At 45.8% G+C, this 44,902-nt stretch carries 47 protein-coding genes; 21 read left to right on the forward strand and 26 right to left on the reverse strand.

What is annotated here, in order from left to right:
• Window positions 1-380 precede the first annotated feature (380 nt).
• Complete coding sequence (locus AACQ21_RS01325) at window positions 381-920, forward strand: PadR family transcriptional regulator (RefSeq protein WP_038149150.1); 540 nt, start codon at window positions 381-383, stop codon at window positions 918-920.
• Between the two features lie 62 nt (window positions 921-982).
• Here the strand turns inward: AACQ21_RS01325 and cysE are convergent, their stop codons facing one another.
• The 5 genes from cysE to epmA form a co-directional block, all read right to left on the reverse strand.
• Window positions 983-1,804, reverse strand: a complete 822-nt coding sequence (gene cysE / locus AACQ21_RS01330; protein WP_010317654.1) for a serine O-acetyltransferase — start codon at window positions 1,802-1,804, stop codon at window positions 983-985.
• An 86-nt stretch (window positions 1,805-1,890) separates the two neighbouring features.
• A complete protein-coding gene (gene gpsA, locus AACQ21_RS01335; protein WP_017043209.1) occupies window positions 1,891-2,949 on the reverse strand; it encodes an NAD(P)H-dependent glycerol-3-phosphate dehydrogenase in 1,059 nt (352 codons plus the stop codon).
• A 181-nt stretch (window positions 2,950-3,130) separates the two neighbouring features.
• Window positions 3,131-3,598: a protein-export chaperone SecB gene (gene secB, locus AACQ21_RS01340; RefSeq protein WP_013855870.1), complete on the reverse strand. Its 468-nt coding sequence runs from the start codon at window positions 3,596-3,598 to the stop codon at window positions 3,131-3,133.
• A gap of 167 nt (window positions 3,599-3,765) precedes the next feature.
• Window positions 3,766-4,200 carry a rhodanese-like domain-containing protein gene (locus AACQ21_RS01345; RefSeq protein ID WP_105977089.1) on the reverse strand — a complete coding sequence of 145 codons (435 nt, stop codon included), beginning with the start codon at window positions 4,198-4,200 and terminating at the stop codon, window positions 3,766-3,768.
• Between the two features lie 156 nt (window positions 4,201-4,356).
• Window positions 4,357-5,331: an elongation factor P--(R)-beta-lysine ligase gene (gene epmA, locus AACQ21_RS01350; protein ID WP_105977090.1), complete on the reverse strand. Its 975-nt coding sequence runs from the start codon at window positions 5,329-5,331 to the stop codon at window positions 4,357-4,359.
• A 244-nt stretch (window positions 5,332-5,575) separates the two neighbouring features.
• Here epmA and frdA point away from each other — a divergent pair, with 244 nt between their 5' ends.
• From frdA to frdD, 4 genes are read left to right on the forward strand one after another with little or no spacing between them, the layout of a single operon-like run.
• A complete protein-coding gene (gene frdA / locus AACQ21_RS01355; protein WP_013855868.1) occupies window positions 5,576-7,390 on the forward strand; it encodes a fumarate reductase (quinol) flavoprotein subunit in 1,815 nt (604 codons plus the stop codon).
• On the forward strand, window positions 7,390-8,148 hold the full coding sequence (locus tag AACQ21_RS01360) for a succinate dehydrogenase/fumarate reductase iron-sulfur subunit (RefSeq protein WP_013855867.1): 759 nt from the start codon (window positions 7,390-7,392) through the stop codon (window positions 8,146-8,148). Before frdA ends, AACQ21_RS01360 begins: the two co-directional genes overlap by 1 nt.
• Before the next feature lie 2 nt (window positions 8,149-8,150).
• Window positions 8,151-8,534, forward strand: a complete 384-nt coding sequence (gene frdC, locus AACQ21_RS01365) for a fumarate reductase subunit FrdC (protein WP_017043204.1) — start codon at window positions 8,151-8,153, stop codon at window positions 8,532-8,534.
• A 12-nt stretch (window positions 8,535-8,546) separates the two neighbouring features.
• A complete protein-coding gene (gene frdD, locus AACQ21_RS01370) occupies window positions 8,547-8,924 on the forward strand; it encodes a fumarate reductase subunit FrdD (protein ID WP_105977091.1) in 378 nt (125 codons plus the stop codon).
• Window positions 8,925-9,048: 124 nt separating this feature from the next.
• Here the strand turns inward: frdD and efp are convergent, their stop codons facing one another.
• The gene (gene efp, locus AACQ21_RS01375) at window positions 9,049-9,615 is read right to left on the reverse strand and encodes an elongation factor P (protein WP_017043203.1); all 567 of its coding nucleotides are present in this window, start codon (window positions 9,613-9,615) and stop codon (window positions 9,049-9,051) included.
• A 33-nt stretch (window positions 9,616-9,648) separates the two neighbouring features.
• Here efp and epmB point away from each other — a divergent pair, with 33 nt between their 5' ends.
• The gene (gene epmB / locus AACQ21_RS01380) at window positions 9,649-10,671 is read left to right on the forward strand and encodes an EF-P beta-lysylation protein EpmB (protein WP_105977092.1); all 1,023 of its coding nucleotides are present in this window, start codon (window positions 9,649-9,651) and stop codon (window positions 10,669-10,671) included.
• 72 nt (window positions 10,672-10,743) lie between these two features.
• Window positions 10,744-11,217, forward strand: coding sequence for an MgtC/SapB family protein (locus tag AACQ21_RS01385; protein WP_013855863.1), 474 nt, complete (start codon window positions 10,744-10,746; stop codon window positions 11,215-11,217).
• Window positions 11,218-11,266: 49 nt separating this feature from the next.
• Here AACQ21_RS01385 and AACQ21_RS01390 read toward each other — a convergent pair whose 3' ends face one another.
• The 3 genes from AACQ21_RS01390 to AACQ21_RS01400 form a co-directional block, all read right to left on the reverse strand.
• Window positions 11,267-11,824 carry a VC2662 family protein gene (locus tag AACQ21_RS01390; protein ID WP_026027420.1) on the reverse strand — a complete coding sequence of 186 codons (558 nt, stop codon included), beginning with the start codon at window positions 11,822-11,824 and terminating at the stop codon, window positions 11,267-11,269.
• Window positions 11,825-12,014: 190 nt separating this feature from the next.
• On the reverse strand, window positions 12,015-13,649 hold the full coding sequence (gene groL, locus AACQ21_RS01395; protein WP_013855861.1) for a chaperonin GroEL: 1,635 nt from the start codon (window positions 13,647-13,649) through the stop codon (window positions 12,015-12,017).
• A 69-nt stretch (window positions 13,650-13,718) separates the two neighbouring features.
• Window positions 13,719-14,009 (reverse strand): co-chaperone GroES, encoded by a 291-nt coding sequence (locus AACQ21_RS01400; RefSeq protein WP_010317634.1) that lies wholly within the window; start codon window positions 14,007-14,009, stop codon window positions 13,719-13,721.
• A 252-nt stretch (window positions 14,010-14,261) separates the two neighbouring features.
• Here AACQ21_RS01400 and AACQ21_RS01405 point away from each other — a divergent pair, with 252 nt between their 5' ends.
• Both AACQ21_RS01405 and AACQ21_RS01410 read left to right on the forward strand, forming a co-directional pair.
• Entirely contained in the window at window positions 14,262-14,879 is a 618-nt protein-coding gene (locus AACQ21_RS01405) for a helix-turn-helix transcriptional regulator (protein WP_094147182.1), read from the forward strand.
• Window positions 14,880-14,995: 116 nt separating this feature from the next.
• Window positions 14,996-15,334: a DUF3135 domain-containing protein gene (locus AACQ21_RS01410; protein WP_013855858.1), complete on the forward strand. Its 339-nt coding sequence runs from the start codon at window positions 14,996-14,998 to the stop codon at window positions 15,332-15,334.
• Between the two features lie 76 nt (window positions 15,335-15,410).
• Here AACQ21_RS01410 and AACQ21_RS01415 read toward each other — a convergent pair whose 3' ends face one another.
• The gene (locus AACQ21_RS01415) at window positions 15,411-15,836 is read right to left on the reverse strand and encodes a DUF805 domain-containing protein (protein WP_029190043.1); all 426 of its coding nucleotides are present in this window, start codon (window positions 15,834-15,836) and stop codon (window positions 15,411-15,413) included.
• Window positions 15,837-15,853: 17 nt separating this feature from the next.
• On the reverse strand, window positions 15,854-16,201 hold the full coding sequence (locus AACQ21_RS01420; RefSeq protein WP_013855856.1) for a 5-carboxymethyl-2-hydroxymuconate Delta-isomerase: 348 nt from the start codon (window positions 16,199-16,201) through the stop codon (window positions 15,854-15,856).
• Between the two features lie 292 nt (window positions 16,202-16,493).
• On the opposite strand from AACQ21_RS01420, the gene tpiA reads away from it, so the two are divergent.
• On the forward strand, window positions 16,494-17,267 hold the full coding sequence (gene tpiA, locus AACQ21_RS01425; RefSeq protein ID WP_026027419.1) for a triose-phosphate isomerase: 774 nt from the start codon (window positions 16,494-16,496) through the stop codon (window positions 17,265-17,267).
• Window positions 17,268-17,414: 147 nt separating this feature from the next.
• On the forward strand, window positions 17,415-18,752 hold the full coding sequence (locus tag AACQ21_RS01430) for an MATE family efflux transporter (protein ID WP_105977093.1): 1,338 nt from the start codon (window positions 17,415-17,417) through the stop codon (window positions 18,750-18,752).
• 105 nt (window positions 18,753-18,857) lie between these two features.
• On the opposite strand, the gene rraA is transcribed toward AACQ21_RS01430, so the two are convergent.
• The 7 genes from rraA to priA all read right to left on the reverse strand — a co-directional run bounded on the left by rraA (window position 18,858) and on the right by priA (window position 26,709).
• Entirely contained in the window at window positions 18,858-19,379 is a 522-nt protein-coding gene (gene rraA / locus AACQ21_RS01435; RefSeq protein WP_026027418.1) for a ribonuclease E activity regulator RraA, read from the reverse strand.
• Window positions 19,380-19,455: 76 nt separating this feature from the next.
• Window positions 19,456-20,373: a 1,4-dihydroxy-2-naphthoate polyprenyltransferase gene (locus tag AACQ21_RS01440; protein ID WP_105977094.1), complete on the reverse strand. Its 918-nt coding sequence runs from the start codon at window positions 20,371-20,373 to the stop codon at window positions 19,456-19,458.
• Window positions 20,374-20,495: 122 nt separating this feature from the next.
• Window positions 20,496-21,827, reverse strand: a complete 1,332-nt coding sequence (gene hslU / locus AACQ21_RS01445; RefSeq protein WP_013855851.1) for an HslU--HslV peptidase ATPase subunit — start codon at window positions 21,825-21,827, stop codon at window positions 20,496-20,498.
• 35 nt (window positions 21,828-21,862) lie between these two features.
• Window positions 21,863-22,429, reverse strand: a complete 567-nt coding sequence (gene hslV, locus AACQ21_RS01450; protein ID WP_010317615.1) for an ATP-dependent protease subunit HslV — start codon at window positions 22,427-22,429, stop codon at window positions 21,863-21,865.
• Between the two features lie 120 nt (window positions 22,430-22,549).
• Window positions 22,550-23,092 (reverse strand): SPOR domain-containing protein, encoded by a 543-nt coding sequence (locus AACQ21_RS01455; RefSeq protein ID WP_017043196.1) that lies wholly within the window; start codon window positions 23,090-23,092, stop codon window positions 22,550-22,552.
• 102 nt (window positions 23,093-23,194) lie between these two features.
• A complete protein-coding gene (cytR, locus tag AACQ21_RS01460; RefSeq protein ID WP_017043195.1) occupies window positions 23,195-24,202 on the reverse strand; it encodes a DNA-binding transcriptional regulator CytR in 1,008 nt (335 codons plus the stop codon).
• A 305-nt stretch (window positions 24,203-24,507) separates the two neighbouring features.
• A complete protein-coding gene (gene priA, locus AACQ21_RS01465; protein ID WP_105977095.1) occupies window positions 24,508-26,709 on the reverse strand; it encodes a primosomal protein N' in 2,202 nt (733 codons plus the stop codon).
• Between the two features lie 268 nt (window positions 26,710-26,977).
• On the opposite strand from priA, the gene rpmE reads away from it, so the two are divergent.
• Both rpmE and AACQ21_RS01475 read left to right on the forward strand, forming a co-directional pair.
• Window positions 26,978-27,193, forward strand: a complete 216-nt coding sequence (rpmE, locus tag AACQ21_RS01470; RefSeq protein WP_010318344.1) for a 50S ribosomal protein L31 — start codon at window positions 26,978-26,980, stop codon at window positions 27,191-27,193.
• A 205-nt stretch (window positions 27,194-27,398) separates the two neighbouring features.
• Entirely contained in the window at window positions 27,399-28,676 is a 1,278-nt protein-coding gene (locus AACQ21_RS01475) for a malic enzyme-like NAD(P)-binding protein (protein ID WP_026027888.1), read from the forward strand.
• Between the two features lie 148 nt (window positions 28,677-28,824).
• On the opposite strand, the gene metJ is transcribed toward AACQ21_RS01475, so the two are convergent.
• Window positions 28,825-29,151 (reverse strand): met regulon transcriptional regulator MetJ, encoded by a 327-nt coding sequence (metJ, locus tag AACQ21_RS01480; RefSeq protein WP_010318342.1) that lies wholly within the window; start codon window positions 29,149-29,151, stop codon window positions 28,825-28,827.
• A 393-nt stretch (window positions 29,152-29,544) separates the two neighbouring features.
• Here metJ and AACQ21_RS01485 point away from each other — a divergent pair, with 393 nt between their 5' ends.
• The 3 genes from AACQ21_RS01485 to metF all read left to right on the forward strand — a co-directional run bounded on the left by AACQ21_RS01485 (window position 29,545) and on the right by metF (window position 34,258).
• Window positions 29,545-30,711: an O-succinylhomoserine (thiol)-lyase gene (locus tag AACQ21_RS01485; protein ID WP_105977096.1), complete on the forward strand. Its 1,167-nt coding sequence runs from the start codon at window positions 29,545-29,547 to the stop codon at window positions 30,709-30,711.
• Entirely contained in the window at window positions 30,711-33,122 is a 2,412-nt protein-coding gene (locus AACQ21_RS01490; RefSeq protein ID WP_017049225.1) for a bifunctional aspartate kinase/homoserine dehydrogenase II, read from the forward strand. The genes AACQ21_RS01485 and AACQ21_RS01490 overlap by 1 nt, the downstream gene beginning before the upstream one ends.
• Window positions 33,123-33,367: 245 nt before the next feature.
• Window positions 33,368-34,258: a methylenetetrahydrofolate reductase gene (gene metF / locus AACQ21_RS01495; protein ID WP_094144945.1), complete on the forward strand. Its 891-nt coding sequence runs from the start codon at window positions 33,368-33,370 to the stop codon at window positions 34,256-34,258.
• 118 nt (window positions 34,259-34,376) lie between these two features.
• On the opposite strand, the gene zapB is transcribed toward metF, so the two are convergent.
• Window positions 34,377-34,619: a cell division protein ZapB gene (gene zapB / locus AACQ21_RS01500; protein ID WP_010318338.1), complete on the reverse strand. Its 243-nt coding sequence runs from the start codon at window positions 34,617-34,619 to the stop codon at window positions 34,377-34,379.
• 316 nt (window positions 34,620-34,935) lie between these two features.
• Here zapB and glpX point away from each other — a divergent pair, with 316 nt between their 5' ends.
• A complete protein-coding gene (glpX, locus tag AACQ21_RS01505; protein WP_013855841.1) occupies window positions 34,936-35,943 on the forward strand; it encodes a class II fructose-bisphosphatase in 1,008 nt (335 codons plus the stop codon).
• Between the two features lie 111 nt (window positions 35,944-36,054).
• Here the strand turns inward: glpX and pfkA are convergent, their stop codons facing one another.
• The 3 genes from pfkA to AACQ21_RS01520 form a co-directional block, all read right to left on the reverse strand.
• The gene (pfkA, locus tag AACQ21_RS01510) at window positions 36,055-37,017 is read right to left on the reverse strand and encodes a 6-phosphofructokinase (protein ID WP_026027416.1); all 963 of its coding nucleotides are present in this window, start codon (window positions 37,015-37,017) and stop codon (window positions 36,055-36,057) included.
• Between the two features lie 260 nt (window positions 37,018-37,277).
• Entirely contained in the window at window positions 37,278-38,186 is a 909-nt protein-coding gene (fieF, locus tag AACQ21_RS01515; RefSeq protein ID WP_010318335.1) for a CDF family cation-efflux transporter FieF, read from the reverse strand.
• A 122-nt stretch (window positions 38,187-38,308) separates the two neighbouring features.
• Window positions 38,309-38,803 carry a CpxP family protein gene (locus tag AACQ21_RS01520; protein WP_026027415.1) on the reverse strand — a complete coding sequence of 165 codons (495 nt, stop codon included), beginning with the start codon at window positions 38,801-38,803 and terminating at the stop codon, window positions 38,309-38,311.
• Between the two features lie 186 nt (window positions 38,804-38,989).
• On the opposite strand from AACQ21_RS01520, the gene AACQ21_RS01525 reads away from it, so the two are divergent.
• From AACQ21_RS01525 to trmL, 3 genes are all read left to right on the forward strand, one after another.
• The gene (locus AACQ21_RS01525) at window positions 38,990-39,676 is read left to right on the forward strand and encodes a response regulator (RefSeq protein ID WP_013855837.1); all 687 of its coding nucleotides are present in this window, start codon (window positions 38,990-38,992) and stop codon (window positions 39,674-39,676) included.
• Window positions 39,676-41,076, forward strand: coding sequence for an envelope stress sensor histidine kinase CpxA (cpxA, locus tag AACQ21_RS01530; RefSeq protein WP_094144539.1), 1,401 nt, complete (start codon window positions 39,676-39,678; stop codon window positions 41,074-41,076). Before AACQ21_RS01525 ends, cpxA begins: the two co-directional genes overlap by 1 nt.
• Window positions 41,077-41,175: 99 nt before the next feature.
• Window positions 41,176-41,652: a tRNA (uridine(34)/cytosine(34)/5-carboxymethylaminomethyluridine(34)-2'-O)-methyltransferase TrmL gene (gene trmL, locus AACQ21_RS01535; RefSeq protein ID WP_013855835.1), complete on the forward strand. Its 477-nt coding sequence runs from the start codon at window positions 41,176-41,178 to the stop codon at window positions 41,650-41,652.
• A 96-nt stretch (window positions 41,653-41,748) separates the two neighbouring features.
• Here the strand turns inward: trmL and cspE are convergent, their stop codons facing one another.
• From cspE to AACQ21_RS01550, 3 genes are all read right to left on the reverse strand, one after another.
• On the reverse strand, window positions 41,749-41,961 hold the full coding sequence (gene cspE, locus AACQ21_RS01540) for a transcription antiterminator/RNA stability regulator CspE (RefSeq protein ID WP_013855834.1): 213 nt from the start codon (window positions 41,959-41,961) through the stop codon (window positions 41,749-41,751).
• Between the two features lie 286 nt (window positions 41,962-42,247).
• The gene (locus AACQ21_RS01545) at window positions 42,248-42,751 is read right to left on the reverse strand and encodes an FxsA family protein (protein ID WP_038149154.1); all 504 of its coding nucleotides are present in this window, start codon (window positions 42,749-42,751) and stop codon (window positions 42,248-42,250) included.
• A 64-nt stretch (window positions 42,752-42,815) separates the two neighbouring features.
• Window positions 42,816-43,751, reverse strand: a complete 936-nt coding sequence (locus tag AACQ21_RS01550; RefSeq protein ID WP_181185559.1) for a sensor domain-containing diguanylate cyclase — start codon at window positions 43,749-43,751, stop codon at window positions 42,816-42,818.
• A gap of 403 nt (window positions 43,752-44,154) precedes the next feature.
• Between AACQ21_RS01550 and AACQ21_RS01555 the strand changes: the two genes are divergently transcribed.
• The coding region (locus tag AACQ21_RS01555) for a lyase family protein (RefSeq protein ID WP_258174222.1) at window positions 44,155-44,902 on the forward strand (748 nt) is incomplete at its 3' end.

A 44,902-nucleotide genomic window follows, 5' to 3' on the forward strand; every position in this document is an offset into this window, starting at 1 on the left:
GTAACACAGGCTAAGTAACAGCATTATATTTCACAAACTAGCTAAAAGGCCGCCTCTGTGCGGCTTTTTATTTTAAATCACAAAAATTATTGAGAATATTATCAGTTTTTTAAGCTAAACTAACAAAGTATTCTACTTTATGCTTATTATTTAGATATACTACTGCTCCTCTGCGGTAGCATACAAACATAACAAATCGCAGGTCGATATGCGTCACGCATATAATCCTAGGTGATAAACGGCTTTTTAAGGTGACACAACCCACTCCGTCAATAGAACGGTGGGTGTTGCTTAAACTCATTCATGATTGATGCCATCAGAAGCACAACACGAGTTTGAGCAAGTTGTTTTTGAGTTTATTAACCATCTGGATTAAAGACATGTCATTACCACACGTTATCCTCACTGTTTTGAGCACTCGCGATGCCACAGGGTACGACATCACAAAAGAGTTCTCTTCGAGCATTGGCTATTTTTGGAAAGCCAGCCACCAACAAGTTTACCGCGAACTGAATAAAATGGGTCAACAAGGCCTAGTCACTTGTGTATTAGAACCGCAAGATGGCAAGCCAGATCGTAAAGTTTACTCCATCACCGATGCAGGTCGCAGCGCTTTAGGTGAATGGTTTGACCAACCTACAGCTCACCCAACCGTACGTGATGAATTTAGCGCTAAATTGATCGCTTGCTCGGTACAACCAGCAACACCTTACCGAATTCAACTGGGTGAATTAGTTGAAGAATCGAAAAAACTGGTTGCTCACTACAAAGAGATTGAGTCTGCGTACTATGCAACACCAGCTACCCTCGATAAGCTACAGCGCCTTGAGCGTCTAACACTACGCCGCAACCTACTGGTTCGCCAAGCGTGGGTTGATTGGGCTGAAGAAGTGCTTGCTGAACTCGATGCAATGGCTTAATGCCAACCATAAAAAAGGGTGATGCTCTGTGAGCATCACCCTTTTTGTTTTCCGCGACCAAATCAAATACCGTCACCGGCAATGAAACTTTGAGAGCGGCCATTAAATTGTTGGTCCATATCTAACGAAGGCTTATCGGTTTGCGGACGACCGACAATTTTGGCTGGCACTCCAGCGACGGTAGTGTGCGGAGGCACCGCTTGCAATACCACCGAACAAGAACCAATTTTCGCCCCTTCGCCCACTTCAATATTACCGAGAATTTTGGCACCCGCGCCAATCATCACGCCTTCACGAATTTTCGGGTGGCGATCGCCGCACTCTTTACCCGTTCCACCTAGCGTTACATCTTGTAAAATAGAGACATCATTCTCCACCACCGCGGTTTCACCGATCACAATGCCCGTAGCATGGTCAAGCATGATGCCGCGACCAATACGTGCAGCAGGATGAATGTCCACTTGGCAAGCTACCGAAATTTGGTTTTGAAAATAGGTAGCCAACGCCACTCGACCTTGCTTCCATAACCAGTTCGCGACGCGATAGCCTTGTAAGGCATGGTAGCCCTTGAGATAAAGTAGAGGCATTGAAAACATAGATACTGCGGGGTCGCGATTGACAGTCGCGCAGATGTCACACGCCGCCGCTTCCATAATGCTGGGGTCTGCGGCAAATGCCTCTTCGACCACTTCACGCACCGCCATCGCTGGCATTGAGGCCGTATTCAGCTTATTGGCAAGAATGTAGCTCAAGGCCGAGCTTAAACTATCATGCTTAATAATAGTGGCATGATAAAAACTAGCCAGCATCGGTTCTTGTTCTGACTGCTCGCGCGCCTCTTTGACTATGGCTTGCCACACTTTGAGTTTTTCGCAATGTTTCATCGTTGGTTGATCACCCTTCCTCATCCAATCTCTAGAGCGTCAATGTAGATTGCTAATAGGCTTTGTGCCTAATCATGAGCAATGAATTAGCGTTCTGCTTTTTTATCACGAGCCAGCAAATCTTGTGCTGCAACACGCGCATCTTTTCCTTGATACAGCACTTGATAGATTTGATCAACTATTGGCATTTCAACCTCCATGCGCGCCGCTAATAACCACACCTCTTTGGTGTTGCGATAACCTTCAACCACTTGGCCAATTTCTTGCTGCGCCGTATCCACGTCTTTCCCTTGTCCCAACGCCAAACCAAAGCGACGGTTACGTGATTGGTTATCGGTGCAAGTGAGCACTAAGTCACCCAATCCAGCCATCCCCATAAAAGTTTCTGGCTGAGCACCTAACGCCGCACCCAAACGGCACATTTCGGCCAGACCGCGCGTAATCAATGCAGTACGCGCATTCGCACCAAAGCCAATCCCATCGGACATGCCAGCGCCAATCGCAATCACGTTTTTAACCGCACCACCTAGCTGCATGCCAATAAAATCACTATTGGCGTAAACGCGGAAAGTTTTGCTGCAGTGAATTTTGCCTTGAAGATCTTCGACAAACTGCGCGTCAGGCGAAGCAACAGAAATTGCGGTAGGCATTCCCATCGCCAACTCTTTAGCAAAAGTCGGCCCAGATAACACTGCCAATGAATAGCGCTCGCCAATGGTGTCATAGGCCACATCCATCAGTAACCGGCCCGTTTCAGGTTCAAGCCCTTTGGTTGCCCAACAAATACGGGAATCATCACGTAAGTGAGGCTTTAAACTATTCATAACAAGGCCAAATACGTGGCTCGGAACTACAACCAACAAATCGCGGCTCGCTTGTACCGCTTTTTTCAAATCGGTTTCCACAATCAGCGAATCGGGAAAATCAATACCGGGTAAAAATTCTTGGTTAGCACGATCAGCGTCAAGACGAGCCATATGCTTAGCATCGTGTCCCCAAAGGACAACATTAGCACCGTTACGTGCTAAAGAAATCGCCAGAGATGTGCCGTAAGAACCCGCACCAACTACTGTCATGGTGATCGCTTTACCGTAAATACTGTTAGGATCTGTCATTGTTTCGTCCATTGCTATTCGTGTTGTCATGTTATACCTAAATTCCTTCCGATACAGCTTTCAATACGGAGTAGCAAGGAACGGAGGTATTGGCATTCGAAATAAACAAAAAATGCACAACGCACCATCATTATCTGGGATGCTTTGTGCATTTTTTATCATCAAAGTCTGACGTGGAACGCCAACCTTAATGATCTCACGTCATTAACGATTAAGCTTCTGCTTGCTCGCCTTGAGTCGCTTGTTGTTGTAGGTAGTTCATAAACAATGCATCAAAGTTCACTGGTGCAAGGTTAAGTTGTGGGAATGTCCCTTTAACAACTAAGCTAGAAATCGTTTCACGTGCATATGGGAACAGAATGTTCGGGCAGAATGCACCTAAACAATGAGCAAGTTGACCCGCTTCCATTTTTTCAGCAGTAAAAATACCACCTTGTTGCACTTCGCATAAGAACGCGATTTCTTCCGCGTTTTTCACTGTCACCGTTAGGCGTAATACGACTTCATACACACCCTCACCCAGATCACGACTTTGAGTGTCAAGATCCAACTTCACATCTGGATTCCACTCTTTTTGGAACATAACAGGTGAGTTTGGCGCTTCAAAAGAGACATCTTTTAGAAAGATACGTTGAATTGCGAAATTTTGTTGTGCTGTTTGTTGTGCGGCTTCAGCCATGATTAAATCCTTAAATACTTACAAATTCAGTGTTGCTTTTAGACTAACCGAGCTGATTTCGAATGACTAGATGAGCTCACGATTACGTGGAAAACATCACAACTCTTAGCATCAAATGCTGGCTTTTCAGCCAGCACACTCAGTTCAAGATAACCGCGATCAGTGAATTATTTATTGCCACGAACCAATGGCAAGTTCGCTTCATTCCAAGCTACAAGACCATTTTTCAGTAAATTCACATTCTCAAACCCAGCTTTAGCAAGCAAGTTGGCACTCTCTTGCGCGGTTTGACCCGTTTTACATACCACAATGATTGGGTCAGACTTGTGCTTTTCAAGGCTAGCCAAGTTACCGGATTTAATATCTGACGGTAAAATGTGAACCGCATCGGTAATATGGCCTTTTTTAAATTCATCTTTCGTGCGGATATCGACAACAATACCGTTTTCACGATTCATTAAAAGCGTCGTTTGTGAAGCGGTGATCTCTTTATAGGCTGCCGTGGTTGATTTCACGATGCTCATGATTAAGGCGACGAGAATACCTACCCATGCCAAAGATAGAATCATATTGTGTTGGAAAAATTCGATGTACTCTTGCATATTCTGTGCTCTTGCAATGTGGGCTTAAAATCAGACAAGGAGTATAACGAGGTTGTCAGCCAGACGCGAGGGCTTACATTGCATAATAAGAAACTGTTGCCGTTTTTCAGCGCGCTCATCGCACTACAAGCGCGCAATCCACATCAGCTTAAAAGCTTAAGCTATCGGAAAAGGAAAAGCCGTCACGTTATCAATATGATCTTGGCCTAACGCCAGCATAATCAAGCGATCAATACCAAGCGCTACTCCTGAACATTCAGGTAAGCCAGCCTCTAACGCTGCTATCAAGTGGTAGTCAATCGGCTGTTCGGCCAGCCCCATCGTTTTACGCTTTTGGTTATCCGCTTCAAAACGAGCCCGTTGCTCTTGTGGGTTGTCCAGCTCATGAAAACCATTCGCAAGTTCAATCCCTTTGAAATAGACCTCAAAGCGATCCGCAACACGATGATCTTGCGGGTTAATCTTAGCTAGTGCCGCTTGTGATGCAGGAAAATCGTAAACAAAAACGGGTACCTGTTGACCAATTTCCGCCTCAACACCGACACTAAATAGCAGTTGCAGTAAGGTATCTCTATCCTCTTCTGGCTCAGCAATATCACTTAGACCTAATCGGCTCGCAGCCGCTTTTAACTCGCCCATTGAGCCTTCTAACGGACAAACCCCAAGTACCTGCAAAAATGCTTGTTGGTAGCTCATCTTCTGCGCCGCTCCACACTGCAAAATAAGTTGCAGCAATTGATCCATCTCATCCATTAAATCATGGTGAGTAAAGCCAACCCGATACCACTCTAACATCGTAAATTCAGGGTTGTGATAGCGGCCATTTTCCTCGTTGCGAAACGCTTTATTGATCTGATAAATCGAACCACTCCCCGCCGCCAAAAGTCGTTTCATATGAAACTCTGGGCTAGTCATTAAATAAAGTTGACGGCCATCAGCATACCCTGGGCCAACAAATTGGGTTTGGAAGGTTTGCAAATGGATGTCGGTTACCGTGGCATGACTCATGGCTGGTGTATCGACTTCCAATACATCTCGTAGTTCAAAGAAATGGCGGATCTGCTTGAGTAACTGAGCACGCTGTTTAAGTTGTGATATTGATGCGGTTGGCATCCAGTTTTTTCTATTCATGTTCTGGCACACATAAGTTTGGATGATATGAATTTTACTGACTTAAAGCGCAATTCCAAATTCTAACGTGATTATTATCACACAAAGAAAAATAAGTATGCTCGCGCTTGCACTTCCGAAGCAAAAACCTAACAGAATCAATTTTTTCCTTACACAGCTCTTCTACACTACCCGTACCACTTAAGGCTTACGAACCTTTAACTATAACAAGCGGATTTTCCGCATCACACACCGGAGGATAACTGTGCAAATTATCACCACAGATATCGCAGTCATCGGCGCAGGCGGCGCTGGTCTTCGCACTGCAATTGCAGCCGCTGAAGCAAACCCTGATTTAGAAGTTGCTCTGATTTCTAAAGTTTATCCTATGCGATCTCATACGGTTGCAGCGGAAGGAGGCTCAGCAGCAGTTATCAAGGAAGAAGATAGCCTTGACAACCACTTCAACGATACCGTTGGTGGTGGAGATTGGCTATGTGAACAGGATGTTGTTGAATATTTTGTGGCCAACTCGACCCGCGAGATGGTGCAAATGGAACAGTGGGGTTGCCCATGGAGCCGTAAAGAAAATGGCGAAGTCAACGTACGCCGTTTTGGTGGCATGAAAGTCGAGCGTACTTGGTTTGCGGCTGACAAAACAGGCTTCCACATGCTTCACACCCTCTTCCAAACTTCAATGAAGTACCCACAAATCAATCGATTTGATGAGTATTTCGTGGTGGATCTACTTGTTGAAGATGGCGAAGTTCAAGGGCTTATCGCGATTCATATGTCCGAAGGTGAGCTAGTAACCATCAAAGCGAAATCCGTGGTATTAGCCACTGGTGGCGCCGGCCGTGTGTACCACTGCAACACCAACGGCGGCATTGTAACTGGCGATGGTATGGCGATGGCTTATCGTCATGGCGTCCCTCTACGCGATATGGAGTTCGTGCAATACCACCCAACTGGCCTACCTGGCACGGGTATTTTGATGACGGAAGGCTGCCGCGGTGAAGGTGGTATAATCGTCAATAAAAATGGCTATCGTTATCTGCAAGATTACGGTATGGGCCCAGAAACTCCGGTGGGTCAGCCTAAAAACAAATACATGGAACTCGGTCCTCGCGACAAAGTTTCTCAAGCTTTCTGGCATGAACAACAGAAAGGCAACACCATCAAACATCCGCTTGGTGATGTGGTGCTGCTTGATCTTCGCCACCTCGGTGAAGAGTACTTACAAGAGCGTTTGCCGTTTATCTGCGAATTGGCGAAAGCTTACGTCAACGTTGATCCAGCAAAAGAGCCGATCCCAATTCGTCCAACCGTACACTACACCATGGGTGGTATCGAAACGGATGGACAATGTGAAACGCGCATCAAAGGTCTGTTTGCTGTCGGCGAATGTGCCTCGGTTGGCTTGCATGGTGCAAACCGTTTGGGTTCTAACTCGTTAGCTGAATTTGTGGTTTTTGGCCGCGTTGCGGGTGAAAGTGCAGTGAAACGCGCAGCGGAATTCAAAGGTTGGAACGATGAATCTATCGCCAAACAAGTCAAAGCCGTAGAAGAGCGTATTGCAGCGTTAATGAACCAAGAAGGTGATGAAAACTGGGCCACCATTCGCACTGAGATGGGTCACACCATGGAAGCGGGTTGTGGTATCTACCGCCAAGAAGATTTAATGCAAGCGACGATTGATAAAATCACCGAGCTAAAAGCACGCTACAAGAACATTAGCATTAAAGATAAAGGCAAAGTGTTCAACACCGACCTTCTGTACGCTATCGAAGTCGGTTATGGCCTTGAAGTGGCTGAAGCTATGGTTCACTCAGCTATCTTGCGTAAAGAATCTCGCGGTGCGCATCAGCGTTTAGACGAAGGTTGTACTGAGCGTGATGATGTGAACTACCTCAAGCACTCTTTAGCTTTCTATCAACCTGATGCCGCTCCAAGTATCGACTACAGCGCGGTTAAGATCACGAAATCTCAGCCGAAAGCTCGTCTCTATGGTGAAGCGGCAGAACAGGCTGCCGCTGCGGAAAAAGCGGCAGAAGAGAAAAGCGCAGAGGAGCAAAAATAATGTCAGCAAATCGCATTCAAAAAGTAGACATTTTGCGCTACGACCCAGAAAAAGATGCTAAGCCACACCTGCAAGCGTTTGAAGTTCCCTTTGATGACACCATGTCAGTGCTCGACGCAATTGGCTACATCAAAGATAACCTCGATAAGGATCTCTCTTATCGCTGGTCTTGCCGTATGGCGATCTGCGGTTCGTGTGGTGTGATGGTCAATGGCGTACCTAAATTGGCTTGTAAAAGCTTCCTGCGCGATTACCCCAATGGCGTGAAAATTGAACCTTTAGCCAACTTCCCAATTGAAAAAGATTTGATCGTGGATATGACTTCGTTTATCGAGCGTCTTGAAGCCATTAAACCCTACATCATTGGCAACGATCGCAAACCTGAAGATGGCACCAACTTACAAACGCCAGAGCAAATGGCCAAATACAAACAATTTGCTGGTTGTATTAACTGCGGTCTTTGCTACGCGGCCTGCCCTCAGTTTGGTTTGAACCCTGAGTTTATTGGCCCCGCAGCATTAACCCTTGCTCACCGCTACAACTTAGATAGCCGTGACCATGGTAAAGCCGAGCGTATGAAGCTTATCAATGGTGATAACGGTGCTTGGGGTTGTACCTTTGTTGGTTACTGCTCTGAAGTGTGTCCAAAACACGTTGACCCAGCGGCAGCCGTCAACCAAGGCAAAGTTGAATCTTCAATGGACTTCGTGATTGCCATGCTAAAACCTGACGGTTCACCAAAGAAAGTGGAGGGATAAGGATGAGTAACCGTAAACCTTACGTTCGTGAAATGACACGTACTTGGTGGAAAGATCACCCATTCTACCGCTTCTACATGTTGCGTGAAGCCACGGTACTGCCACTGATATTCTTTACCTTATTCCTTACCTTTGGCTTGGGCTGCTTGGTTAAAGGCCCTGAAGCATGGGAAGGCTGGCTAAGCTTTATGGCAAACCCAATTGTGGTCGCAATCAATATTGTCGCGTTGGCGGGGAGTTTGCTGCATGCACAAACCTTCTTTAGCATGATGCCTCAAGTGATGCCAATCCGCTTGAAAGGTAAGCTAATCGACAAGAAAATCATCGTCTTAACTCAGTGGGCAGCGGTTGCATTTATCTCACTGATTGTTCTCATCGTGGTGTAGGAGCTTATAGTCATGAACAACAATTATAAGGTAAATCGCACGCCAAAACGTTCTGATGAACCTATCTGGTGGGGGCTGTTTGGTGCCGGTGGAACATGGTTTGCGATGATTACCCCGATCACCATTCTCGTGTTGGGTATTTTAGCACCATTAGGCATTATCGATGCTAAAGCAATGAGTTATGAACGCGTTTCGAGTTTTGCGACTAGCATCATCGGCGCACTGTTTATCATTGGCACATTAGCCTTACCGATGTGGCATGCCATGCACCGTGTCCATCACGGTATGCATGACCTAAAATTCCACACCGGTTTAGTGGGTAAAATCGCTTGTTATGCGTTTGCTGGGCTGATTTCCGCGCTCGCAGTCGTTTTTATCTTTATGATTTAAAGATAGAAAAGTGATGACATCAAAGAGCTGCCTCGGCAGCTCTTTTTTATTACGGCACTCACTCAGCTTTGGAGCAATAAAAAAGGCCGCTTACCGAGCGACCTTCTTACTTACTTTAAGGTGATTATTTGACTCGACCTACGTATTCACCAGAGCGGGTATCCACTTTGATCACTTCACCGATAGAGATGAACAGTGGCACACGTACCACAGCACCTGTGACCAACGTAGCGGGTTTACCACCCGTACCTTGCGTATCGCCTTTCAAGCCTGGATCAGTTTCAGCCACTTCAAGTTCAACAAAGTTTGGTGGCGTTACCGCAATTGGGTTACCGTTCCAAAGCGTCAACATGCAGGTGTTGTTTTCCACTAGCCATTTTGCGCTTTCACCCACCGCTTTATTATCCGCCGCAATTTGCTCGAATGTTTCATTATTCATAAAGTGGTAGAATTCGCCGTCGTTATAGAGATAATCAAGGTCGATATCCATTACGTCAGCCGTTTCTACTGAATCACCTGACTTAAATGTTTTTTCCAACACTTTGCCAGAAAGAAGTTTACGGATTTTGACACGGTTGAAGGCTTGGCCTTTACCTGGTTTCACATATTCATTTTCGAGAATGACACAAGGCTCATTATCAAGCATAATTTTGAGACCGCCTTTAAATTCATTCGTGCTAACAGTAGCCATTTTTTCCTCTTACCATTCTTCGAGTTAAATTCAATGCCGCATATAATAACCCGAAAACTTGATTCTGTTGAGCAAAACTGGCTTCAACAATTAACGAATGCGATCTCAAACCCTGCCGAGCTTCTCCAGCAGTTAGAGATTGATCCTGCCCTTTGGCAAAACGGGTTTGCCGCACGCAAACTCTTCGCACTACGAGTGCCACAAAGTTTTGTCGATCGCATGGAAAAAGGAAACCCTTACGATCCCCTGTTGCGTCAAGTTTTACCACTCAATGAAGAGTTTGAATGGCATGATGGGTACTCAAATGATCCGCTTGATGAACAAAACAATGCTATTCCGGGATTGCTGCATAAATACTGCAACCGAGTGCTAATGATAGTCAAAGGTGGTTGTGCGATTAACTGCCGTTACTGCTTTCGTCGTCATTTCCCCTACCAAGAGAATAAAGGCTCAAAGCAGGTGTGGCAGCAAAGTGTCGACTATATTGCCGCGCATCCCGAACTCAATGAGGTCATTTTATCGGGCGGTGATCCGTTAATGGCAAAAGATGAAGAACTGCGTTGGCTCATCGATGCAATCAGCAGCGTGCCTCATATTAAACGGTTGCGTATTCACTCGCGCTTACCCGTGGTGATCCCCGCTCGAATCACCAATGCATTGTGTGATCTGCTGCGTGAAACTCGCTTACAAGTCATTTTGGTGACGCACATTAACCATGCCAATGAAATCAATCTAGAATTCAAACAGCAGATGAGTCGTCTGCGCGCCATCAATGTTACCTTACTCAACCAAGGTGTATTGTTAAAAGGTGTTAATGATAGCGTTGACGCGCAAGTCGCGCTCAGCGAAACGTTATTTGATGCAGGAATTTTGCCTTATTACTTGCATGTGCTGGATAAAGTGCAAGGCGCAGCGCACTTTTTTGTTAGTGATCAAAAAGCAAAAGAAATAATGGCAGGTGTCATTGAGCGAGTCTCGGGCTATCTTGTTGCTAAGCTAACTCGAGAAATCGGTGGCAGAGCCAGTAAAACGCCACTCGATCTGCATCTTGAGTAATTACAGAACTTCAAAAGAGCGGTTCGGTGTCAATCAACGAACTCTTACCTTCATACTTTTGGGAAAACCATCATGCAATCTCTCGGACAATTTCTTGATCTTAGTCCATTCAGTTGGTCTGCATTATTGTGCTGTGCTATCAATGGGTTACTGATTGGCGTTGAACGCCAGACCCGCGGTAAACCGGTGGGCATTCGCACATCAATATTAATCATCTCAGGGACTTATCTCTTTCTAGCGATGGCCGTATCACTGTCCCCTAACACTTTAGATCAAGCTCGCGTGCTTGGACAAATTATTACTGGGGTTGGTTTTTTAGGCGCAGGCGTGATGATGACTCAAGATGGGAAAATCCATGGCGTCACCTCAGCCGCTGTTATTTGGGTACTGGCATCACTGGGATTAATGATCGGTCTTGGTTACTTACAGCAATCCATCATTATCACGGTATTAGCATTGTGTGTGTTGTATGGCGTGGATAAGGTAGAAAATAGCTTTCAAAGTTTGCGCCGTGGTGTTCATCAACGCTTTCGTCGTCGTACATAAGGTGAAAAAAGAGCAGCTTGATGCTGCTCTTTCGATTTCAATTCATCGGCTATTTAGCAAAGTTGATGATAGGAAAACACTTAAAGAAACCGTTATCCGCACAGTTAATTAGACCAACCTGAACACCTTCAATTTTTGTGGTTTTGTTGAACAAACCCACTTGCACTTTCGATGTATCAGAGAAGTTTGCTGCACCAACATCAACCATGGTATTACCTTCAGAGTAGTTCACTAGACTGACGTTAGCACCTTGTACATTGTTGGTCAGATTCACTACACCCACGTTAGCACCCACGGTTTGCCCTGTATTCCAGTTTAACAAACCGAGTGAAGCACCAGTCATCTCTTGATTGACTTTCGATGCCCCTAAAAGACCTAAATTTACACCCGTCGTAGAGTCAGTTTCAGATAATCCAACAACGGCGAGATCTAAGCCTTTAACTTCATTCACTTTACCGTAAAGAGCCGCAACACGAACGCCTGATACCGCATTTTCATCCGGCGCATTGAAGTTATTAATGGAAGAAAACATAACTGGAGTGCCAGCCATCGCAACAGAAGAAGATAACGCAGCCACTACGGCTAGTGCTGAAAGTACTTTTTTCATAAAGATCTCCATTGACCAATGAAACCGTTAATATTTGGTTTGTTCACGCTATTTCACTCACATCATCACCAAATTGTGATCAGTGAAGAGACGAAGTCTAGAAGAGTCGGATCACTCAAACGTCAGGATTGAGCTAATTATGCGAAAAAAAACCGGAGGCAAGCTCCGGTTTCTTATTGAGAGAGGATGATTACATCATCCCTCCCATACCGCCCATGCCGCCCATATCAGGCATTGCCGCTTCTTTCTTCGGTAGCTCAGTCACCATAGCTTCTGTGGTGATCATGAGGCCCGCGACTGAAGCTGCGAACTGTAGAGCACTACGAGTCACTTTGGTTGGATCCAAAATACCCATGTCGATCATATCGCCATATTCACCCGTCGCAGCGTTGTAACCATAGTTACCTTCACCAGCGCGAACATTGTTAGCCACAACAGAATCCTCTTCGCCCGCGTTTTTCACGATTTGACGAATTGGTGCTTCCATCGCACGTAGTGCAACACGAATACCTACGTTTTGCTCTTCGTTGTCACCTTCAAGGCCCGCAACTTTAGCAGCCGCACGGATCAGTGCAACACCACCACCCGCAACCACGCCTTCTTCAACGGCTGCGCGAGTTGCATGCAGTGCATCTTCTACGCGATCTTTCTTCTCTTTCATTTCAACTTCAGTGGTTGCACCGACTTTGATCACTGCAACGCCACCTGCCAGTTTGGCCACGCGCTCTTGTAGTTTTTCTTTGTCGTAATCTGAAGTTGCATCTTCAATTTGTTGACGAATTTGTGCAACGCGACCTTTAATGGCTTGCTCTTCACCTGCACCATCAATGATGGTGGTGTTTTCTTTAGTGATAGAGATGCGCTTCGCTTGGCCTAGATCTTCCAAGGTCACTTTTTCAAGCTCAAGACCGATCTCTTCAGAAATCACAGTACCGCCCGTTAGGGTAGCAATGTCTTGTAGCATCGCTTTACGGCGATCACCAAAACCAGGTGCTTTCACGGCAGCAACTTTTACAATGCCACGCATGTTGTTCACAACCAGTGTCGCCAATGCTTCACCTTCAACATCTTCCGCCACAATCAGTAGTGGACGAGAAGCTTTTGCTACCGCTTCAAGTGCAGGAAGCAGTTCGCGAATGTTAGAAATTTTCTTATCAACCAATAGGATGAATGGGCTATCTAGATCAACACTGCCCGCTTCTTGGTTATTAATGAAGTAAGGAGATAGGTAACCACGATCAAACTGCATGCCTTCCACGACATCGAGTTCATCTTGTAGTGCTTGGCCTTCTTCAACAGTGATAACGCCATCTCGGCCCACTTTTTCCATCGCTTCAGCAATGATGTTACCCACGCTTGAATCCGAGTTCGCAGAAATAGTACCCACTTGCGCAATCGCTTTAGTGTCTGAACAAGGTACTGAAAGCTCTTTCAACGCTTCAACCGCCGCCACGACAGCTTTGTCGATGCCACGCTTAAGATCCATTGGGTTCATACCCGCTGCTACAGCTTTCAAGCCTTCAGTGATGATCGCTTGCGCTAATACCGTTGCGGTTGTCGTTCCGTCACCCGCTGCATCGTTAGCTTGAGAAGCAACTTCTTTCACCATTTGTGCACCCATGTTCTGGAATTTGTCTTCCAGTTCAATTTCACGCGCAACAGTGACACCATCTTTGGTGATAATAGGTGAACCAAACGATTTATCTATCACAACGTTACGGCCTTTAGGGCCAAGGGTGACTTTTACTGCATCGGCTAGAATATTAACGCCTTCTAGCATTTTAATACGTGCATCGTTACCAAATTTAACGTCTTTAGCAGCCATCTTTAATTTCCTTTTCTAAATTCTGTTTTAATCAATCGTTTTTGAATCAGAGCAAAAATTACTCAATGCTTACTCGACAATCGCCATGATGTCGTTTTCAGACATAATGAGCACTTCTTTGCCGTCGATCTTTTCCGTTTTAGTACCGTAGCTTTCTGCAAAAATAACCGTATCACCTACTTTGACATCCAGCGGTTGTACCGAACCATTTTCAAGGATTCGGCCTTTGCCTACTGCTAAGATGACGCCGCGAGTCGATTTCTCTGCAGCGGAACCTGTTAGAACAATGCCACCAGCAGATTTAGATTCAACTTCTTGGCGTTCAACGATAACTCGGTCGTGTAATGGACGAATGTTCATCGGTCGTCTCTCCTGATTAGATTTTCCGTTAGGTTTATGAAAAGGCTGATTACTCAGCTCGTGAGTGATATGTGGGGGAGCAAGCAAGGGATCCCAAGGGGGGAAAGCGAAAATTTTGTGATCTATTTAACGAATTGATAGCGAATCTTGGTTCTGTGCTGACAAAAGTTACTAGCGGCTCATCCTGTATAGTCAATAATTTGCTTTATTAAGCTGCTTCTTCATAATAGATAAGGCAAACAGAGGAATGCGATGAAAACCATTGACCGAATACTTCAAACCATCAAACGCGATGGAGCGGTAACCGCTAAACGACTGGCCGACGACCTAGGAATTACCACCATGGGGGCTCGCCAGCACCTACAAAGTTTGGAAGATGATGGCATTGTGGCGTTTCATGATGTCAAAGTAAAAGTCGGACGCCCTACTCGACACTGGTCTTTGACACAACAAGGCCACGACCAATTTGCTGATCGGCATGGCGAGTTGATCATCCAAGTGATTGATGCTGTTGAGCACCTTTTTGGTAAAGAAGGACTAGCCAAAGTGGCGGCAGAGCGTGAAGCTCACACATTAGCACAGTATCAACAAGCATTAATTGATTGCCACAGTTTAGAAGAAAAACTAGCTAAGCTAGTGACGCTTCGTGAGCAAGAAGGCTATATGGCAGAGCTCATACCATCAGCGAACGGTTACACTTTAATTGAGAACCATTGCCCCATCTGTAAAGCTGCGGCACGCTGCCCTAATCTGTGCCAATCTGAACTTAATATTTTCCAAACGTTGATCGGTGAGCAATATGTAGTTGAACGGAGCGAACACATCATTATGGGTGAGCGTCGCTGCCGTTATCAAATCACACCACGCTAAGATCGTCTCATTAGTAAGAAATCGCGATTTCGTTCCAACTCCTACCTTATTGATCGGTTATGCTTTCATTGTGTTGATAAAATAATCAACAGAGAAATAGTGTAAAGGAGAAAGATATGGAGCCCCCTCAAAAACAGGCCTTACCTTCTTTTGATGAGTTGGTTGAACTTGCCAAACATAATCCAGATGCCTTTACGCAACTGAAAAAAGATATCTGTGAAGAGATGATCCTCTCCTCTTCCAACAACATGCAAGACAGGTTATGGGCTCAGCAAAGTCACATTGACTTGGTGGTGAGCCAATGCAAAAACCCTGTCCATGCTAATGTTATGCTGATGCGTGAGCTCGGCGAACAGATGATGAAATTTAGAAATGCCTTAGATGGCGAATCGGCGCGCACTCAACCGAGCGCGACCATCATTCCATTTGTGCCGCGCCACAGCGACTGGCGTTAACCTCGCTATTTGAAGCTTTTTAAAACAACAGGAGGCATTGGCCTCCTGTTGTTTCATCAATTTTTTTCTATCAAGTTTACTCTGGTTCAGGTCCGTAGCGGTTGCGGCTTTGCGTTCCCTTCATAAAACCACATTCGACTAAAATCCATGAGCCACAAACCAGTGCGACCAGCGATACCAATGACTCTGTCATACTGGCTTGAGTGGCGATCTCGGCACTAGCAAAAGGCATACTCATACGGCCTATCACCAAAGGGACATTAAGCAATAACCACCAAGCAGACTTATCTCTGTCATGCCAACGTTTTACCGTGATGGCTAAATCAGGCAGTAACACCACTAGCAAAAACAGCGGCAAGATCAGGTGCGTATAGGCAGGAAACATTTGGTTTGCAGCGAGTGCGAAGCCCATAATGGACGCGTAATAACAGAGATTCCACATCCAAAATACTTTGCGCCCGATGCGTCCTTGAAATGAAAATAGCAGTTCTTTAATTGACATCTTGTTACCTAAAATGGTTAATTTACAACCTTTTGGAAGCAATCTTTATCCATATCACGCACATTCACGGTCAGACTCCTGACTTGACTAGCTTGCTGTTGCAATACCGTCATTAATTGACGTGACAACTCTCTTTTTTGTTCAGGTGTCCGCCCTGACAGCAAATCAAAGCTGAGGTGAATAAAATCAACACTGTCGCCCTCTTCACCAATGCACCAATGGTGGCAGCGTAGCGCCCGTGATTTCACTGAGTCAGCGTCAAATAATCCGCAGCGAAGTGCGACTTGGTGAAGATCTTCCAATAACCCTTGAACATTCACACGTTCATCCACAGAGTTCGAGTATTCCATAACAAGGTTGGGCATACGAATTCCTTTTCTTCATTCATGATCAAATTTCAACACTGGTGAGTCTTATTGGTATCACTAGCTTTTCTTTTAACAGCCACTAATAGCAATTAATCTCGTAAAATCCGAGCCATTATCGGCTATTCTGTCTATCTGATCACTGATAAGGGGTGTCACGCATTGCTTAAGATCCCATAAAGTCATGACTCGAATCATGATCTGACCGATTTTATCTGTTATATTCTTTCGCAATCACGTTTATTTTTGACATTCATTCATTTTAACTTTGATAGATAATGGAGATATTCCTATGCGTCATCCTGTAGTTATGGGTAACTGGAAACTAAACGGCAGCAAAGAGATGGTTGTTGAGCTGCTAAATGGTCTGAATGCAGAGCTTGAAGGCGTAACGGGTGTTGACGTAGCCGTTGCTCCACCTGCACTTTTTATTGACCTAGCAGAGCGCACTCTGACCGATGCGGGTAGCGCGATCATTCTGGGTGCCCAAAACAGCGACGTACACAACAGTGGCGCATTCACTGGCGATATGTCTCCAGCAATGCTGAAAGAATTCGGTGCAACACACATCATCATTGGTCACTCTGAGCGTCGTGAATACCACAATGAATCCGATGAATTTGTGGCGCAAAAATTTGCATTCCTAAAAGAAAATGGCCTAACACCAGTACTTTGTATCGGTGAATCTGAAGCACAAAACGAAGCTGGCGAAACAGTAGCCGTATGTGCACGTCAACTTGACGCTGTGATCAACACTCAAGGTGTTGAAGCGCTAGAAGGTGCGATCATCGCTTACGAACCAATCTGGGCGATCGGCACAGGTAAAGCAGCAACAGCAGATGATGCTCAACGTATTCACGCTGCCATTCGCGCGCACATTGCTGCAAAATCAGAAGCAGTCGCGAAGAATGTCGTTATCCAATACGGCGGTTCTGTAAAACCTGAAAATGCAGCAGCTTACTTCGCACAACCAGACATTGATGGTGCTCTAGTTGGCGGCGCAGCACTTGATGCGAAAAGCTTTGCAGCTATCGCAAAAGCAGCAGCTGAAGCGAAAAAAGCGTAATTATTCACACTAATTATCGTTAAGAAGGTCAGCATTTGCTGGCCTTTTTTGTTTCTTCACTCGCGTCACACTTCCCATCCCAGCAGCTATAGTCGCGATCGCCAGAATCAAGTATCCTAACGTTTTGCTTAACCTACGTTGCCAGTAATGCACGATAAACACGGCCTATTAACCGCCCCAATTCCAAATGTGCTAAGTCAAATGACGATCCCAATGATTTTTGGTTTGATCGCGATTTTGATGTTTAACTTGGTCGACACCTTTTTTATCTCACTGCTGGGCACCGAATCTCTTGCCGCCATCAGTTTTACCTTTCCCGTCACCTTTGCGGTTAACTGCATCACCATGGGAATTGGTATTGGACTTTCGACGAGTATTGGCCGCTTACTCGGTCAAGGTGACGCTAAAAATGCAGCGCGTTTTTCCAGTCACGGCGTGTTACTGGCTGTGGTGCTGGTGACATTTGCTTCAATTCTGGGTTTACTGACCATTAAGCCACTCTTCCTACTGCTTGGTGCCACTGACGATTTAATCCCTTTGATTGAGCAATACATGCAGGTTTGGTATTTGACCATTCCTTTGCTCGTTATTCCCATGGCTGGTAACAGCGCAATTCGAGCCACGGGTGACACCAAAACACCGGCTAAAATTATGATGCTCGCAGGTTGTATTAACGGTCTGCTCGATCCGCTGCTGATTTTTGGTTATGGCCCTTTCCCTGAATTAGGAATCCAAGGTGCTGCTATTGCCAGTGCATTCAGTTGGTTAGGCGCACTGTGTGGATCGCTATATGTCTTAATCAAAAGAGAAAAATTATTGGCATGGCCGTATTTTCCTACTTTATGGCATGATTGGCAGCAGATCTTAAAAGTGGGCACACCAGCGGCACTCTCCAATGCAATGAATCCACTCTCTGGCGCGCTATTAATGATGATGCTGGCAAGTCATGGCACGGCTGCAGTAGCCGCTTACGGCGCCGCGCAGCGTATTGAGTCGATACTCATTTTGGTCTTGATGTCACTAACCTCAGCACTGACTCCCTTTATGGCACAAAACATCGGCGCAAAAAATATCGAGCGTAGCTTTGCTGGCCTGTTCCTCAGCATGCGTTTTTCTATCGTATTCCAATTGATGATTTTTGCGATGATGGTACCGCTGAGCATCCCTTTGTCAGCCCTATTTTCTCAAGAGCCCTCGGTGCGCGATCTATTGTGGCACTATTTGCTGGTGGTGCCACTGAGCTATGGCTTTCAAGGCATTGTGATGATGCTTGTCTCTGGATTGAATGCATTGCATCAACCTATGCGCGCCTTTCAGTGGAGCGTGATGCGGCTGTTTGTGTTCACTCTTCCTGCCGCGTGGTTAGGTTCGTATCTCTATGATGTCGAAGGGCTGTTTATCGGGATTGCCGCAGGCAATACCTTAGGTGGGCTGCTGGGTTATTACTACGCCCTGCATCTAAAACAAACTTACCTGTTTCGCTAATGCTACCATTTATCTGGTTGAGCACGTCGTGGTGAACTAAATATAAAAAAGCCAGCATTCATGCTGGCTTTATCACTTAGAAGCATCGCCTTTCAGCGCGAGAAACTACTCTTCAATCTCGTCAAGGTCATCATCTAAGTCCATATCCACATTTAAAGGCTCAGGAGATAAAATAATACCCGTATTATCAGCGTATAAATAATCTTCAGGTAGGAAAGTGACGCCACCAAAATTGACAGGCACATCCACTTCACCGATACCTTGATTGGATGCTCCAACAGGAATAGAGGCGAGCGCTTGAATGCCGATGCTCATCTCTTCGAGTTCATCCACTTCGCGGACACAACCGTAAACAACGATGCCTTCCCACTCATTTTCTTCAGCAAGAGCGGCCAATTCTGCATCAATCAGCGCACGGCGCAGTGAACCACCACCATCAATTAACAGCACCCGTCCTAGCCCATCTTGCTCTAATACTTCACGGATTAAGCCATTATCTTCAAAACATTTAATCGTCGTAAGCTGGCCAGCAAAGGATGCGCTTCCACCAAAGTTACTAAACATTGGCTCCACCACATCGACTTGGTCGAGATAAATATCACATAACGCAGAGGTGTTGTATTCCATAATGGTTCTTCTCTTGCCGAAAATTATCTTCACCGAGTATATAGGGTCATTAAGTCATTGCAATGACAAGCGACAATTAACTCGTCAGAGTTTGAGCTATAACAATTCCAACAAACAACAAGTTGGTGATCAGTGAACATTTGACGATAGCGGGCATCATAGGTGCTATCTGCGCAGGTTGATCACTCACCCACACCGCTTTACTGTGTTTTACCACTACCACAATGCTCAACAAAAAGGGCAAACTTATCCACGTTGAGCTGCTTTGCATCACTAAATACCAAGCAAAAGCGATCACCGCACCCGCCAATAGCATAAAGTGATATTGCTTGGCGCGCGTTTGCCCAAGACGTACGGCAACGGTTTTTTTTCCGCAAACTGCATCATTTTCAATATCACGCATATTATTGACATTGAGCACAGCGACCGCCAATAAGCCACAGCCTAACGCGGGTAAGAACAGGCTCGGTTCCACATGGCCGGTATGCAAAAAATAGGTTCCAGACACCCCAAGTAAACCAAAGAAAATGAATACGGATAAATCACCTAAGCCGGCATAGCCGTAGGGTTTGTTACCGACCGTGTAAGCAATCGCGGCCACAATGGCGAGCACGCCCAACCCGACAAAAGCCAGAATACTTTGCACGCTATCCAGTGCATAAAAAATCAACACCAAACCCGAGATAACCGTCAATGTGATGTTAATCAGCATCGCTTGCTTCATATCATCGAGCGTCACCGCACCGGATTGAATCGCTCTAATTGGCCCTAAGCGAGCCTCATTATCCGTACCCTTGACCGCATCACCATAATCATTTGCAAGGTTGGATAAGATTTGTAATAAAGTTGCGGTAAGCAGAGCAAGCAGCGCTACTGGCAACGAAAAATGGCCCGATGAGAAAGCTAACGCGCTGCCCGTTAAAATAGAAACCAGCGCGAGAGGGAGCGTTTTAGGCCTGGCCGCATCAAGCCAGATATGGAGCGAATTCTTCATGCAAGGTCACTGCCGTTCAAAAAAGGGGTCAGTATATACTGTTCTGCTGGCGAGTATAACACGGCAATAAAAAGCCCGTCACTTTGGACGGGCTACAAACGGTGTACTGGCCATTCGACCCGCTAAAGAATAAAGCGGCTCAAATCTTCATTCTCGACTAACTCACCTAGGCGCTGCTTGACGTAGGCTGCATCGATAATCATTGAGGAGCCCGGTTTTTCTGTTGCATCAAATGAGATTTCATCCATCAAACGCTCCATCACGGTATGCAGGCGACGTGCGCCGATATTTTCCGTGGTTTCATTCACTTTCCACGCGGCTTCCGCAATTTGAGTGATGCCATCTTCAGTGAATTCAATGTGCACCTCTTCCGTCTTCATCAGCGCAATATACTGCTCGGTCAGAGAGGCTTTCGGCTCAGTCAAAATACGTTTAAAGTCATGGCTCGATAATGCTTCAAGTTCGACGCGAATCGGCAAGCGGCCTTGCAACTCGGGGATTAAATCAGAGGGCTTCGCCACTTGGAATGCACCCGACGTAATAAAGAGGATATGATCAGTTTTAACCATGCCGTGCTTAGTCGAGACGGTACTGCCCTCAATCAAAGGTAGCAAATCACGTTGCACCCCTTCACGCGATACATCTGGACCTGAGCTTTCGCCGCGTTTACAGATTTTGTCAATCTCATCGATGAAGACAATACCGTTATTTTCAACATTAAAAATAGCTTGATCTTTCAGCTCTTCCTGATTGACCAACTTTGCCGCTTCTTCCTCAGTCAAAGCTTTGAATGCCTCTTTGATTTTGAGTTTGCGTTTTTTCTTGGTATCCCCTGCAAGGTTCTGAAACAAACCTTGCAACTGGTTGGTCATCTCTTCCATGCCCGGAGGTGCCATAATTTCAACCCCCATTTGAGGGACAGCGACATTGATTTCAATCTCTTTGTCGTCGAGCTTTCCTTCACGCAACTTTTTACGGAAGATTTGGCGAGTGTTCGAGCTCTCTTCGCCCTTTTCATTCTCTCCCCAAGCATCACGAGCTGGTGGTAATAAAGCATCTAAAATGCGCTCTTCTGCTTGCTCTTGCGCGCGAAATTGCACTTTTTCCATCGCTTGCTGGTGAGTCATTTTTACCGCGACATCGGTTAAATCGCGAATAATGGTTTCCACTTCTTTACCAACATAACCCACTTCGGTAAATTTGGTCGCTTCCACTTTAATAAATGGTGCGTTGGCAAGCTTGGCGAGACGACGAGCAATTTCCGTTTTTCCCACCCCAGTTGGACCAATCATCAAAATGTTTTTCGGCGTTACTTCGGCGCGTAAGCTCTCTTCGAGCTGCATGCGACGCCAGCGATTACGCAGCGCAATCGCCACCGAACGTTTGGCTTTATCTTGACCAATAATATGGCGATTTAATTCGTGAACAATTTCACGTGGAGTCATTTCAGACATCAGATCTTCCTTAATTCTTTACCCTAACACTGTCTTTATTTTTCGGTGGTCACTGTTTGTTGCAGTAGCAATTCCGCCGGTATTTCTAGTTCTTCGATAGTGTGGAAATGGTTGGTAAACACGCAAATGTCGCCCGCAATTTTCAGTGCTTTTTCAGCGATTTCACGTGCATCTAAATCGGTATTTTCTAATAATGCGGTCGCCGCAGCTTGGGCAAAATTACCACCCGAACCGATAGCAATCAGGTCGTTTTCTGGTTGAACGACGTCACCATTGCCCGTAATAATGAGCGATGCAGTTTCATCAGCCACCGCTAAAATCGCTTCTAGCTTACGCAGTGCTCGGTCACTACGCCAATCTTTTGCCAGCTCAACCGCAGCCTTAGTAAGATGACCTTGATGCATTTGCAGCTTACTTTCAAAGCGCTCAAACAAGGTAAACGCATCGGCTGTGCCACCTGCAAACCCTGCCAAGACTTGATTATTGTACAGACGGCGAACCTTGCGCGCATTGCCTTTCATTACGGTATTACCGAGCGATACTTGTCCGTCACCGGCGATGACAACTTTATTATTACGACGTACAGAGACGATGGTAGTCACGACAGGACCTCTTATTTGTTTTCACGATGGAGTTAGCAAATATATGAGGATGGTTGGGGAAGATTTCAAGTCACAAAAAACACTCACCGCGAATCGATTGGATGCGGTGAGTGATCGCTCTTATTGTGGTTCAGTCCAAATGGCGCACGGCTCAATTTTAGCGCGTTGTAATTTATGCTCGTCACGCTGCGCATCACGCTTATATTTGTATGGCCCTAATACCACGCGATACCAACTGCTGCCTTCCGTTTTTCGGATTTCACTTTTTAAACCCTGAAACGCGATATCAAGTTTACGGCTTTCAGCCTGTGCCGAAGTTTTGTACGCCCCACACTGCATGATATAAGGGATTTCAGACACTTTCTGTTCTTTGGCTACCACTTCCACTTCACGTTTCGGCAAGCTATCCACGTAATCCCATTTTTCCTCTGGAGGCGGTGGGATCACTTTCTCTGGCTTAGGTTTTGCGACTGGTTTTGTAGGAACCACAACCGCTTGAGGCGGCTCAGGATCACGGCTGAGTAAGAACAGCCCATAACCAAAACCGGAAACGAGCAACAGTGCCAATAAGCCACTACGCCAAGGTTTACGACGTGGAGTTGTTTTTTTCGGGGTCGGCTTTTTCGGACTACGACCGCGCCTTACATAATCTTTATTAGCCACAGAGAATTCAAAAGTTGATGGTTTGTGCCAATGTTAATGCAGTTTCCAACGACTTAATAGTGCTGAAAGAGTTGCAGCGCATCAAAAATGCGCTGCATGTGGTTAGCTTAAGCGAGGAGGCGCTGCGCTTTCTCGAATCACTAACTTGGTTTCTAATAGTCGAGAACCTGCGCCAACCTCTTGACCGCGAAGAAGATCGAGCATCATGAGCATCGCTTGACGCCCTATCTCATAGCGCGGCTGTGAGATGGTCGTTAACGGTGGATCGCAGTAGAGCGCAAATTGAATATCATCAAATCCCACCACTGAAATATCTTGTGGAACGCGCAAACCCAATTTTTTGGCTTCCTTAATGACACCGATCGCCATACTGTCATTATGACTAAAAATGGCTGTGGGTGGCTCAGATAACGCCAATAATTGGCGCAGTGCTTTAGCCCCAGCTTCAAAAGTAAAATCACCATAAGTGCAATAATTAGGGTTCATGGTAATTCCTGCGCGGCGTAAAGCTTGTTGATAACCTTGATGGCGGAACTTACACAGCGTGGCCTCTGCTGGCCCCGATATTTGCGCGATGCGTTTGTGCCCGAGCTGCGTCAAATAGTTCACCGCTTCAAACGCTGAAGTAAGGTTATCAATATGTACCGTCGGCAACTCAAGTTCTGGCGCAAATTCACATGCCATGACCATAGGTGGCAGGTTTTTTTGCTCCGGCTTACTAACATCAAACGGCAAATCCGTTCCCAGCAACAACATGCCATCGGCCTGCTTAGTAAATACGAGGTTAACTAACGAACTTTCTCGCTTTTTCTGCTGACCACTATCACCCAACAGTACTAAATAACCATGTTCCATCGCCGCATCTTCGATGCCACGAATGATCTCTGTGAAGTAAGGGTCACAAATATCAGGCACGATAGCGACAATGGTTTTAGATTCATTACGGCGTAAGTTACGAGCGAGAGAATTTGGTGAGTAACCAGCTTCCAAAACAGCATCTTCGACACGCTTTCGCGTTGAAGATGATACTTTTTCAGGGTTCATCAACGCCCTAGATACTGTGGCGGTTGATACACCTGCAAGCTGGGCAACATCCTTCATTGTCGCCATAGAAATTAACCTCTTTAAAAGTTGTTACTGGGCTGAAATCACCCGTTGTTATGTTTATAAAATCCGGTTGTAAAATCTGGTTATCCATTTTGAACGCTGAGCTGTTATTCACAGCGGATATATGAGTGATAGTCTATTCATTTCCACCCAGAAAGTTACGGTCAGATTAACAAATTTTACATAATAAGCGTGAAGCCACTCACATTAGAGAGGATTAAATAGGCTGACAAAAATAACAGTAACCTTTTTAGCACTCGATTGCTTCAATATGTTACATCTCGTTTCATCGAAAACGCTACGGAGGTTTAACTGAGATCTTGCGGTTCAATATCTAACGACCAGCGAATTTTCTTGGCTAATGGTAACAGTCCAATCGCAGGCTTAGCACTCATCAATAGTTTTTGCATTTTTGAGCGATGCTGAGTTTGCAGTAATAACTGCCAGCGATATTTGCCCGCTCTTTTCGCCAATGGGGCTGGGGTTGGCCCTAAGACTAAGCACGAATCATCAAATAACGGATGCGCTTCTAACGTATGCCTAATTTGGCGTAAAAACTCTTCCACCATCGAAGCTTGATTGGATTCCGCTTTAAACAGTGTGAGATAGGTGTAAGGCGGCAACATCGCTATTTTCCGCTCTTCTAACGCGGTTTCTGCAAAATGACGATAATCCTTTTGCAACAGTGCTTGCAGCAAACTGTGTTCCGGGTGATGCGTTTGTAAAATCACTTCGCCGGGTTTACTAGCGCGCCCTGCTCGACCTGCCACTTGAGTAAATAGCTGCGCCAAGCGTTCGGCGGCACGAAAATCACTGCTGTATAGCGAACCATCCACATCCAATAACGCTACTAAAGTCACATCGGGAAAATGGTGCCCTTTAGCGAGCATCTGCGTGCCAATTAAAATCTGATACTCACCTTGGCGAATCGATGATAAAGCACTTTCTAAACTGCCTTTACGACGCGTACTATCGCGATCAATACGCACCGTTTTATATTCGGGGAAAAGCTGCGCCAGTTGCGCTTCAAGTTGCTCAGTACCTACCCCAACCGTAACCAACTGAGTTGAACCACAACCTTGACACTGATGAACCACCGGACGTTGCGAGCCACAATGGTGACAACGCATGTCACTGCTGTATTGGTGAAAGGTATAGTACGCATCGCAACGTTTGCATTCTGCAATCCAACCGCATTCATGGCACATCAGCGCGGGCGAGAAGCCGCGCCGATTGAGAAACAGCATCACTTGGTTACCAGCGCTGAGGTGTTTTCTCATCTCAGCAATCAGCGGCGCTGATAAGCCACTCTCTAAAAACAGGCCTTTCACATCCAACACTTTGTTTTTATTAGGAACCGCTACGCCAGCACGCTGAGTTAAGCTTAAGTGATGATATTTGCCGCTCAATGCATTATGCAACGTTTCTAATGCTGGAGTGGCAGAACCAAGCACAATCGGGATCTGCTCAAGGTTTGCACGCATTACCGCGACATCTCTTGCATGGTAACGTAGGCTATCTTGCTGTTTATACGAAGCGTCGTGCTCTTCATCAACAATGATGATACCTAGGTCTGCAAAAGGCGTTAGCAGCGCTGAGCGAGTACCAATGATAATGCCCGCAATATTATCACGCGCCGCTAACCACGCGTTGAGACGCTCGGTTTCATTGAGCCCCGAGTGGACCACGGCAACTGGCACATTAAATCGCTTACGAAAGCGGTTAATGGTTTGTGGTGTTAGACCAATCTCAGGCACCAGTACCAATGCCTGACGTCCTTTTTCTAAAACGGGCTTGATTAAGTTTAGATAAACTTCGGTTTTCCCTGAACCGGTGACCCCTTCAAGTAAATAGCATGCGAAATGGTGATGGCTATTAATTGAAGCAATCGCGATCGCTTGTTCTTGGTTTAGCTTGGGCTTTTCCACATCCGCTTCAACATTTTGCGGCCAAGCCGTCAGTGTCGGCCGTTTTTCCAGTGATTCTATCCAGCCTTTCTCTTGTAAGGTTTTGAGTACGCTGCTACCTACCTCTTCATCAATAAACAGTTGATGGGGCACAGCGCCAGACTCAAGCATCGCCATCACTTTGGCTTGCTTTACCGCTCGCCCGAATCCTTGCATGAGTTGATCGCGCCCACTGGGCGTCAGTTGCCACTCCACTAAAGTCGAAAAATCGGCCGCTTTCCCTTTACGTAATGCGCCAGGCAATGCATTAAATAGCGTGTCGCCTAATGGGTATTGATAAAACTGGCTACACCACAACAGCAATTGATAGAGTTTCTCTGGCCAGACTGGCTGGCTATCGAGTACCGCTTTTAGCGGCTTTAATTGATCGACTGAAAACTCAGACTCACTGACTATAGCGGTGACGATACCCACCAGAGTTTGCCGACCAAATGGCACCGACACTCGTCCACCAACAATCGGAAACAGATGACTTGGGATCTGATAATCAAACTGCTTATCCAATGGGACAGGTAAGGCAACGCGTGCAATGGTGGGGCGCATAATCGACCGTTCGTTCTACAAAAAATGTGAAAAGACAGTCTACTGGATGCGTCACCGAAATTCGAGCTTCGTCATTGGACAAAAATGTGGCGAAAATAGCGGCGAAATGGCTTGATCCACTGAAGAGGATTCATTAATATATCGCGCCTTGATGATATGGCTTCTTGCTTGATGTTAAGCAGTCAGCGGTATCAACATTTTTTTATTAACTACGTGTGGTGTCCGGCATAGATTCGGATAGCGACGCGGCCCAATTTGAGGTTATCCCATGAAAGCTGGTATCCATCCAGAGTACAAAGCAGTTAGCGCGACTTGTTCTTGCGGCAACTCTTTCGAGTTCAGCTCAACGCTAGGCAAAGATTCTATCCACCTAGACGTGTGTGACAAATGTCACCCATTCTACACTGGTAAGCAACGTATCGTTGATACTGGCGGCCGTGTAGATCGCTTCAACAAGCGTTTCGGTGCTCTTTCTAGCAAATAATCTCTTTTTTGCTAGAAAATTAAAAAAGGATGCTTCGGCATCCTTTTTTGTTGGCATTTTTTGTATAGTTGTCAGTACGCACTGGTCTTATCTGCGACATTTTCTCCATTTTTTGATGAAGCACGTCAGGTTCCCGCCTAGGAAGTTTGAGCGACATCCATTAGAATTATGGACCTTTTCCAATCCAACACGAGCACTTATACCTATGTCTGATGACACTCACCAAGAATTAACGGCAGAAGAACAATTTCGCCAACGCGCACTCGATTACCATGCTTACCCAACCGCGGGTAAAATTGCCATTTCATTAACTAAGCCTGCCGACTCGGCTGAAGACCTTGCTCTAGCTTACAGCCCGGGCGTTGCTGAACCGGTTCGTGAAATCGCACAGAACATCGACAACGTTTATAAATACACTGCGAAAGGCAACACCGTCGCTGTGATCTCAAACGGCACGGCTATTCTTGGTTTAGGTAACTTAGGTCCGATGGCTTCCAAGCCCGTCATGGAAGGAAAAGCGCTACTGTTTAAACGCTTTGCTGGGCTTGATTCAATTGATATTGAAGTAAAACACCGCACAATCGATGAATTTGTCGATACGGTTGCCAACATCGCCGACACCTTTGGCGGCATCAACTTAGAAGATATCAAAGCACCAGATTGCTTTGAGATTGAACGCCGTCTGATCGAGCGCTGTAATGTGCCTGTTTTCCATGACGATCAACACGGCACTGCGATTGTTACCGCCGCTGGCATGCTCAATGCGATTGAACTGCAAGGCAAGAAACTCAACGAATGCACTATCGTCTGTCTTGGCGCTGGCGCAGCAGCCACCGCTTGCATGGAACTATTGATTAAGTGCGGCGCAATGCGTGAAAAAATCTACATGCTTGATCGCAAAGGTGTGATTCATACTCGTCGCGATGACATTAATGAATATAAGCAGTTGTTTGCTAATAACACCGACAAACGCACACTGGAAGATGTGATTGAAGGCGCTGACTTATTCCTAGGTGTGTCAGGCCCCAATCTGCTGCCTGCCGAAGCGCTAAAATTAATGGCCGATAAACCGATCGTATTTGCTTGCTCAAATCCGGATCCGGAAATTAAACCGGAACTCGCACGCGCAGTACGTGACGATTTAATTCTCGGCACAGGCCGTAGCGATTATCCAAACCAAGTCAACAACGTGTTGTGCTTCCCATTTATTTTCCGTGGCGCTTTGGATGTCCGTGCTAGTGAAATTAATGACCAAATGAAGCTAGCCGCAGTTGAGGCGATACGTGAACTGGCTAAAGAAGAAGTGCCGGCTGAAGTGTTGAAAGCTGCAGGCGTAAAAGCGTTAAGTTTCGGCCCTGAATACATCATTCCAAAACCGATGGACCCACGCCTACTGCCTCGTGTTGCTAAAGCGGTTGCTCAAGCAGCGGTTGACTCTGGCGTTGCTCGAATCGAGATGCCTGTCAATTACATGCAAGAATAATCACAAGCTTGAGCGGCTAAATGCCTCGCTCGAAAAAAAACCGCTGACTTTCAGCGGTTTTTTTATATTCTGAGACACAGAGCCAAAGTCACAATGGCAACTTACCCAGTATCCTCTCGATTTTATCTCGTTGTACCGCAATTACGCGCTACACTTCTTCATCATCATACGCTTCAAATTCAATGCCCATGGCGGTCATTAATGCTTTTGCTTCCGTCGGAATATCGTCTGGACGATCTTTTCTCAAATCTTCGTCGGTCGGTAAAGGTTGACCGGTATAAGCATGCAAGAAGGCTTCACACAGCAGCTCACTGTTCGTTGCGTGGCGTAAGTTATTGATTTGACGGCGAGTGCGCTCATCAGTTAATACTTTCAACACTTTCAATGGGATTGAAACGGTGATTTTTTTGACTTGCTCACTCTTCTTCCCATGTTCAGCATATGGGCTAATGTATTCCCCATTCCAGTCTGCCATTGCGCACCTTCGTTATCGTAATTGGTCGTTAAAAATTTGAAAGTTGGATTTTAGCGGGATTTACCGCCATAAGCAAAGACATATAGACGTCTAGATATATTGACGTCTTCTTTTGAGTTCAGTAAAGTGTGCCATTATCGACAAAGAGATACCCGAAATACTTGAAATTTCAGCAGAGCGGCAAGTCAAGGCAGCCAGACTATGTGATTGAAGTAGGTGAACCTAGCCAACATCGCAGCAACTTCAAGTTAGAAAGGGGATAGCAATCTCACGCACTATCGGATATAGCTAATACTCGAGACAATGGACGTTGCCATTTCGTTGTCCCCAGATAAAGCAGGAACCCCTCAATAAAAGTCAGTTTATTGAGTTTAATTAAGTAAGGAAACCGTCATGACCACTCGCAAGCCAGCCACCATCGCCGTTAGAACCGGTATTGAATCCGACTCTCAATATCATGCTGTTGTGCCTCCAATTTATCTTTCGACAAATTATAGCTTTCCTGCGTTTGGTGAAGTGCCTAAATACGATTACACACGCTCTGGCAACCCGAATCGAGGTCTGCTCGAAAAAGCGTTGTTTGAACTCGAATCGGGTCAAGGCGCGGTGGTGACTAACTGTGGCACTTCGGCGCTGAATCTATGGGTTTCCGCCTTTTTAAGTCCTGACGATCTGATTGTGGCCCCGCATGACTGCTACGGTGGCACATATCGACTGTTTAATACACGCGCCAAAAAAGGCGATTTTAAGACACTCTTTATTGATCAATCCGATCCAAACGCTTTGCAGGCCGCTTTGGCGAAAAAACCCAAATTGGTACTCATTGAAACCCCATCCAACCCATTAGTTCGCGTGGTAGATATTGCTGATATTTGCCAACAAGCACACTCTGTCGGTGCATTAGTGGCGGTTGACAACACCTTCTTAACGCCAGTCTTCCAAAAACCATTAGAGTTGGGCGCAGATTTTGTCATCCACTCCACCACCAAATTCATCAACGGCCACTCCGATGTGATTGGCGGAGTTGTTATCACCAAAACAGAGCAGCACGCTGAAGAGCTAGCATGGTGGGGCAACTGCCTTGGCTCAACGGGAACCCCTTTTGATAGCTACATGACGCTACGTGGTATTCGTACCTTAGGCGCAAGAATGCGCGTCCATGAGGAAAGCTCACGCGCCATTTTGGACTATCTGCAAAGCGAAGCCTTAGTCAAGGTCATTTATCACCCGAGTTTGCCAGAGCATCCTGGCCATGAGATTGCGAAAAAGCAGCAATCTGGCTTTGGCTCTATGCTCAGTTTTGAGTTTGCAGGCAGCTTTGAACAGCTCAAATATTTTGTCTCTCAGTTAACATTATTCTCACTGGCAGAATCATTAGGAGGTGTGGAGAGCTTAATCTGCCACCCCGCTTCGATGACTCACCGAGCGATGGGCGAAGAAGCGTTGGCCGAAGCTGGTGTTTCACAGCAGCTATTACGCCTATCGGTCGGCTTAGAAGATGCCCAAGATTTGATTGACGATCTCGCTCAAGCCTTTGCTAAAGCGAAGGAGGCCTATTAATGACTGCCCTACGTCAATTGCACAAGTTTGGCGGTAGCAGCCTTGCCGATCCTGAATGCTACAAACGGGTCGTTAATATCTTAAAAGAGTATTCTCAAGCTGATGATTTGGTGGTGGTTTCTGCCGCAGGAAAAACCACCAATCGTTTAATCGAATTTCTCGACGCTCTCAATAAAGATGGCCGAGTAGCTCATGAGAACTTGCAATCGGTCCGTCAGTACCAAATCGATTTAATCAACGCGCTGCTCGATGAAGATGCAGCGCAACCGCTCATCACTTTACTCACCAACGAAATTCGCACCTTGGGTCAGCTTTGCGCGCCCCTATCGCCAGCTCAACAAGCGGCGGTACTTGGCCATGGTGAAGTGTGGTCATCACGCTTATTGGCGGCGTTACTCAATCAACATAATCTTGCGGCTGTGGCACAAGACGCCCGCGAATTTCTTCGCGCGCAAGCAGGCACACAACCGGAAGTGGATCGCGCTCGCTCCTACCCTTTGCTGAAAGAAATTTTGGCACAACACGCGCATCACCGAGTGATCATCACAGGCTTTATGGCTCGCAGTGAACAAGGTGATACTGTGCTACTTGGGCGCAATGGCTCTGATTACTCCGCCACTATGATCGGCGCACTTGCGGAAGTAAACCGAGTAACGATTTGGAGTGATGTGGCCGGTGTTTATAGTGCCGACCCGCGCATTGTCAGTGATGCCTGTTTACTGCCGCTACTGCGTTTGGACGAAACCAACGAGTTAGCACGCCTTGCCGCCCCAGTATTGCACAGCCGAACTTTGCAGCCCGTGGCGCAAAGCACTATGGATTTGCACTTGCGCTGCAGTTATCAACCCGAAGCAGGATCGACTCGTATTGAGCGTGTATTGGCATCGGGACGCGGTGCCAAAATCATTACTTCACTTGATGATGTGCTGTTGATTGAGCTTAATTTTGCTCACGGGCATGACTTCCAGCGCCTACAAAATGATGTGCTGCGCAGCTTGCGTCGTGCTCAACTCGAACCGCTAGCTTTCGATACTCAAGCCGATCAACACCAACTGCGCCTTGCCTATACTGCTGAGATTTCAGGTGGAGCCCTAGCTCATCTGCAAGATGCCGCTTTTGAAGCAGAAATTAAACTCAAAGAAGGCTTTTCATTAGTGGGTGCTGTGGGTGCGGGAGTGACGAAAAACCCCAATCACTGCTACGGCTTTTATCAACAGCTACGTTCATCACCGATCGAGTTTATCTGTGAAGCCGAATCTGGGCTGAGTTTAGTCGCAGTACTGCGTAAAACGCCGATCACCCCCTTAGTGGTGGGTATGCACAACCAACTATTTCAGGCGCAAAAACGGGTCGCACTGGCACTGTGTGGCAAAGGCAACATTGGTTCGAGTTGGTTAAAACTCTTTGCTGAACAAAAATCAGAGTTAGAAAAACGCCATGGCATGAACTTCGAGTTGGTCGCGGTGGTCGATAGCCAAACCTATTGGTTTGATGAGCAAGGGATTGATGCGGCATCGGTTTTAAAGCATTTTGACGATGAAGCGATTGCCAGTGAAGGAATGACTTGGCTACAACGATTAAGCAATATTCAAGGATATGACGAAGCGGTTGTGCTCGATGTAACCGCAAGCAAAGAACTGGCTGATCACTATCTCAGCATTGCTGAAAATGGGGTGCACCTCATCTCAGCGAATAAAGTCGCGGGCTCTTCCTCTAGCGTCGATTACCACCAAATAAAAGAAGCGTTCGCGAAAATTAGCCGCCATTGGCTCTACAACGCGACGGTTGGCGCAGGCTTACCCATTAACCACACGGTACGTGATTTGCGTGAAAGCGGTGATGAAATCGTCGCCCTCTCTGGTATTTTCTCTGGCACTTTATCTTGGTTATTTCAGCAATTCGACGGCTCAATACCGTTTAGCGAACTGGTCGATTTAGCATGGCAACAAGGACTTACCGAGCCTGACCCGCGCAGCGATCTGGATGGTTCAGACGTAATGCGCAAACTGGTGATCCTAGCCCGTGAAGCGGGATTACATATCGAACCGGAAAATGTCAAAGTTGAATCACTGGTTCCTGATGAGCTCAAGCACCTCTCACTGGATGACTTTTTAGACAAAGGCCAACTGCTGAGTGAAAAATTAGCAGAGAGACTAACCAAAGCACAACGTGAAGATAAAGTGCTACGCTATGTCGCAAGGCTTGAGAAAAATGGCAAAGCAACGGTGGGGGTTGAAGCTTTAGAGCGTGAACACGCTTTGGCTAACCTTTTACCTTGTGACAACATCTTTGCTATCGAGAGTAAATGGTATCGCGATAACCCGTTAGTGATTCGTGGCCCGGGCGCTGGTAGAGAAGTGACAGCAGGAGCTATCCAATCGGACCTCAACTTGCTGTCAAGCTTGCTGTAACACTCCAGCTTATTCCAGATTAAGGGGCCACTAGGCTCCTTAATTTAACTGCGAAAGGATGATATTAGGTCATGCATACCGAGGTTGAGCATGACTTGAAGGTCACTCACAATCAACATGAATAATATTCATAATTACAGTGTTGACATTAAATGCTATTCAATACATTCTGTGGACATATAGACGTCTAAACGTCAACTTAAGGAATGATAGATTGGCGGAAGAACGCCACAGGGAGAAATAAAATGGGATACACGCACGCCAGTCATATTGATGCACTCAACCAGAACGTGGCTGAGCTATCAGATAATATCAATGTCTCATTTGAGTTTTTTCCACCCAGCTCAGCGCAAATGGAAGAGACATTATGGAATTCCGTTCACCGTTTAAAAACCCTGCAACCTAAATTTGTTTCTGTGACTTACGGAGCAAACTCTGGCGAGCGCGACCGCACCCATTCGATCATTAAAGAGATTAAAGATCAAACTGGCCTTATTGCAGCACCGCACCTCACCTGCATCGATGCCTCTCGCGATGAGCTGATTCAGATTGCCGATGACTACTGGCACAACGGCATCCAGAACATAGTTGCGCTGCGTGGCGACATCCCCGCTGGTGGCGGCAAACCAGAAATGTATGCTTCCGACTTAGTGACTCTACTCAAATCTCGCCATGATTTTGATATTTCTGTCGCGGCATTTCCAGAAGTCCACCCTGAAGCGAAAAGCGCGCAATCCGATCTGGTCAATCTAAAACGCAAAATTGATGCAGGTGCAAACCGCGCAATTACTCAATTCTTTTTTGATGTTGAAAGCTACTTACGATTTCGCGACCGCTGCGTAGCTGCTGGTATTGATGCTGAAATTGTACCGGGCATTCTACCGGTATCAAACTTTAAACAAGCTTCTCGCTTTGCCGCGCAAAACAACGTTAAAGTCCCCGGATGGATGGCGAAACAATTTAATGGATTAGATGATGACCCAACCACACGCCAGCTCGTGGGTGCAAGCCAAGCAATTGACATGGTTCGTATTTTAAGCCGTGAAGGCGTCAAAGACTTCCATTTCTATACGCTCAATCGCGCTGAAATGACCTACGCATTGTGCCATACGTTGGGCGTAAGACCGAAAGCATAAACTTTCTCTGCACTCATAACGCTATTATTGGTAAATGTTGCTCGTGATAAAACGCGATGATTGATTAAAAGTAACGCCGACTTGATGTCGGCGTTGTGGTATCACTTAAGCGAGCAGATTATTCCACGTCGTCCATTTTACCAAGTAAGCTACGAATACGATCTTGCCATGCATTCTGCTCTTGCTCCATTTGTTGCGCTTTTTGCTCAAGCTCTTCACGCGCTACTTTTAGCTCATTCGCTTCATTCACGAGCTGCTGTTTCTCTTCTTTAAGCTCTTCCACTTCCATTTGTAGAAGTGCGATGGTGTCAACTGCGGTTTGAATTTTTGCTTCTAGTAGTTCTAATACTTCAAAAGACATGGTGCATACCCTTAGTTATTCGGTTGAGGTGAACAAAATTTCACTTATTGGTTCATTCTACTCAGCACAGCGCTCAGAAACACTCACTATATGCAAATTTTCTCGCTATTTGGCTAAAAAATCGGCTCAACTTAACCGTCAACTCACTTAAGCGCCAAACCTAGACCGAAAAACACTTTATCTGGCCATGGATTTGCTCAATTTGAGGCTTAGCTTTGATCAAGTGCAACCCTTGTGAACTAAAAAAGCAAACGTTTACTATTTGATATGCTAAAATTCCGCCGAAATTTCCTATTCCCTTTTCTTTGGAGCTAGCATGAAACGCGATTTAGCAATGGCATTCTCTCGAGTCACTGAAGGTGCCGCACTGGCAGGTTACAAATGGCTTGGCCGAGGCGATAAAAATGCGGCCGATGGCGCAGCGGTAGAAGTCATGCGCAACCTACTCAATAAAACCGACATCCAAGGTGAAATTGTAATCGGTGAAGGCGAAATTGACGATGCTCCAATGCTCTACATTGGCGAGCTTGTTGGCCTTGGTGGCGATGCGGTTGATATCGCAGTGGATCCTATTGAAGGTACGCGCATGACGGCAATGGGCCAGTCAAACGCATTGGCTGTTTTGGCGGCTGGCGAAAAAGGTAGCTTCCTTAAAGCACCTGATATGTACATGGAAAAATTGGTGGTTGGCCCCGGCGCTAAAGGGTGCATTGACCTCAATAAGCCTTTAAAAGAGAATTTAGAAAATATCGCCGCCGCGCTGAATAAACCATTAGACACTCTAGTTGTGATCACCTTAGCGAAACCTCGCCATGATGCCACCATAGCGCAAATGCAAGAGATGGGTGTTCGCGTGTTTGCTGTGCCAGATGGCGATGTCGCCGCCTCGATCCTAACTTGCATGCCTGATAGTGAAGTCGACGTGATGTACTGCATCGGCGGTGCACCTGAAGGGGTGGTTTCAGCCGCGGTCATCCGAGCTCTAGATGGTGATATGCATGGCCGTCTGCTACCACGTCATGAAGTCAAAGGCGATACGGAAGAAAACCGCATTTACGGTGCAAAAGAGTTAGCTCGCTGCGCGGAAATGGGTGTCGAAGCTGGCGTAGTGCTGAAAATGGAAGAGATGGCCCGCAGTGATAACGTCATTTTCTCAGCTACTGGTATCACCAAAGGGGATCTGCTGGAAGGTATTACCCGCAAAGGCAACATCGCCACCACAGAAACGCTATTAATTCGTGGCCGCTGTCGTACCATTCGCCGTATTAAATCAATTCACTACTTAGAGCGCAAAGACCCAGAAGTGCGCGCGATCATTTTGTAATCCGCCAGTGCTTTGCTCTGTTTTATTTTAACGACAAAGCATAGAGAGACAAAAAAGACCGCAATGCGGTCTTTTTTACTTAATCACTTTATACCGAGATGGAAGAAGTGATTAGAATAACTCTTCAGCCACTTTATACAAATCAGTGCGAACTGGACGCTTCATATTTTCAATTGCGTCGATAATATCGTGGTGAACCAACTGCTCTTTCTGAATACCAACACAACGACCACCGTGGCCATCAAGCAGTAAATGTACCGCAAAATTACCCATGCGTGACGCAAGAACACGGTCAAACGCCGTCGGGCGACCACCGCGTTGAATATGACCCAGCACGGTAGCGCGAGTTTCACGTCCCGTTGCTTTTTCAATTTCTTTCGCCAGTTGGTTAGCATCCATCATCAACTCAGTCAGTGCAATAATGGCGTGTTTCTTACCTTTCTTAATGCCGTCTTGAACGTTCGCGATCAGTTGGTCCATATTCAAGCCAGTTTCAGGGGTGATGATATATTCACAACCGCCTGCAATCGCCGACATCAGAGTCAAATCACCGCAATGACGACCCATGATTTCAACAATAGAAATACGTTGATGAGAAGAGGAAGTATCACGTAAACGGTCAATTGCGTCGATAACCGTATTCAATGCTGTTAAGTAACCAATAGTGTAATCGGTACCTGCAATGTCGTTATCAATCGTGCCTGGTAAACCAACGCATGGAAAACCCATTTCGGTTAGCTTTTTCGCACCCATATAAGAGCCATCACCGCCGATCACGACTAAAGCATCAATACCATGCTTTCTTAGGTTTTCGATCGCTTTTTCACGTACTGCAACTTCACGAAATTCAGGGAAACGCGCAGAACCTAGGAAAGTACCACCTTTATTGATAACGTCAGAAACGCTTGAACGATCCAATTTTTTAATGCGATCTTCATAAAGACCAAGGTAGCCATCGTAAATACCAAATACTTCCAAATCAGCACCGAGTGCCGTACGAACAACACCACGGATTGCTGCGTTCATGCCAGGTGCGTCACCGCCACTAGTCAAAACACCGATCTTCTTAATCATGCTCACCCTCGATTTTTTGGGAACTTAATACTAATTTTTTACGCTGTCCGTTAGCGATAAAACCGACAGCAAAATCTTTCTAATCTGTGCATAATGTTACCTTTCCTAAAGAGGAATACTACTGTTATTTGCACGAAATTATGTAAGTTTGCTACTTATGTAAGAGTATTACAGTTTTGAGTTAATGCTTTGTTGATTCATATCAGAATCATGCTTATTTATTGTTCTTAAAAAGATAGTTAATAAGAGCGTTTTTGTCGCTACCACCCTTGTGATTTTTGCTTTTTTTCTGGTCCAAACACCACAGAATAAGGATCTTGGTGGATTAATACATCAGCTCCCGGGAAAGCCTCGAGTAGCTTATCTTCCACCTCATCGGAAATGCGATGCGCCTCAATCAAGCGGATATTGTCATCTAGTTCCAGATGTAACTGAATGAATCTTACAGGTCCAGACATGCGAGTTCTTAATTGATGCACACCCAACACACCAGCCACAGAAAGACATTCTGTGCGGATTTGCTTCAATTCTTCGTCAGGTAACTTACGATCCAATAAGGTCTGAATGGCCTCTTGTACCATACGAAAAGCACTGTAAAGAATATAAACGCCAATGCCGATCGCAAAGATGGCATCGGCCTGTTTAAAGCCAAACCAGCTCAATATGAGCGCGATCATAATCGCTGCATTCATGAACAGATCGGTTTGGTAATGCAATGAATCCGCGGCAATGGCTTGGCTGCCCGTTTTTTTCACGACATGCTTTTGGAACAACACTAAGCCAAAAGTCACTAGCATTGCAAACAGGCTGACATAAACGCCATATTCAGGAGAAGTTAATTCGTGTGGGCGGAAAAAACGGTCAACCCCATTGAGGATAAGAAAACAGGCCGAGCCTGAAATGAACATCGCTTGGGCAAGAGCCGCAAGCGATTCCGCCTTACCATGACCAAAGGCGTGCTCTTTATCTGCGGGCTGCAGTGCGTAACGCACCACAATTAAATTGACCACGGAAGCGGCAATATCAAGTAAGGAATCAATCAAGGATGCGAGTAGGCTGACCGAGCCAGTAACCCACCAAGCGATCACTTTTACTATCAGCAACAATGAGGCTACAAGGGTTGCTGTCCAGGCAGCAAGCGTAACAAGGCGTGCGTATTCTTGTTTCATATCACTAAAATCAGCTTGAGAATGAGCAGGTAGTATACCTTCTCAAATTAAGAATGAATATGACACAAAAATGAACAGGCCTCACCCGAGGCCTAGTATCAATTATTAGCGGTTATCAATGACTAGCTATTTTTTTTCATGTGCTTAGGACCATTTTCCATGCACTTCTGCATGCGATCTTGTTGTAGCGTTTGCAGTTTTGCTTTTTGTTCCGGAGTTAGCACACTCATCATGTCATGACGTTTTTCTAGCATCTTGACACGGTGAGCAACCTGTTGATCGACCATCTCTTTGGCTAGTTCATTTGCCGCTGCCGCATCAAAGTTCTCAGCGAGCACGAGAGCCTGTACTTTGTCATGGTGCGCTTTCATTTTCGCTTGGCGTTGACCTTTGTGCTCACCCTTCATCGCTTCGCGATTCGCCTCACGCATTCCTTTCAGCTTTGCTTGTTGATCAGACGTCAAATCAAGCTGCTGCATCATGCCGCGATCAAAACCGCCACACTTATCATTTGGGCCTTTATGCTGCTCTTTACCACCAAATGCAAAGACGCTTGCTGTGCTAAGAGTCAGAGGAAGTATCACCGCCGCAAGTACTAATTTTTTTGCCATTTTCATCATCTATTCCTTCACTAAGTGGATTCTAACAAGCTGTATTCACAGCGCTTGAGTGTAGAATAGGGCCTGTACGGTAAAGCAACGTATAGTGAGCGTAAAGAATCGTAAAGAGCTTATTGCTCACTGAATATCTTGCCTATTTCGCAGTAAACTGTACCCATAAATTCCCCAACGACGAGGCGACACATGGCGCATATTCTTCTGATTGATGATGATACTGAGCTCACCAGCTTACTAAAAGAAGTCTTGAGCTATGAAGGCTTCGATGTCTCTGAAGCGAATGATGGTGAGAGCGGGCTCGCGGCCATTCATGATCGCATTGATCTTGTCTTACTCGATGTAATGATGCCTAAGCTTAATGGGATGGAAACGCTGAAAAAGTTACGTGAAAACTGGCATACCCCGGTATTAATGCTCACCGCCAAAGGAGAGGAGATCGATCGCGTCATCGGTTTAGAACTCGGCGCGGATGACTATTTACCGAAGCCTTTCAGTGACCGAGAGCTGCTGGCACGCATTCGCGCGATTTTGCGCCGAACCCAAACCAGCAATGGCACCAAACATAATGAAGTCATTGAGTGCCAAGATATTCAAGTATACCCCAGCAAGCAGGAAGCCTATTGCCAAGGGCAATTGTTAGACCTCACCACCACGGAATTTGCCTTGCTGACTCATTTTGTGCAAAACCCAGGCGAAACCTTAACTAAAGAAGCGCTCAGCCTTGATGTCCTAGGAAAACGGTTGGCGGCCTTTGACCGCGCGATTGATATGCACGTCTCGAATTTACGCAAGAAATTACCTGAGCGTGTCGATGGTAAATCACGGATTAAAACGCTGCGTGGTCGTGGCTACCTCATGATTCTGGAGGATTAATGCGCCTACCTAAAATCAACAGCCTTTATGGCAGAATTTTTGCCATTTTTTGGTTTACGATGCTGCTGGTGCTGATCGCAGTATTAGCACTGCCGCACCTTGATCCTCGCAAAACCCGTGATATACCTAGCGATGAATACCAACGTCTTACACACTTAAAACAGAAAATAGAGAGTATGTTTAAAGATGAGCATGAACTCACACGTATCCTCTTTCGTTTAGAAAATAGCAGCAACAAGCGTGGTGAAGGGCACATGCGCGAGAAGAACGGCACGCCACAATTTTTTATCACAACGCCAGATGGCACGATCCTCACCACCAAAACTCAAGCCGACTTTAAATTTAAAGCACTCCAAAATTTCGTGACCAGCATTGAATCCATTGATAAGCCACAACAGAAGCTCTATGGCCGTTATATGATTTCAGGTCCATTGCCAATTACCCTTGCTAAGCAAGATCTACTCATGTTTGTCGGTATTCGCTGGAATGAGCCCCCCCCGTTCTTATTGCAACTATTTGACCGTCCGTTCGGTCTACTGCTTGCCGTGATGCTCGTCAGTACACCGCTACTCCTATGGCTCGCATGGGCATTGAGCCAACCCGCCAGCCGCCTCGAGCAAGCCGCCAAACGGGTCGCTCGCGGCGAATTTGTGGTCGACCCAAGCTTAGAAAAAGGCACCAGTGAATTTCGCCAAGCAGGAAAAAGCTTTAACCAAATGGTAGAAGCCGTCAATCAAATGATTTCCGGCCAGCAGCGATTGCTGTCGGATATTTCACACGAACTGCGCTCCCCTTTAACTCGACTGAGAATGGCCAATGCACTTGCCACTCGTAAACAAGGTAGCAGCTCAGAATTGGAGCGAATCGACACCGAAGCACAGCGTTTAGAGCAGATGATCGGTGAACTGCTGACGCTTTCGCGTATGCAAACCAATAGCCATCTCAGCAGAGAAACTCAACCGCTATCCAGTTTATGGGAGGAATTATTGAGTGATGCCCAATTTGAGGCGGAGCAGATGGAAAAAAGACTCACCTATAATGCGATTCCACCGCACACGATTTCCGGTACACCAAAACTGCTGATGAGCGCATTGGAAAACATTGTGCGTAACGCCATTTACTATGGCAAAGATGAAATCAATATTACCTTTTCGGTCGAAAAAGGCAGACTATCGGTTTGCGTGGAAGACAATGGTGAAGGCGTTCCCGAAAACGAGTTAGACGATATTTTCCGCCCCTTTTATCGTGTTTCGACCGCGCGTGATAGGCACAGTGGTGGTACAGGGTTAGGTTTAGCCATCACCGAAAGTGCCATTCGTCAACACAGCGGTACTATTCACGCAAGTCGCAGCCAATTAGGTGGGTTAAAAGTACAATTCACGCTCCCATTGGATAGTTAAATTCCACTTATGCCTATATTGCCAAATAACGGGTGACTTGTACTCAATAGGCTCGTCACCTTATACTTCCGGCCCACACTCCTTAAGAGCAGCTATACCATGTTTGATATCGCACTTTACGAACCTGAAATCGCCCCTAATACCGGAAATATTATTCGCTTGTGTGCCAATTGCGGCGCTAATTTGCATCTTATTGAACCGCTGGGTTTTGATCTAGAAGAGAAGAAAGTGCGCCGTGCAGGGCTTGATTACCACGATTTAGCGCGCGTAACGCGTCATGCCAACTTGGATGCCTTTATGGACTACCTCAATGCAGAGCGCGAAACGTACCGGATTTTTGCTTGTACCACTAAAACCACGGGGCACCACGTCGATGCGCAGTTTCAAAAAGGAGATGTGTTGATGTTTGGCCCAGAAACTCGTGGATTACCAGCGCAAGTCATCGAAAGCCTACCGATGACACAACGTATTCGTATTCCTATGATGGCAGAAGCTCGCAGTTTAAATCTCTCTAATGCGGTCGCTATTATTGCGTTTGAAGCGTGGCGTCAAATGGGCTTTGAAGGTGCGCAATAACAGCGCTAGTGCTCTAAAACGGTAAGAAGATAAATCACCAAATAGCAAAAAGGCCGCCTAGGCGACCTTTTTATTAATTCTAGATATTAGGCTAGATTACAGAACAGTTACTTGAGCTGCTTGTAGGCCTTTTTGACCGTTTTCTACGTTGAAAGACACTTTTTGGCCTTCAATTAGAGTTTTGAAACCGTCAGAAGCGATTGCATTGAAGTGTACGAACACGTCAGCGCCGCCGTTATCTTGAGTAAGAAAGCCGAAACCTTTAGTTTCGTTAAACCATTTTACAGAACCAGTTGTTTTGTTAGACATAATGTGTCCCTTTTATTTAAATTCATAAAGTTATCGCGCTTATGCGCAATGCACTGATAGATTGAATTATTTAATGTTACTAATAAGGTAAGGGAAACACTGAGGACATCAACTTTTACGATGGGATTCTGAGAATTTACTTTTACTTTTATTTTTTGTTTCATTAATAACCCCTGAACAACAGAGCGAGGTAACTATATTCGCTAACGTTGCACTAAGCAATCTATTTCGGCATTTAATTTTTACAACTCAAAACAATAGAGTAAGAAACACCATAAAAAGTCTATTATTTCAGCCTATTATGCTCATCATCTTTACGTTCAAATTCACCTTCGAAGGTTTTTCCCGTTTCAGATGGTTCAAAGTCACGATCAAATGGGGCTTTGTTATGACGGCTATCATCAAACTGCGCCTGAAAACGGCCTGATACACCATTCACCACCACTTTATTCATCAAATAGTTGGCAAGCAAAGCCCGAGGCGCAGGCAATAGCACCACCATACCAAGTGCATCGGTCAAAAAACCCGGTACTAAAAGCAGCACACCCGCCACCGCCAGCATCACGCCCTCAATAATTTGCTGCGCAGGTAGCTCACCTTGGTGCAAACGGTGTTGAACGCTAAGTAAAGTTTGTATCCCTTGACTACGAACCAATGATGCACCAACAAATGCCGTAATCAGCACCAAGGCGATAGTTGGCCACATACCTAGCAAGCTGCCTACTTGGATAAAGAGGCCAATTTCAATGATTGGCACAAAAATAAAAGCCAGAAGTAAGATTGGAAACACACGCCCTCCTTTGTTTATTGCTCTCACCTTACCGTCAACCACAGGCGACTACAACACTCAACGCTCAATCAAAGCAGACGACTTGATTACGGCCACACAGCTTGGCTTGATACAGTGCAACATCGGCTTTTTTAATCAAACTATCAAGGCCATCAACTAGTACACCTACCGAACAACCTACACTAACAGTCACAGGTACGGGCTCTCCTTGCCAATAGAACCCAAATGAAGCAATGTGGTAACGAATTTTCTCAGCTATTGCAACAACCTCTTTTGAGGCCACATCGGACAAGGCAACTAAAAACTCCTCCCCACCCCAGCGAACACAAGAGGCATCAATACCGGTGGATTGCCAAAGAATAGTGGCCACGGTACATAGCAATTGATCGCCCGCCATATGACCAAATTTATCATTGATTGCTTTAAAATGATCAAGGTCGAGCATGATAACACCCACCTCACAACCAAACTCTCTATCCTCTATCCAAGACTCTAAACCTCGCCGGTTAGTTAAATGAGTTAGAGGATCAGAATTGGATAGATGAAGCACTTCTTCTAGTGACACCTTTAATTGATGAATATTTTGAAAAGTGACGATATGCCAATCAGGTTTGCAGTCGGCTTTCATTTGAGCACTAACGGTGAACCAACGCCGCGAACCATCACCACACTGAATTAGGGCTGGCATTTCGACCACCGATTTACCCGACACCAGTGAGGAATCGATTTCTTTCCTCCACTGCTGAACCACTTCTTGTCGATACTCTGGCTCTGGATAAGCAGTCGTAAACCAAGCCAAAAGATCAGGAATATCCCGCACGGTATAACCCAATTCTTTTACAAAAGCCTGATTAAAATAGAGATGCTGTCGATTGTCATTTTCGTTAGATGATGTAAAAGTGCCACCTTGTGAAACCAATATCGGCAAGGGGATCACATCAAGTGCTTGGAAAAAATAGTTTTGAAACTGCGCTAAAGAAAGCGTTTTTTGCTGTGCCATATAGTACATCCTTGCACGAATACTCCCTTTTACTTATAAACAATATACTCAACAAAAACCTTAAAGTGATACCGACCGCACCTCATTTCCGTTAACAAAGTAAATACAATTCTCATACTGTGGACTCAATTTCAGTCATTACATCATAACTATTTAACGATTTATCAACGCGATAACTGTTTTTAAAACCTAAAAATAACGCATGTGAGTGCGTATCAAATTTTCATAAAATATTGACCTAAAAGGTGATCCACTTACTATTTTTTAAATCTAGGTTGAGTATGATGTGCCACAGAAGTCAGGACGGATTTTCCAGCCTAAAATTCTGACGAATGGATTCTTAAACTGCAGAAATGGCTAATAATTTCACTAATTATCAGAATAATTCTCTAAGGATCCTGTTATGGCTACCCTATCAGAAACGACAGCTGCTACCGCTAACTCGGCCACTCGTATCGAAGAAGATCTATTAGGTCAACGTCACGTTCCTGCTGACGCGTATTACGGCATTCATACGCTGCGCGCTATCGAAAACTTTAATATTTCAAAATCAACCATTTCTGATGTGCCTGAATTTGTACGCGGTATGGTGATGACCAAAAAAGCCGCCACGCTAGCCAACAAAGAGCTCGGCGTCATTCCAAGCCAAGTGGCTAATTATATCCTCCAAGCGTGTGACTTGATCCTAGAAACAGGTAAGTGCATGGATCAATTTCCGTCAGACGTATACCAAGGCGGTGCCGGCACTTCTGTCAATATGAACACCAACGAAGTGATCGCAAACCTTGCTCTTGAATTAATGGGTAAAGAAAAGGGTCAGTACGAGTTCATCAACCCCAATGACCACGTTAATAAAAGCCAATCAACCAACTGTGCTTACCCTACTGGTTTCCGCATTGCGGTATACAACAGCATCCTGAAACTGATTGATTCTATTGCCTATCTAAAAGGTGCGTTTGAGCTAAAAAGCCAAGAGTTCTCTGGCATTTTGAAAATGGGTCGTACTCAATTGCAAGACGCCGTACCGATGACCGTAGGTCAAGAGTTCCGCGCTTGGGCGGTCACCATTAATGAAGAGATCCGCAACCTAGAGTACACCTCTAAACTGCTGCTTGAGATCAACCTTGGTGCAACAGCGATCGGTACTGGCC

This window comes from Vibrio sp. V01_P9A10T6, assembly GCF_963877065.1.
Lineage (GTDB): Bacteria > Pseudomonadota > Gammaproteobacteria > Enterobacterales > Vibrionaceae > Vibrio > Vibrio anguillarum.

Excerpts from the sequence above, each read along its gene's own strand:
- trmL (WP_013855835.1), top strand. The coding sequence starts at position 41,176 with ATGTTTGATATCGCACTTTACGAACCTGAAATCGCCCCTAATACCGGA.
- AACQ21_RS01400 (WP_010317634.1), bottom strand. The coding sequence starts at position 14,009 with ATGAACATTCGTCCATTACACGACCGAGTTATCGTTGAACGCCAAGAA.
- AACQ21_RS01485 (WP_105977096.1), top strand. The coding sequence starts at position 29,545 with ATGACCACTCGCAAGCCAGCCACCATCGCCGTTAGAACCGGTATTGAA.
- AACQ21_RS01420 (WP_013855856.1), bottom strand. The coding sequence starts at position 16,201 with ATGCCCAACCTTGTTATGGAATACTCGAACTCTGTGGATGAACGTGTG.
- AACQ21_RS01415 (WP_029190043.1), bottom strand. The coding sequence starts at position 15,836 with ATGTCAATTAAAGAACTGCTATTTTCATTTCAAGGACGCATCGGGCGC.
- glpX (WP_013855841.1), top strand. The coding sequence starts at position 34,936 with ATGAAACGCGATTTAGCAATGGCATTCTCTCGAGTCACTGAAGGTGCC.
- AACQ21_RS01490 (WP_017049225.1), top strand. The coding sequence starts at position 30,711 with ATGACTGCCCTACGTCAATTGCACAAGTTTGGCGGTAGCAGCCTTGCC.
- frdD (WP_105977091.1), top strand. The coding sequence starts at position 8,547 with ATGAACAACAATTATAAGGTAAATCGCACGCCAAAACGTTCTGATGAA.
- hslU (WP_013855851.1), bottom strand. The coding sequence starts at position 21,827 with ATGTCTGAAATGACTCCACGTGAAATTGTTCACGAATTAAATCGCCAT.
- AACQ21_RS01385 (WP_013855863.1), top strand. The coding sequence starts at position 10,744 with ATGCAATCTCTCGGACAATTTCTTGATCTTAGTCCATTCAGTTGGTCT.
- epmA (WP_105977090.1), bottom strand. The coding sequence starts at position 5,331 with ATGAATAGAAAAAACTGGATGCCAACCGCATCAATATCACAACTTAAA.
- AACQ21_RS01325 (WP_038149150.1), top strand. The coding sequence starts at position 381 with ATGTCATTACCACACGTTATCCTCACTGTTTTGAGCACTCGCGATGCC.
- AACQ21_RS01430 (WP_105977093.1), top strand. The coding sequence starts at position 17,415 with ATGCACGATAAACACGGCCTATTAACCGCCCCAATTCCAAATGTGCTA.
- cysE (WP_010317654.1), bottom strand. The coding sequence starts at position 1,804 with ATGAAACATTGCGAAAAACTCAAAGTGTGGCAAGCCATAGTCAAAGAG.
- fieF (WP_010318335.1), bottom strand. The coding sequence starts at position 38,186 with ATGAAACAAGAATACGCACGCCTTGTTACGCTTGCTGCCTGGACAGCA.
- metF (WP_094144945.1), top strand. The coding sequence starts at position 33,368 with ATGGGATACACGCACGCCAGTCATATTGATGCACTCAACCAGAACGTG.
- rpmE (WP_010318344.1), top strand. The coding sequence starts at position 26,978 with ATGAAAGCTGGTATCCATCCAGAGTACAAAGCAGTTAGCGCGACTTGT.
- metJ (WP_010318342.1), bottom strand. The coding sequence starts at position 29,151 with ATGGCAGACTGGAATGGGGAATACATTAGCCCATATGCTGAACATGGG.
- AACQ21_RS01475 (WP_026027888.1), top strand. The coding sequence starts at position 27,399 with ATGTCTGATGACACTCACCAAGAATTAACGGCAGAAGAACAATTTCGC.
- rraA (WP_026027418.1), bottom strand. The coding sequence starts at position 19,379 with ATGGAATACAACACCTCTGCGTTATGTGATATTTATCTCGACCAAGTC.
- AACQ21_RS01360 (WP_013855867.1), top strand. The coding sequence starts at position 7,390 with ATGTCAGCAAATCGCATTCAAAAAGTAGACATTTTGCGCTACGACCCA.
- AACQ21_RS01525 (WP_013855837.1), top strand. The coding sequence starts at position 38,990 with ATGGCGCATATTCTTCTGATTGATGATGATACTGAGCTCACCAGCTTA.
- AACQ21_RS01440 (WP_105977094.1), bottom strand. The coding sequence starts at position 20,373 with ATGAAGAATTCGCTCCATATCTGGCTTGATGCGGCCAGGCCTAAAACG.
- frdC (WP_017043204.1), top strand. The coding sequence starts at position 8,151 with ATGAGTAACCGTAAACCTTACGTTCGTGAAATGACACGTACTTGGTGG.
- AACQ21_RS01520 (WP_026027415.1), bottom strand. The coding sequence starts at position 38,803 with ATGAAAATGGCAAAAAAATTAGTACTTGCGGCGGTGATACTTCCTCTG.
- cpxA (WP_094144539.1), top strand. The coding sequence starts at position 39,676 with ATGCGCCTACCTAAAATCAACAGCCTTTATGGCAGAATTTTTGCCATT.
- tpiA (WP_026027419.1), top strand. The coding sequence starts at position 16,494 with ATGCGTCATCCTGTAGTTATGGGTAACTGGAAACTAAACGGCAGCAAA.
- secB (WP_013855870.1), bottom strand. The coding sequence starts at position 3,598 with ATGGCTGAAGCCGCACAACAAACAGCACAACAAAATTTCGCAATTCAA.
- AACQ21_RS01345 (WP_105977089.1), bottom strand. The coding sequence starts at position 4,200 with ATGCAAGAGTACATCGAATTTTTCCAACACAATATGATTCTATCTTTG.
- AACQ21_RS01550 (WP_181185559.1), bottom strand. The coding sequence starts at position 43,751 with ATGGCACAGCAAAAAACGCTTTCTTTAGCGCAGTTTCAAAACTATTTT.
- priA (WP_105977095.1), bottom strand. The coding sequence starts at position 26,709 with ATGCGCCCCACCATTGCACGCGTTGCCTTACCTGTCCCATTGGATAAG.
- cytR (WP_017043195.1), bottom strand. The coding sequence starts at position 24,202 with ATGGCGACAATGAAGGATGTTGCCCAGCTTGCAGGTGTATCAACCGCC.
- efp (WP_017043203.1), bottom strand. The coding sequence starts at position 9,615 with ATGGCTACTGTTAGCACGAATGAATTTAAAGGCGGTCTCAAAATTATG.
- pfkA (WP_026027416.1), bottom strand. The coding sequence starts at position 37,017 with ATGATTAAGAAGATCGGTGTTTTGACTAGTGGCGGTGACGCACCTGGC.
- epmB (WP_105977092.1), top strand. The coding sequence starts at position 9,649 with ATGCCGCATATAATAACCCGAAAACTTGATTCTGTTGAGCAAAACTGG.
- AACQ21_RS01405 (WP_094147182.1), top strand. The coding sequence starts at position 14,262 with ATGAAAACCATTGACCGAATACTTCAAACCATCAAACGCGATGGAGCG.
- gpsA (WP_017043209.1), bottom strand. The coding sequence starts at position 2,949 with ATGACAACACGAATAGCAATGGACGAAACAATGACAGATCCTAACAGT.
- cspE (WP_013855834.1), bottom strand. The coding sequence starts at position 41,961 with ATGTCTAACAAAACAACTGGTTCTGTAAAATGGTTTAACGAAACTAAA.
- zapB (WP_010318338.1), bottom strand. The coding sequence starts at position 34,619 with ATGTCTTTTGAAGTATTAGAACTACTAGAAGCAAAAATTCAAACCGCA.
- AACQ21_RS01390 (WP_026027420.1), bottom strand. The coding sequence starts at position 11,824 with ATGAAAAAAGTACTTTCAGCACTAGCCGTAGTGGCTGCGTTATCTTCT.
- AACQ21_RS01410 (WP_013855858.1), top strand. The coding sequence starts at position 14,996 with ATGGAGCCCCCTCAAAAACAGGCCTTACCTTCTTTTGATGAGTTGGTT.
- groL (WP_013855861.1), bottom strand. The coding sequence starts at position 13,649 with ATGGCTGCTAAAGACGTTAAATTTGGTAACGATGCACGTATTAAAATG.